This is a genomic window from Halopiger djelfimassiliensis (assembly GCF_000455365.1).
Lineage (GTDB): Archaea > Halobacteriota > Halobacteria > Halobacteriales > Natrialbaceae > Halopiger_B > Halopiger_B djelfimassiliensis.
In genome coordinates this window covers 1089725-1146040 of sequence record NZ_HG315684.1, presented here as the reverse complement: position 1 = coordinate 1146040, position 56316 = coordinate 1089725, and the positions used below count along the sequence as shown (strand labels likewise).

The 56316-nt window shown below is 66.0% G+C and carries 56 protein-coding genes and 1 pseudogene (1 of these 57 running past the window's edge); 20 read left to right on the top strand and 37 right to left on the bottom strand.

All coding sequences use genetic code 11. From position 1 onward, the window contains the following. The 10 genes from TX80_RS05715 to TX80_RS05670 form a co-directional block, all read right to left on the bottom strand. Positions 1 to 1024, bottom strand: partial view of a hypothetical protein gene (locus TX80_RS05715; protein WP_049922054.1) — the 5' portion only. 443 nt of this gene lie to the left of the window's left edge; the window shows 1024 of its 1467 coding nt (coding positions 1–1024); its start codon is at positions 1022 to 1024; its stop codon lies off the left edge, out of view. Next, the gene (locus tag TX80_RS05710) at positions 1025 to 2509 is read right to left on the bottom strand and encodes a DUF58 domain-containing protein (RefSeq protein WP_154658574.1); all 1485 of its coding nucleotides are present in this window, start codon (positions 2507 to 2509) and stop codon (positions 1025 to 1027) included. Next, positions 2509 to 3345, bottom strand: a complete 837-nt coding sequence (locus TX80_RS05705) for a DUF7269 family protein (protein WP_049922052.1) — start codon at positions 3343 to 3345, stop codon at positions 2509 to 2511. Before TX80_RS05705 ends, TX80_RS05710 begins: the two co-directional genes overlap by 1 nt. After that, positions 3342 to 5657, bottom strand: coding sequence for a DUF4129 domain-containing protein (locus TX80_RS05700; protein ID WP_049922051.1), 2316 nt, complete (start codon positions 5655 to 5657; stop codon positions 3342 to 3344). Before TX80_RS05700 ends, TX80_RS05705 begins: the two co-directional genes overlap by 4 nt. A gap of 119 nt (positions 5658 to 5776) precedes the next feature. Continuing rightward, the gene (locus tag TX80_RS05695; protein WP_049922049.1) at positions 5777 to 7207 is read right to left on the bottom strand and encodes a hypothetical protein; all 1431 of its coding nucleotides are present in this window, start codon (positions 7205 to 7207) and stop codon (positions 5777 to 5779) included. A gap of 111 nt (positions 7208 to 7318) precedes the next feature. Continuing rightward, positions 7319 to 7603, bottom strand: coding sequence for a phosphoribosyl-ATP diphosphatase (hisE, locus tag TX80_RS05690; RefSeq protein ID WP_049922048.1), 285 nt, complete (start codon positions 7601 to 7603; stop codon positions 7319 to 7321). Then, positions 7604 to 8071 (bottom strand): bifunctional nuclease family protein, encoded by a 468-nt coding sequence (locus TX80_RS05685; protein WP_049922047.1) that lies wholly within the window; start codon positions 8069 to 8071, stop codon positions 7604 to 7606. It lies immediately after the preceding gene. Between the two features lie 90 nt (positions 8072 to 8161). Further along, the gene (pdxT, locus tag TX80_RS05680) at positions 8162 to 8785 is read right to left on the bottom strand and encodes a pyridoxal 5'-phosphate synthase glutaminase subunit PdxT (RefSeq protein ID WP_049922045.1); all 624 of its coding nucleotides are present in this window, start codon (positions 8783 to 8785) and stop codon (positions 8162 to 8164) included. Between the two features lie 68 nt (positions 8786 to 8853). Next, positions 8854 to 9735 carry a VOC family protein gene (locus TX80_RS05675; protein WP_049922043.1) on the bottom strand — a complete coding sequence of 294 codons (882 nt, stop codon included), beginning with the start codon at positions 9733 to 9735 and terminating at the stop codon, positions 8854 to 8856. Positions 9736 to 9852: 117 nt separating this feature from the next. Next, the gene (locus TX80_RS05670; protein WP_049922042.1) at positions 9853 to 10014 is read right to left on the bottom strand and encodes a preprotein translocase subunit Sec61beta; all 162 of its coding nucleotides are present in this window, start codon (positions 10012 to 10014) and stop codon (positions 9853 to 9855) included. Between the two features lie 98 nt (positions 10015 to 10112). Between TX80_RS05670 and TX80_RS05665 the strand changes: the two genes are divergently transcribed. Together TX80_RS05665 and TX80_RS05660 are read left to right on the top strand one after the other, a co-directional pair. Next, entirely contained in the window at positions 10113 to 11630 is a 1518-nt protein-coding gene (locus TX80_RS05665) for a hypothetical protein (protein ID WP_049922041.1), read from the top strand. Positions 11631 to 11713: 83 nt separating this feature from the next. Beyond that, positions 11714 to 11983 (top strand): thioredoxin family protein, encoded by a 270-nt coding sequence (locus TX80_RS05660; RefSeq protein ID WP_049922224.1) that lies wholly within the window; start codon positions 11714 to 11716, stop codon positions 11981 to 11983. Between the two features lie 63 nt (positions 11984 to 12046). Here the strand turns inward: TX80_RS05660 and npdG are convergent, their stop codons facing one another. From npdG to TX80_RS05640, 4 genes are all read right to left on the bottom strand, one after another. After that, a complete protein-coding gene (gene npdG / locus TX80_RS05655) occupies positions 12047 to 12715 on the bottom strand; it encodes an NADPH-dependent F420 reductase (protein ID WP_049922223.1) in 669 nt (222 codons plus the stop codon). Positions 12716 to 12808: 93 nt separating this feature from the next. Beyond that, positions 12809 to 14161, bottom strand: coding sequence for a hypothetical protein (locus tag TX80_RS05650; protein ID WP_049922040.1), 1353 nt, complete (start codon positions 14159 to 14161; stop codon positions 12809 to 12811). A gap of 186 nt (positions 14162 to 14347) precedes the next feature. Continuing rightward, positions 14348 to 14605 (bottom strand): hypothetical protein, encoded by a 258-nt coding sequence (locus TX80_RS05645; RefSeq protein ID WP_049922038.1) that lies wholly within the window; start codon positions 14603 to 14605, stop codon positions 14348 to 14350. 96 nt (positions 14606 to 14701) lie between these two features. Further along, positions 14702 to 14935, bottom strand: a complete 234-nt coding sequence (locus TX80_RS05640) for an Lrp/AsnC family transcriptional regulator (protein WP_049922037.1) — start codon at positions 14933 to 14935, stop codon at positions 14702 to 14704. A gap of 108 nt (positions 14936 to 15043) precedes the next feature. Between TX80_RS05640 and TX80_RS05635 the strand changes: the two genes are divergently transcribed. Continuing rightward, a complete protein-coding gene (locus TX80_RS05635) occupies positions 15044 to 15895 on the top strand; it encodes a glycerophosphodiester phosphodiesterase (protein ID WP_049922036.1) in 852 nt (283 codons plus the stop codon). A gap of 23 nt (positions 15896 to 15918) precedes the next feature. Here the strand turns inward: TX80_RS05635 and TX80_RS05630 are convergent, their stop codons facing one another. The 3 genes from TX80_RS05630 to TX80_RS05620 all read right to left on the bottom strand — a co-directional run bounded on the left by TX80_RS05630 (position 15919) and on the right by TX80_RS05620 (position 18023). Further along, entirely contained in the window at positions 15919 to 16551 is a 633-nt protein-coding gene (locus TX80_RS05630) for a hypothetical protein (RefSeq protein WP_049922034.1), read from the bottom strand. Between the two features lie 119 nt (positions 16552 to 16670). Further along, positions 16671 to 17561: a TIGR01548 family HAD-type hydrolase gene (locus TX80_RS05625; protein ID WP_049922032.1), complete on the bottom strand. Its 891-nt coding sequence runs from the start codon at positions 17559 to 17561 to the stop codon at positions 16671 to 16673. Between the two features lie 72 nt (positions 17562 to 17633). Beyond that, positions 17634 to 18023, bottom strand: a complete 390-nt coding sequence (locus TX80_RS05620; RefSeq protein WP_049922031.1) for a UPF0146 family protein — start codon at positions 18021 to 18023, stop codon at positions 17634 to 17636. 69 nt (positions 18024 to 18092) lie between these two features. Here TX80_RS05620 and TX80_RS05615 point away from each other — a divergent pair, with 69 nt between their 5' ends. After that, a complete protein-coding gene (locus TX80_RS05615) occupies positions 18093 to 18614 on the top strand; it encodes an archaemetzincin family Zn-dependent metalloprotease (RefSeq protein WP_049922030.1) in 522 nt (173 codons plus the stop codon). Positions 18615 to 18841: 227 nt separating this feature from the next. On the opposite strand, the gene TX80_RS05610 is transcribed toward TX80_RS05615, so the two are convergent. The 6 genes from TX80_RS05610 to TX80_RS05585 all read right to left on the bottom strand — a co-directional run bounded on the left by TX80_RS05610 (position 18842) and on the right by TX80_RS05585 (position 26492). After that, positions 18842 to 20656, bottom strand: coding sequence for a ribosome biogenesis/translation initiation ATPase RLI (locus TX80_RS05610; RefSeq protein ID WP_049922028.1), 1815 nt, complete (start codon positions 20654 to 20656; stop codon positions 18842 to 18844). A gap of 2 nt (positions 20657 to 20658) precedes the next feature. Further along, positions 20659 to 20982 (bottom strand): EMC6-like membrane protein, encoded by a 324-nt coding sequence (locus TX80_RS05605; RefSeq protein ID WP_049922026.1) that lies wholly within the window; start codon positions 20980 to 20982, stop codon positions 20659 to 20661. A 59-nt stretch (positions 20983 to 21041) separates the two neighbouring features. Further along, positions 21042 to 22283, bottom strand: coding sequence for a hypothetical protein (locus tag TX80_RS05600; RefSeq protein ID WP_049922024.1), 1242 nt, complete (start codon positions 22281 to 22283; stop codon positions 21042 to 21044). 6 nt (positions 22284 to 22289) lie between these two features. Further along, entirely contained in the window at positions 22290 to 22814 is a 525-nt protein-coding gene (locus TX80_RS05595; RefSeq protein WP_049922023.1) for a DUF7344 domain-containing protein, read from the bottom strand. Positions 22815 to 23077: 263 nt separating this feature from the next. Beyond that, positions 23078 to 23623, bottom strand: coding sequence for a hypothetical protein (locus tag TX80_RS05590; RefSeq protein WP_049922021.1), 546 nt, complete (start codon positions 23621 to 23623; stop codon positions 23078 to 23080). A 100-nt stretch (positions 23624 to 23723) separates the two neighbouring features. Continuing rightward, entirely contained in the window at positions 23724 to 26492 is a 2769-nt protein-coding gene (locus tag TX80_RS05585) for a DUF7289 family protein (RefSeq protein WP_154658573.1), read from the bottom strand. A 451-nt stretch (positions 26493 to 26943) separates the two neighbouring features. Here TX80_RS05585 and TX80_RS05580 point away from each other — a divergent pair, with 451 nt between their 5' ends. The 6 genes from TX80_RS05580 to TX80_RS05555 all read left to right on the top strand — a co-directional run bounded on the left by TX80_RS05580 (position 26944) and on the right by TX80_RS05555 (position 32379). Beyond that, the gene (locus TX80_RS05580; protein WP_230198671.1) at positions 26944 to 27513 is read left to right on the top strand and encodes a hypothetical protein; all 570 of its coding nucleotides are present in this window, start codon (positions 26944 to 26946) and stop codon (positions 27511 to 27513) included. A 65-nt stretch (positions 27514 to 27578) separates the two neighbouring features. After that, positions 27579 to 28745, top strand: coding sequence for a CARDB domain-containing protein (locus TX80_RS05575; RefSeq protein ID WP_049922019.1), 1167 nt, complete (start codon positions 27579 to 27581; stop codon positions 28743 to 28745). Positions 28746 to 28841: 96 nt separating this feature from the next. Continuing rightward, entirely contained in the window at positions 28842 to 30008 is a 1167-nt protein-coding gene (locus TX80_RS05570) for a signal peptidase I (protein WP_049922018.1), read from the top strand. 126 nt (positions 30009 to 30134) lie between these two features. Further along, positions 30135 to 31352: a DUF5305 domain-containing protein gene (locus TX80_RS05565; RefSeq protein ID WP_049922016.1), complete on the top strand. Its 1218-nt coding sequence runs from the start codon at positions 30135 to 30137 to the stop codon at positions 31350 to 31352. A 265-nt stretch (positions 31353 to 31617) separates the two neighbouring features. Beyond that, complete coding sequence (locus TX80_RS05560; RefSeq protein WP_006180348.1) at positions 31618 to 31911, top strand: MarR family transcriptional regulator; 294 nt, start codon at positions 31618 to 31620, stop codon at positions 31909 to 31911. Positions 31912 to 31965: 54 nt separating this feature from the next. Then, a complete protein-coding gene (locus TX80_RS05555; protein ID WP_049922014.1) occupies positions 31966 to 32379 on the top strand; it encodes a hypothetical protein in 414 nt (137 codons plus the stop codon). A 347-nt stretch (positions 32380 to 32726) separates the two neighbouring features. Here the strand turns inward: TX80_RS05555 and TX80_RS05550 are convergent, their stop codons facing one another. Beyond that, a complete protein-coding gene (locus TX80_RS05550; protein ID WP_049922013.1) occupies positions 32727 to 34598 on the bottom strand; it encodes a PINc/VapC family ATPase in 1872 nt (623 codons plus the stop codon). A gap of 154 nt (positions 34599 to 34752) precedes the next feature. Here TX80_RS05550 and TX80_RS05545 point away from each other — a divergent pair, with 154 nt between their 5' ends. Further along, a complete protein-coding gene (locus TX80_RS05545) occupies positions 34753 to 36396 on the top strand; it encodes a globin-coupled sensor protein (RefSeq protein WP_049922011.1) in 1644 nt (547 codons plus the stop codon). A gap of 52 nt (positions 36397 to 36448) precedes the next feature. Next, the gene (locus tag TX80_RS05540) at positions 36449 to 37528 is read left to right on the top strand and encodes a M20 family metallopeptidase (RefSeq protein WP_049922009.1); all 1080 of its coding nucleotides are present in this window, start codon (positions 36449 to 36451) and stop codon (positions 37526 to 37528) included. A 13-nt stretch (positions 37529 to 37541) separates the two neighbouring features. Here TX80_RS05540 and TX80_RS05535 read toward each other — a convergent pair whose 3' ends face one another. Further along, positions 37542 to 37898 carry a hypothetical protein gene (locus TX80_RS05535; protein ID WP_049922007.1) on the bottom strand — a complete coding sequence of 119 codons (357 nt, stop codon included), beginning with the start codon at positions 37896 to 37898 and terminating at the stop codon, positions 37542 to 37544. Positions 37899 to 38011: 113 nt separating this feature from the next. Here TX80_RS05535 and TX80_RS05530 point away from each other — a divergent pair, with 113 nt between their 5' ends. The 4 genes from TX80_RS05530 to TX80_RS05515 all read left to right on the top strand — a co-directional run bounded on the left by TX80_RS05530 (position 38012) and on the right by TX80_RS05515 (position 41720). Next, complete coding sequence (locus TX80_RS05530) at positions 38012 to 39541, top strand: carboxypeptidase M32 (RefSeq protein WP_049922006.1); 1530 nt, start codon at positions 38012 to 38014, stop codon at positions 39539 to 39541. 156 nt (positions 39542 to 39697) lie between these two features. Then, positions 39698 to 40195 carry a hypothetical protein gene (locus tag TX80_RS05525; RefSeq protein WP_049922005.1) on the top strand — a complete coding sequence of 166 codons (498 nt, stop codon included), beginning with the start codon at positions 39698 to 39700 and terminating at the stop codon, positions 40193 to 40195. Between the two features lie 44 nt (positions 40196 to 40239). Beyond that, positions 40240 to 41238, top strand: a complete 999-nt coding sequence (locus tag TX80_RS05520) for an ABC transporter substrate-binding protein (protein WP_049922003.1) — start codon at positions 40240 to 40242, stop codon at positions 41236 to 41238. Then, positions 41235 to 41720, top strand: coding sequence for a desampylase (locus TX80_RS05515; RefSeq protein ID WP_049922002.1), 486 nt, complete (start codon positions 41235 to 41237; stop codon positions 41718 to 41720). Before TX80_RS05520 ends, TX80_RS05515 begins: the two co-directional genes overlap by 4 nt. An 11-nt stretch (positions 41721 to 41731) precedes the next feature. Here TX80_RS05515 and TX80_RS05510 read toward each other — a convergent pair whose 3' ends face one another. The 6 genes from TX80_RS05510 to TX80_RS05485 all read right to left on the bottom strand — a co-directional run bounded on the left by TX80_RS05510 (position 41732) and on the right by TX80_RS05485 (position 46848). Then, positions 41732 to 42175 (bottom strand): hypothetical protein, encoded by a 444-nt coding sequence (locus tag TX80_RS05510; protein ID WP_049922001.1) that lies wholly within the window; start codon positions 42173 to 42175, stop codon positions 41732 to 41734. A 98-nt stretch (positions 42176 to 42273) separates the two neighbouring features. Next, positions 42274 to 43755 carry a sulfatase-like hydrolase/transferase gene (locus tag TX80_RS05505; RefSeq protein ID WP_049921999.1) on the bottom strand — a complete coding sequence of 494 codons (1482 nt, stop codon included), beginning with the start codon at positions 43753 to 43755 and terminating at the stop codon, positions 42274 to 42276. Positions 43756 to 43981: 226 nt separating this feature from the next. Then, positions 43982 to 45280, bottom strand: a complete 1299-nt coding sequence (gene hisS, locus TX80_RS05500) for a histidine--tRNA ligase (RefSeq protein WP_049921998.1) — start codon at positions 45278 to 45280, stop codon at positions 43982 to 43984. 27 nt (positions 45281 to 45307) lie between these two features. After that, positions 45308 to 45925, bottom strand: coding sequence for a DUF7411 family protein (locus tag TX80_RS05495; protein WP_049921996.1), 618 nt, complete (start codon positions 45923 to 45925; stop codon positions 45308 to 45310). A 6-nt stretch (positions 45926 to 45931) separates the two neighbouring features. Next, positions 45932 to 46279: a DNA-binding protein gene (locus tag TX80_RS05490; RefSeq protein WP_049921995.1), complete on the bottom strand. Its 348-nt coding sequence runs from the start codon at positions 46277 to 46279 to the stop codon at positions 45932 to 45934. Between the two features lie 113 nt (positions 46280 to 46392). Next, positions 46393 to 46848, bottom strand: coding sequence for a 30S ribosomal protein S19e (locus tag TX80_RS05485; protein ID WP_049921994.1), 456 nt, complete (start codon positions 46846 to 46848; stop codon positions 46393 to 46395). 96 nt (positions 46849 to 46944) lie between these two features. Here TX80_RS05485 and thiL point away from each other — a divergent pair, with 96 nt between their 5' ends. Continuing rightward, on the top strand, positions 46945 to 47823 hold the full coding sequence (thiL, locus tag TX80_RS05480) for a thiamine-phosphate kinase (protein WP_049921992.1): 879 nt from the start codon (positions 46945 to 46947) through the stop codon (positions 47821 to 47823). Between the two features lie 62 nt (positions 47824 to 47885). Here thiL and TX80_RS05475 read toward each other — a convergent pair whose 3' ends face one another. The 3 genes from TX80_RS05475 to TX80_RS05465 form a co-directional block, all read right to left on the bottom strand. Then, positions 47886 to 49046, bottom strand: coding sequence for a site-2 protease family protein (locus TX80_RS05475; protein ID WP_049921990.1), 1161 nt, complete (start codon positions 49044 to 49046; stop codon positions 47886 to 47888). 237 nt (positions 49047 to 49283) lie between these two features. Then, on the bottom strand, positions 49284 to 49529 hold the full coding sequence (locus TX80_RS05470) for a DUF7123 family protein (RefSeq protein ID WP_049921989.1): 246 nt from the start codon (positions 49527 to 49529) through the stop codon (positions 49284 to 49286). A gap of 286 nt (positions 49530 to 49815) precedes the next feature. Then, positions 49816 to 50646, bottom strand: a complete 831-nt coding sequence (locus TX80_RS05465; RefSeq protein WP_049921987.1) for a molybdopterin synthase — start codon at positions 50644 to 50646, stop codon at positions 49816 to 49818. A 129-nt stretch (positions 50647 to 50775) separates the two neighbouring features. Here TX80_RS05465 and TX80_RS05460 point away from each other — a divergent pair, with 129 nt between their 5' ends. The 3 genes from TX80_RS05460 (at position 50776) to lysS (ending at position 54244) form a co-directional block, all read left to right on the top strand. Continuing rightward, positions 50776 to 51771, top strand: coding sequence for a CapA family protein (locus tag TX80_RS05460; RefSeq protein WP_049922221.1), 996 nt, complete (start codon positions 50776 to 50778; stop codon positions 51769 to 51771). A 95-nt stretch (positions 51772 to 51866) separates the two neighbouring features. Then, entirely contained in the window at positions 51867 to 52592 is a 726-nt protein-coding gene (gene pyrH, locus TX80_RS05455) for a UMP kinase (protein WP_049921986.1), read from the top strand. Next, positions 52589 to 54244 (top strand): lysine--tRNA ligase, encoded by a 1656-nt coding sequence (gene lysS, locus TX80_RS05450; protein WP_049921985.1) that lies wholly within the window; start codon positions 52589 to 52591, stop codon positions 54242 to 54244. The genes pyrH and lysS overlap by 4 nt, the downstream gene beginning before the upstream one ends. An 85-nt stretch (positions 54245 to 54329) precedes the next feature. Here the strand turns inward: lysS and TX80_RS19680 are convergent. The 3 genes and pseudogenes from TX80_RS19680 to TX80_RS18910 form a co-directional block, all read right to left on the bottom strand. After that, positions 54330 to 54413, bottom strand: a pseudogene (locus TX80_RS19680) (eCIS core domain-containing protein); the annotation flags it as partial. Positions 54414 to 54463: 50 nt separating this feature from the next. Further along, positions 54464 to 55207: a hypothetical protein gene (locus TX80_RS05445; protein ID WP_230198670.1), complete on the bottom strand. Its 744-nt coding sequence runs from the start codon at positions 55205 to 55207 to the stop codon at positions 54464 to 54466. Positions 55208 to 55454: 247 nt separating this feature from the next. Beyond that, positions 55455 to 56316, bottom strand: an 862-nt coding sequence (locus TX80_RS18910; protein ID WP_154658591.1) for an eCIS core domain-containing protein, incomplete at its 5' end; no start/stop codon positions are given.

Here is a 56316-nt window from a genome sequence, read left to right as displayed (position 1 = left end):
GAGCGGTGGTTCCGACCATGTAGACCGGGACGAGATTTCCGACGATGATCCCGCTTACCACGAGCACGAGCGCGACCGCGGCTGCCAGAGCGAAACCGGTGCCGACGACGACCGCAGCGGTTTGTCGCCTCGCGGCGGTCCCGAACCGGCGGGTACACCATCGCAGTCCAACCGCGATGAGTCCGCCACCGAGTGCCGCGGTTCCGATGCCGGCGAGCGTCCAGACGACGACGGGCGAGGACAGCCCTTGCAGTGCCGTCGCGAGACCCGGCGTCCGGGCCAGCGCCGTTCCGTGCCAGCCGCCGATCCAGAGGCCGGCGGTCCCGGCGAGCAACGCGACCGCTCCCAGTACCGTCCGCACGAGCCAGCGGCGAACCACGGCCAGCCGCTGTTCGACGCGCTCGCGGCGATCTCGCGGGGTTAGCTGTCGGATCGGGAGCCACCGCAGGGACACCAGCAGGATACAGCCGGTCGCACCGAGGACGGTCAGGAAGCCGACGACGGAGGCGACCGGCGTCGACGCGTCGGCGACAAGACGCAGGAACCCCCACGCGAGGATCGCGAACCCGACGAGGACCGCGCCGATCACCGCCGAGAAAAGCAACGAGAGGTAGGTGAGGCCGCTGCCCACGACCGCGCGTTTTACCCCCTCGCGGCCGATGTCGGCCCAGGCCAGCGCGATCCCGAACAGCGCGAGCGTGAAGCCGCTGATCGCAACCCCGATACGGCCGTAAAACGGGGGCACCAGAACGATCAGCGCGAGTGCCGATCCGAACGTCACCAGGAACGCGTGTCCGACACACAGTTCGACGAACCGGGGTCGATCGAGCAACGCCGCGCCCGCGACGGCGAGGCCGACGACCGCCCCTAGCCCGGTCAGCAGCGAGGGTTCGCCGATCGTGATGCCGGCGACGCCGACGAGAGCGACGACCGCGAGCGTGGCGATCCAGAGGCTCGTCGCCCGCGGGCGGCCGTCGTCGCCGATGGCCGACGGCCGATCGAGGCGCGGCCCGCCGATCGACATCTAGCCGTCACCTCCCGGACCGGAGTCCGACCCCGATCTGTGTCCCGTCGGAGTTAGTGTTTCGCCCGTCCCGGCCGTCAGCCGCGCGCTCGAGAGCCGCGCGTCGGCGCTGAACGCCTGCTCGATGAGCAACGGCAGCGGCGTCCCGCGTCGCCAGTCGAAGGTCCGTGCGCCGGTCGCCTGACAGCGAGCCAGCCGGGTCCGCCGCTGGATCTGTGCGTACTGCCCGCTGACGGTGTTTTCCGGAACGACGTCCGGAGAGAGGACGACGACCGGCAGGGACGCGCCGCGCCACGTCTCGACCGCCTCGAGCGGGACGTCGTCGAGCAGCGGCGAAAACAGCGCGAGCTGTGTCCCCGACGGCGAGAGATCGACGAGTCGCCTGATCTGTGCCTGAACCTGCTTTCGATTGCGCTTTCCGTCCCGTTCCGCGGGCTCTTCGGACTCTTGTAGCCACGATTCTACCGTGTCGTCGTCCGTCCCGGACCCGGCGTTTCGATTCGCGTCCGCCGTCTCGTCGGCGCTCCCGTCAGGTGGAGCCGCGTCCGTCGCCGTCCGGAACGCATCGAGCGCCCGGGAGCGCTGTTCGCGTCCGCCCGCCGGCTCGAGCCACTCGAGGCCGGTGGGGCCGTCGCCGTCGACGCCGATGACGGCGACGCCGACGTCGTGGCCGTGACCGAGCAGGTCCGTCAGCGCCCGCGTGGCCGCGTACGCACCGCGTTCGACGGCCGTCGGCCGCCCACGGCCGGCGACGACCCGGTTCGGCGCTCGCGCGTCGACGACCAGCACGACCGTCGCCGATACCTGACGTTCGTAGTCAACGGTCGCGAGCGATCCGCGTTTGGCGTAGTGTCGCCAGTCGATTCGGTCGGCAGGGTCGTCCGGTCGGTACTCGCGCGTCGAGTGAAACGCGATCCCCTCGCCGGGACGATCGGTCGTCAACTGCCCGACGCGGTCGGTGCCAACCGTCTCGAGCGGCGGCGCATCGGCGTCGAGCCGGCAGACGAGCCGCCGATCACCCGACGGCGTCGGGGTCGCCGTTGCGACCGCGCTCGCCCCGAACCCGCGGATCCGAAGCTGTGGCGGGTCGAACGCGAACGTACCCCGCCGGGCGACGACGAGATACTCGACCGTCACCGTCTCTCCCGGCTCGAGCGTCGTTCCCGTCCGCGGCGACCCCTCGAGAACGGCCAGCTTCTCGGGGACGCCGTCGGCGAGGCGGACGTCGGGGAGGGTTCGGTCCGACTCGTTGGTCACCTCGAGCGTGACGGTCACGGGCCGGCCCGGTGGGGCGGGCGTCGGCGAAACCTGCCTGCGGGCGACGATTCCGTCGGGGGCCGTCACCGTGGTGAGCGTGCCGACGGCCACGTACCAGAGCGGGACGATCGCCCCGAGTAGCAAGACGCCGTTTCCGTCGGCTAGCCCGGCGACGACGAGGACGATCGTCGCCGCGACGGCGCCGCGCCAGCGCCGCTGTCTGGCCATCACGCGTCGGTCACCTCCGTCGACGTCGCGTTCCGGTCGTCGGTCGCGGTTTCACAGTCGTCTGCCTCGAGTCCGGCCCGCGGCGGTCTGGGGCCGCGAGCGATCGCCCCCGGATCGACGGCCCGCTGGAGTCGGCCGTCCGCACCCCGCCGGAGGTCCTCGAGTCGCGGCTGCAAGACCGGGACGGTCCGGGGCGCGGTCTGACCCGGAACCGCCGGGAGCGCGTCGTCGGCGGCCTCGGCGACGGCCGCCATCGCTCGCCCGGCCCGCCGACGGACGACCCGTTCCGGGAACAGCCACGCCCGGAGCCGTTCGCGTCGCGAGCGGACCGGCGCGCGTACGCGTTCGTCGAGGACGCTCGCGGCGATCCGATCGTCGGTCCACGTGCCGTCCGCGAGCATCGCCTCGGCCTCCGATCGGGAGTGGCCGCCGTGCTCGAGCGCGTCGAGCAGCGTCTCGCGAAGCGGTGGCCGAACGACCGCGAGCCCGTCCGCGACGGTCCCCCCGTCGCGTGCGGCCGCGCCGGCGGTTTCGATCACCGCCGTGAACTCGTCGCTCGAGAGCGGCGGATTCCGGTCGGTCCGCTCGGGTGCCGGCGTCGCGAAGGGCTCGTCGGGTGCCCACGGCGTCGCCGGCGCGTCCGCGCTCGTATCGAGCGACCCCCAGACCTTTCGCAGCGCGAGGACGACCGCGACGAGCGCGAGCAGAACGACGCCGACCGTCGTCCCGTCCGATGACGGTTCCGCCGGCCGTCCGCCGAGGCCGAGTGTCACCCCGAGCGCGACGAACGCGAGCGCGACCAGCACGAGCAGTCCCTGCCGAACCGCCCGCGTCACGTATCCATCCCCCCGGACCGCTGCTCGGTGTCCGATCGTGAGGCCGTCTCGCGGTTCGATTCCGGTTTTCGAGCCGGTTCGTGTCCGTTCGCGGTCGCCGCGGGGCCGCAAGCGTCCGGCGTGTCGTCGCCGGAACTCGGATCCGACCCCTCGCCTCGCGCGGCCGTGAGTTCGGCGTAGATGTCGGCGGCCCGGTCCCGGACCGTCGGCGACCGCGCCCGACCGCCGTACTCGATATCGCGAAACAGCGTCGTCAGTTCGGTCACCGGTGCCCGCGGATAGCCGTCCTGCAGGGCCTGTCGTTCGATCTCGCCCGGTGTTCGCGTTCGCCATCGGTTCGGATCGACCTCCCGTGCGAACGACCGCCACACCTCTCGAAACGACGGGTGCTCGTCCGTCGCGCGTGGGGTCGCGTCGTCGAGTTCCGGATCGGCTCGGTCGCCGTCGTCCGACGTCTCCTGTGGGTCCCGGGTACGCCGTCGGGAACGTAGGACGACGATTCCAGCGCCGGCGAGGACGGCCGCAGTGGCCGCTGCACCCCGCGGGCCGTCGACTGCGTAGCCACCGGCGACCGGGAGTCCGGCTCCGGCGAGGGCGGCTCCGGTTCGCAGCGGGAGCCGCCGAAGGGTCGTGACGCCGCAGCGCAGTCCGGCGATCGTTCGACCCGGAACCGACCCGAGCCACCCCGCGAGCCGTGCGCTCAGCCCCGTTACCGATCGCGGCAACGATCCGAGCCACGCCCGAACGGCCCCGAAAAGCGACCACAGACGGTCGAGCACCCGCTCGAGGACGTCGACCACCCCGAACGCCCGCGCGACGAGCCACTCGATGAGGCGGTCGAACGCGGACTGGACCGATGACCGACCGTCGGTCACGGACCGATCGGAGCGGCGCTGGCCGACGGCGAGGCCGACGGCGAGTCCGATCCCGAGCGCCGCGAGCCCGCCTTTCGGGCCGTAGAACGCCTCCGTGACCAGTACGAGGACCGCTCCGACCACGATGCCGACGACGACGGCCGGACCGCGCCGACCGTGGGTTCTGTAGGCGACGGCGGCCAGCCCGGCGACGACGAGCGATGCGAGGGCGACGGCACGGCCGTAGGCATCGACGAGCGTGACGGTCGCGGTCTGGTCGTCCGTGCTGACCGTGACCGTCGTCGTCGGGTCCCGCGGCAACGTGATCCCGAGACGACCGTCGGCTCCGGTCGTTCCGAGCCGATCCCCGCCGACGGTGACGGTCGCCTCGTCGACCGGCTCGCCGGCGATTTCGGCCACGACGTGGCCGTCGCTTCCGGGAACCGGTGCGAGCCCGCCGGGCGAGAGGTCCGCCCGGAGAAGCAGCACGTCGACGGTCGCCGTCCCCGCGAAGTCCCCGCGAGCGACCCCGATATCGATCCGTTCGGTCCCGTCGTCGGGGACTGCAAGCGTGGCGGTCCCGTTGTCGTCGGTCTCGCCGACCGATTCGCCGTCGACCGTGACGTCGGCCGAGCGCATCGGCACCCCGTCGATCGCCGCCTCGAGCGTGACCCGATCGCCGGGATAGGGATCGCCGTGGAGCAGGATCTCGACGTCGCCCTCGACGTCGTACTCGACGCTGGTGTTTTCCGACTGGGGTCGCTGTGTCGTCCCGGCGTTCGTCGGGACCCTCGCGGTCGCGCTGGCTCCGGACGCTGCGGTGGAGCCGGAACTCGTGGAGGTTCCTGCGATCGCGGCGGTCCCGGCGGTCGCGGTAGTCGCGGCAGTGACCGCCCCCCTCGAGTCGCGTTCGGAATCGGCGTCGAACTCGCTCGTCGTCGTTCCGGCGGCTCGACACGCGGCCTCATCGTCCGCGCCGACCCGAATCACGAGCGTTTCGTCGTAGGGGACTTCGCCGGCGACCTGTCCCCGTTCGTTTGTCTCCCCGACGGCGCGATCGTTGAACCACACCGGCGCGTCGGCGAGCGGTTCCCCGCGGTAGACGACCGTCACCACGATCTCGCTGCCGGGGACCGGATCGCGGCTCAGTCCGATCGTACATTCGGGGTCCGCCGGCTCGACCGTCCCGGTCGGCGATTCCCCGCCCCTGCCCAGATCCAGCCACTCGAGGAGCTCCGTCCAGTCGAAGGTCGGCTCCGGCCCGTCGGCGTCCGGCGCGGAATCGGGCTGGACGCCGGTCCCCGGACCGTCGCCGTCGGCGCTCGAGCCGGACTGGCCGGCCATCCCCGGTGCGAAAAAGGCCGCGAGAACGACCGCCAGTGCCGCGAGCGCGATAATCGAGACCTGCCGGTAGTCGGGCGTCGCCGTCGTTTCGTCCGCCGGATCGTCCGTCGTCACTCGCGATCACCCCCCGGATGCGGTCGCATCGTGTCGGTTCGTCGCCGTGTCAATGGATGGGTATGGAACTCACCGGACCAAGAAGGTATTCACTCGCGGGCCGCGATTCCGCCGGGCGTTCACGACTCCGGCTCGGACTCGAGGTCGGGTACCGACAGCGTGATAACGAACGGATACGCCGCGGACCGTTCGTTTTCGGTCCCCCAGCGAACCGACAGCGTCGACTCGAGCCGGTAGGTGCCGGCCTCGAACCCCCACTCCGGGCGCACCGCGTACGTTTCCGCCAGTGGCTCGTCGGGCTCGAGGGTTGTCGTCAGACCGATCGAGTTGATCTCGAGCATCCGGTCGCCGTCCCGCTCGGTAACGTGTACGTGGCCGCTCTCGTCGTAGGCGTCACTCCAGAGGGTCGCTCCGCCCCTCCCGGAGCCGGACCGGTCGATAGCGAGCGCGCTGAGGACCCCAAACGGCGCTGGCGCACCGCTTGACAGCTGGACGCCATCGGCGCGGTCGGTCGTCACCTCGAGCGTGAACGACCGCTCGGCGTCGTCGACCGTCGCGAGGGAAAGCGACACCGGAACGTCGTCGTGGTCGACCGTCCGAAGCTGTGGCTCGTACACGTCGCCGTCGACCCGAACGTACGACTCGTCGTCGAGGACCGCGTCGAACCCATCGGGCAGTTCGTCGTAGTGGGTTTTTCCTTGCCGGACGACCGCTCGGAGCGTCTCCGCGACCGGATCGGGGTAGCTCGTCACGTCGGACACGGGTCGGCCGTACCGGTCCTCGTCGTCCAGTTCCTCGACGGTCACCGTGTACGGCGGGCCGGGATCTTCGTGGTCGCGTTCCAGCTCGACGTAGCCGTTCGGCTCCGGCTCCCCGTCGCCGTCGCCCGGATAGACGACGTACGAGTACGTCTCGAGGAACTCCGCGAGGTTCTCCTCGAGGATCGTCGCGCGGTACTCGGTGTCGGTTGCACCGCCCTCGCCGTCGCGGCCCGGATCGAGCACCGCGTGGACGGCCCCGATGATTTCCCCGTTGTCGACGCCGAGCGCCCGGAGCCGCTCGTTCCGCCACGAAATCGTCGCCGCGGAGTCGGCCTCGGACGCCGGAACGTCGCGGGCGGAGACGACGTACTCCGGCATCTCGTACTCGACGGCGTAGACCGTCCCCTCGTACTCGACGTATGACAGGCGAAACAGCCCCTCGAGCAGGGCATCCGCGGGTTCGTCAGTTTCGTAGCGTCCGTCGTCAATCGCCGTCTCGATCGCCGCGAGCGTCGTCTCGTTCAACTCGGCGGCGTCGGTGAGTCGGTTCGGCCGCGCCTCGTCCGGCAACTGGCGTTGCATCGAGACGACGTTGGAGGGAAACGCGAGTTCGGCCGCGAACCCGTCCGGCGGATGCTCGGATTCCGTCTCGTTACTCGCCGACTGTTCGTTGTCGGTTTCGTTTCCCGGGTCGGCCTCGCCGTTCCCCGAATCGCCGGTTTCGGAGAGACAGCCCGCGAGGCCGGCCGTCGCTACGCCGGCCGCCGCGAGAAATCGTCGCCGTTCCATTACTGAAACGACAGGACATTCGGCTGCAAATATTTTGTGTGTGACTGATAATCCGTTCGTACATAGCGCCGACCGGCGGAGCCGCCCGTCGGCGTCGGTGAGTCGGTCGTCTCAGCGTCGCGCCTCGAGTTCCGTTTCCAGGTCCTCGAGACTCATGTCCTTCATCGAAAGCAGGACGAGCAAGTGATAGACGATGTCGGCGGCTTCGTAGGCGATCTCGTCGCCGTCGTCGTCTTTCGCCGCGAGCACGAGCTCCGTCGTTTCCTCGCCGAGCTTCTCGAGCACCGCGTTTTCGCCTTTCTCGTGGGTGAACAGCGAGGCGGTATAGGAGTCTTCGGGGAGCGTTTCCTTGCGGTCCTCGATGACGGCAAACAGTTCTTCGAGTGTCTCGTCCATCTACAGGTCACCGGAGACGTTGCGGATGTCTTCTAGCTGCTCGAACTTCTCGCTGTCGTCTCGGCTGTCCTCGAAGACCTCCTCGGTCACTTCGATCGAGGCGTTAGTCCGGGCCGCGAGGGCAAGCGAGTCGCTCGGCCGGGCGTCGATGACCGTCTCGCCCCGGGGCGTCTCGACGTGCAGATCGGCGATGTAGGTTCCGCCCTGCCCGTCCTCGCGCGTTTCGATTTCGCTGACGACGACCCGATCGATCCGGCTGCCCAGTTCCTCCATGACGTCGAGCAGAAGGTCGTGTGTCAGCGGGCGACCGATGTCCTCGGCCTCGAGTCCGCGGGCGATGCTCGTCGCCTCGTTGAACCCGATGAAGATGGGGACGACGTCGTCCTCGCCCTCGACGGCGAGGACGACCACCGGCACCGGTCCCTGTGGGGTCCCCGCGACGCGAACCGCGTCGATGGATGCGTGCATATCCCTACCGTTGGGAAGCAGGGAGAAAACACGTCCGGTCGCGAATGCATGCACTGCCCGGGTCCCCGGAATCCGGGGCGACCGACGCCGCTACTGCGTGTTCTCGAGCGCCCGCACCGTTGCCGCGTCGTTTTCGAAGAACGCCAGCCCGTGGATCCGGCTGTCGGCGGTCAGTTCGGGGTGGAACGAGGTCCCGATCACCGGCCCCTCCGTGACCGCAACCGGGCGTTCGTTCCACGACGCGAGCACCGTCGCGTCGCCGTCGCCCACGTCGTCGATCGCCGGGGCGCGGATGAACACCGCCGGATACGGCTCGTCGAGTCCGTCGACGTCGAGCGGGGCCTCGAAGCTGTCCTTCTGGCGGCCGAAGGCGTTTCGCTCGACGGCGACGTCGAGCAACCCGAGTTCGTCGACCCGATCGTCGCCCGCGTCGCTCGAGGCGACGATCAGCCCGGCACAGGTCGCGAGAAGCGGTTTGCCCGCGGCGACGTGGTCCCGGATCTCGGGGGCGATCCCCTCGCTGTGGACCAGCCGCGAGATCGTCGTCGACTCGCCCCCCGGCATCGCCAGCAGGTCACAGTCGGGGACGATTCCGGATTCCCGAATCTCCCGGACCTCGACCGCACGGCCGTGGTCTTCGGCGGCTCGCTCGATGGCGTCTGCGTGCTCCGCGACGTCGCCCTGGACGGCCACGACGCCTGCAACCAGTGTCATGCGGAGCGGTAGGGACGGCCCCGTCAAAAATGGCGCGCCACGGGAAGCGGTAGCGTCTCAGGGGTCGTTCACGCCGCGGTGCGGATGCGAATCCGGATTCCGTCCGGATCGGTCACCTCGAGCGGGTCGTCGCCGCTCCCGTCGGGGGCCTCGACGCGCCGCGTCGAGACCTCGCTCGCCGCGAGTCGATCGGAGACCGCGTCGAACGCCCCGTCGTCCGGAACGACGAGTTCGAACCACGCTAGTCCGCGCTGGTCTTCGGTCGCCGGCTTCGATCGGTCCTGCCAGACGTTCGCTCCGACGTGGTGGTGATAGTCCCCCGCCGCGACAAACAATGCCGACGACCATCCCTCGATCGTCTCGTCGAACCCGAGCGTCTCGACGTAGAACCGCCGCGTGGCGTCGATCGAGGACACCTCGAGGTGGACGTGACCGACCGTCGTCCCCGCCGGGACCGTCGACGCCGGGCCTCCGGTCGCGTCGGCCGCCAGCGACTCGAGGGCGAGGGGGGTCGACAGCGCCCGGACGGTTCCGTCGTCGGTCCGCGGCCACTCCGATCGGGGTTTGTCGCAGTAGATTTCGACGCCGTTACCCTCCGGATCGGAGAGATAGAGCGCCTCGCTGATGCCGTGGTCGGACGCCCCCTCGAGCTGCCACCGATCGCGAATCCGAGCCAGCGCGGCCCCGAGCGCACCGCGGTCGGGGACGCGAAACGCGTTGTGGAACAGTCCGGTTCGGTCCCGATCCCGCGGTCGAGCGGTTTTGGTGGTCTGTAACACGAGCAGCGGCGTTCCGTCGATCCCGAGCGTCGTCGTCGACTGGTCGCGGTGCTGGACGGCGAGTCCGACGACATCGCGGTAGAACTCCGTCATCGCCGCTCGGTCGGCGACCACCAGCGCGGTTCGTCCGAGACGCGTCGCCTCCGGAAGCGACGCGGAAGCAGCCGTCATAGGCCCACTAGGTCCGTTCCGCGTATAGTGGCCACGGCCGACCCGGTTTCCGGCGTCGCCACTCGTCTCTTGTTTCGAAACCGGATGGTCGTCCGAGTCGGTGCGTCGGTGACGTCCTTACGAAACGAACGTCAGAAGCTGTACGAGGATGCCAAACAGGACGCCAGTCGCGATGATCGTCTTGGGGTCGATACGAATGGCGTTCGAGTCCTCGGAGTCGAAGTACCGGATGAGCCCGGCACTGGACATCAGTCCGCCGGTGTTCTGTCCGCTGTCCATACCCGTCCATACGGGCGGGCCGAACTAAAGCTTTCGACGTGTCGCCGCTCGGTCCGGATACGTTCATTAGTCCGTCTCCCGAACGGTTACACGGAGCTATGATCGACTCGGCTCTCGTCGAGGACATCACGGAGACGATCGCAACGGATCCGGCGAGGTTCGGCGAGCGCGTCGAGACGGAGGCACAGCGGCTCAAAGCCGACCTCCGTGCGGGGGTGTTCGACAACCCGCAGGCGATCGTCGGCCTCGAGTACGAGTTCTACGGCGTCGACCGGGACATGGCGACGTTGCGCCGGGTTCCGCGCTGGCTGCTCCGGTTTATCGGGTTCGGGACGGAGATGGGACTGCACAACGCCGAGATGAACACGAGCCCGCAACCGCTGAACGCGTACGGGCTGGTCGCCCAACAGCGGGAAGTACAGGCCCGGCTCGCGGCCGCACGCGAGCGCACCCGCTCCGAGGGGATCGACCTCGTCAGCGACGGCATCTGGACCGTTCCGCCGACCGGTGAATCCGCGCAGCAGTATCTCACAGACACCATCGAGCGCGACGGGGTCACGATCTCGACGAACGTCAGCGACGACGTTCGCTATCAGGCGATGTCGAACGCGGCCTACCCCGCGCGGATGCGGCTCGAGGCCCCCCACGTCGACGTGTCGGCCGATACCATCGGACTCGAGTCGCTGATTACTTCGATCCAGCCCCATTATCAGGTACCCCACGCGTCGGCTCTCCCGGAGTACTTTCGGTACGCGATCCGGATCGCGGGGCCGTTGCTCGCACTCGGGGTCAACGCGCCGTTTTTCCCGCCGGAGTGCTACGACGACGGCGCGGACCCGCGGGCGGTACTCGAGGACGGCCACATGGAACACCGGATCGGCGTCTTCGAGAGCGTCATGCGGCCGAGCGACGACACGCCCGCGAAGGTCCGCTTTCCCCGTGATCTCGAGACGGTCGAGGAAGCCGTCGATCGCATCGCCGAGGACGTCCCGATCGTCCCGGCCGAACTCGAGGCCTGCGGCCGGTTCGACGACCGATACCGCCACCTCTCGTACAAACACGGGAGTTACTGGCGGTGGATCCGTCCGGTATTCGATGCGCCGTCGAAAGCGAACGCGAACGCCCGGATCGAGTTCCGACCGCTTCCCGCCCAGCCGACGGTTCGTGACAGCGTCGCCTTCCTCGCTGCCTTCGCCGGCCTGATGGAGAGTCTTCCTCGCCGCGAGCATCCCATCGGGACCCTCGAGTGGGATCGGGCACGCGATAACTTCTTCGCGGCCGTCCGCGACGGTCTCGAGGCGGACCTGACGTGGATCGACGCCGACGGCCAGCCCACCACCGACCGAACGCAGCGCTACGACGAACTGTTCTCGGCGGCGCGTGACGGCCTCGAGACGCGCGGCCTGTCGGAGGCGGCGATCGACCGCTACCTCGAGCCGTTGTGGGCCCGCTTCGAGCGAGGGATCACCCCGGCCGCGTGGAAACGACGCCGCGTCGAAGCGCGACTCGAGGCGGGTGCGCCCCTCGACGAGGCGCTTCCGGCCATGCAGCGGTCCTACGTCGAACGTCAGCGGGAAACGTTGCTCGAGGGAACCTTCGCCGACTGGCTCGCGTAACGGCGGGCCGTACGCGGGTTCCACCGTTCGAACGCAAGTGGGAAACCCTTATGCGCGGCGCGTTGAAACTAGCCATGAACCGTATGACTGTCACACTTAAGGACTTCTACGCTGACTGGTGTGGCCCCTGCAAGACCCAGGACCCGATTCTCGAGGAACTCGAGGAGGACTGGGAGGGCCGATTCGAGGTCGAGAAGATCAACGTCGACGAACAACAGGACGTCGCCAACGAATATCAGGTGCGCTCGCTGCCGACGCTCATCATCGAAAACGACGACGGCATCGTCGAGCGGTTCGTCGGCGTAACCCAGCGCGAGGACCTCGAGGACGCCCTCGAGTCCGCCGGCGCGTAATCCGTTCCGCCCGCGTCCCGACGACGCCGAACTACTATCACTGATTCCGCCGTTTTCGGACCCCTAGATCCACTTTACGCCGACGTCGTGCAACTCCTCGTTGTACTTGGCGATGTTGATGACAAGCGGCGTGACGCTTTCGACTTCCGCGGCGTTTCCGAGCGGTCCCGCGTCGAGCGCGCGCAGGCCCTCGATTTCGCCCGCGAGGTCACGGACGGTCTTTTTCGCGCCGTCGTCGTCGGCGACGACGAGCGTATCGAGATCGAACTCGGCGTCGAGGTCGGCGAGTTTGCCCGCCGCGAGGTTGTGAAACGCGCCGACGACCGGTACCGCGTCGGGGGCTCGCTGGGCGACCAGTTCGGTGACACTGCCGGCCCCCGGCGGATGATAGTGCATCCCGTCTTCGTCGCCCTGCATCCCGACCGCGGGGGTGACGAGGATCGTCTCCTCGTCGAGCGTGTCCGCGACCGCGTCGACGGTGTCGCCGGCGTAGTACGGCGGCACGCTGAGGACGACGACGTCGGCCCGATCGGCCGCCATCTCATTCGCAAAGCCCTTGACGGTCGCGTCGGCTCCGTGGTCCTCGAGTATCGACTCGTAGTCCGCGACCGCGTCCCGCGCTTTCTCGGGGTCACGCGATCCGATGAGGACCTCGTGGTCGGTATCGCGTGCAAACCGGAGCGCGAGTCCTTCGCCGATATCGCCAGTGCCGCCGAGTAGTGCGATTCGCATACACGGCTGTGCGGACGGCATGCGAATAAAAGGGTGGGAGGTCGGCCGATCTCGCCGGGTTTTCGGCTGCCGTGGCGCTCCCCGATCGGACCGTCACCGGGCAACGACCAGAACGGTCACTTCGTCGTCGTCGCCACCCCCGATCACACGGACGGGGAACCGCTCGTCCTGACTGGTCGGATACGTCTCGTACCCGAGCGTGACCGTCCGGGTCTCGCCGGGGTCGAGCGTCACCGTCTGTGTGTCCACGACCGTCGGATCGTGACCGACGACGAGTTCGAGTTCCGCCGTTCTGCCCGCTCCGCTCGCGTTCTCGACGACGGCGCTCACTTCGAGGAATTCACCGGCGTCGACGGGTGCGTTCGTGCTGCCGATCCGTACGTCGACGGCGTCGGGGGACGGCTCCCGCTCTCGCCGCCGGAACTGCCAGGCGTCCTCGAGCGCGGTTGCGGTCCCGTCGGTTGCGATCACCCACGGCAGGACGCGACAGGTGTGACAGCCGGCGTCCGTCGACAGCCGCGCCGTGTCGGTCGCCCCCTCGAGATCACTCGTGCCGAGGATCACGTCGGACTGGGTCAGCCACCAGACGACCCGATCGAGGCTTCCGTCGGGGTCGGTCGCCTCGAGTTCGAACGTGACCGTCTCGCCTCGAGAGACGGAGACGACGCTGCTTCGCGGTCGAACGGCCTCGACTGACGGCGAGGCGTGGCCGCCGCCTGTGACTTCGACCCGCCAGCGCGCCGCGTACGTTCGCGTCCCCTCCTGCGGGACGACGGCCGCGGCGACCTCGTGCGTTCCGAGCGTCTCGAACGACTGCCACCGGTAGTCGGCGTCGAACGCGGCGTAGTACGTCGACTGCCACGGCCCGATGGAGGTACCGACCCGTTCCCCATCGACCCACCAGACGGTCCGCTGTGACTCGCCCGGTTCGACGGCTCCGGCCTCGAACAGCACCCGAGTTTCGGGCTGGACGGCGAGTTCGCCGTCGGGGCTGGCGACGGGCAGCGTCGACGCGCCACGAACCGAGACCGTGCGTTCGGCCGAGACGCCGTCGGCGACCACTCGAACCGGAAACGTCGACTCCCGCGGGACCGGATAGGTGAAAAACCCCTGTCGGACCGTCCGGGTCTCGCCGGCTTCGATCGTCAGTCGGCGGCGGCCGACCCGTTCGGGATCGTGTCCGACGACGAGCGCGACCTCGGCCCGGACGGCCGTCGTTCCCGTGTTCTCGATTGCTGCCGTCACCCTGAGAAACTCGCCCGCGCCGACCGGCGCGTCCGTGTCGACGATCGAGACCTCGAGCGCGTCGACCGCGTCGACCGGGTCCTCGAGCGCGTCCGCCGTGGAGCGGTCGTCCTGCCCCGTGGTGACCCACTGTCCTGCTGTGAGAGCGACACCGCCGGTCGCGACGCGTTTCAGCACCCGTCGTCGTATCTGTCCCCTCATTGTACGTCGCTACGCCGTGATGCCGGCAAAAAGACGGCCGACCGTTGCGTTCCCAACCCAACGTTGGGAGGCGACGAGCGTCGCGGCGCTTTCCCGTCGGCGTTTCCGAGGCGATGTAGGTCGCCCATTACGCCCCGCCGGCTGCCGACCGCGGCTGTAGCCGCGGGCTACCCCCGCCGAGCGGGCCTACGGCGCGTCGTCGTCGTCCGGATTCATCGCCGCACCGAGCCCGCTGTCGTACGCGTCGCGTTCGTCGACCTCGCGGATACGTTGTTCGACCCGTTCCGCGAGCGCCTGTCGGCGTTGCTCGTCGACGTCTGGATCGTTCCCGAGCGCCCGAACGTCCTGCCGTGCCGTCCGTAAGACGGCGATCGCCTCCTCGGTCTCGAGGTCGGTCGCGCGCTCGAGGCTCCGTTCGACGTCCGCAATCGTCGTGTCGGTCATGGGCGTCGCTTCGGCGGCGAGGGTGTTCAAGCATCGGCCGGGAGTCGCCACGCCCGCCGATACCGGCCGAACTGCGGTACCGTTTTTCCCGTGCGTTTACGGCTCGAATGCGACGTTCGTTACCGTGTCGACGACACCCGAGACGGTATGAATTTCGTCGGCGACGACTGCGGGGAGGTCGTCGGGGTCGTCGAGTTCGAGCTGTGCGATGACGTCGTACTCGCCGGTGACGACGTGGACCGTACTGACCGCGTCGATGCCGCCGATTTCGTCCGCCACGGCGCTGACGGCACCGGCGTCGGCCAGGATGTTGACGTACGCGTCGGTCATGCGTCTCACCCCCACTGTGGGGTGGTGGACCCTCCCACTCGAGCCACGATCAATGTTGGCCCCGCCGTCGAACACAGGCTCCATTACCGCCCCGGTCGTTGCTCCGGTATGCCACCCGCCCTCATCGCCCACCGTGGCTACGCCGGCGTCGCGCCCGAAAACACCGTTGGCGCGGCCGTCCGGGCGGCCGAACGCGACGACACCGACATGATCGAGATCGACGTCCAGCCGGCCGCCTGCGGCACGCCGGTCGTCATCCACGACGACCGACTCGAGGGGACCGACGCCCGCGAGGGACGCCCGCTTACCGACGCCGCCGGACTCGTCCGCGAGACGCCGCTCGCGGATATCCGATCGGCGCGGGTCCTCGGAACCGGTGAGACGGTGCCGACGCTCGCTGCGTTGCTCGAAGCGCTTCCGGCGACCGTCGGCGTCAACGTCGAACTGAAGAATCCGGGGACGGCCGACCTGCGGTTCGCCGAGCCGCTCGAGTCGGACGAGCGGGCCGAGCGACGGGCGCTCTGGACGCCGTTCGTCGAGCGCGTCGTCGATGTCTGCGACGACTTCGGCGGCGAGGTGCTCGCATCCTCGTTCTGTGCCGGCGCGCTCGCGGCCGTCCGCGACGTCGCCCCGGAGTACCCCGCCGCGGCGCTCGTGTGGGATGACCTCGAGTCCGGCCTCGAGATCGCGCGCCGCTACGACTGCGAGGCCGTCCATCCGCCGCGAAACGCGATCGCCGGGACGTCGATGGCGACGACCGATTACGCCGGGTTCCCGGCCGCCGCCCCATCGATCGACCTCCTCGAGAGCGCCCACGCCGAGGGGCGGACGGTCAACGTCTGGACGATCGACTCCTGGATCCAGTACGACCAGCTTGCGGCGGCGGGCGTCGACGGGATCATCGCGGACGTCCCTGACGTGGCCCGGTTCACGTCGTCGACAGCCGATTCGAGCGCGTAGGCGTTGTCGGTGTCGGCTGCCGTCTACACCTTATAGCCGAGCAGTAGCGTGATCCCCTGTCCCGCAAGTGCAAGCGTCGCCCGCGTCGCGCGTTCGGTGATCCACGTTCGGTCGACGACCGTTTCGATGAGTGTCGACACGAACAGCGCGTCGACGACGACAGCGGCCACCATCAGTCCGAGCACCGTTACGAACGCGCGTCCGAAATGCGTCACCTCGAGTCCGAGCCGGTCGAGACCGCCGTAAAACGCGAGCCAACCGGCCACCAGAACGCAGCCGAGCAGATACATGTTCACGAACGCGGGCGGCCAGCCGACGCTTACGGCCAGTGCATACCCCGCCGGAAGGAAGGCAAACGGGAGGTAAAACACGGACAACAACCCGAACGCGCCACCACCCGTCGTGTCCGCACGGATCCGTTCGTAGCCGCGTTGTTCGAGCCAGATGGTCGCCCCGGCGGCGACGGCGAAAACGAACAGCCACGCGCTTTCCTCCGGGAGTCCCGCGTCGGTCGGTTCGACGCCACTGAGCCGGGTCCCGGCCATCAACGCGTTTACCGAAAACCACGTCGTCCCTGCCAGCGTCCCAAGCGCACGGCCGATTTCGACACAGATCGATCGGGCCGTCGTCTGGAGTGTTCGAATCGTACGCGTCACCGGCTGGGACACCTCGCTGTTAATTCCCAAGGTGTACTAGGATAAATTACTATTGATGGTTTCCACCTCCAACCTTCGCCGTCTGCTCGACGGCGATTCGGGTCCGGCGTCGGGTTCGACTAGGCGTCCGATGTCGCGAGCAGATCGGGAACCTCGTTGACCGACTCCAGAACGGCCACCGCACCTTCGCGGTCGTACTTTCGGCGGCCCTCCTCGCCGGTCAGTCCACCGGTCAGGACGCCGACGCCGGCGTACTCCCGCTCCGGATCGGATTCGGTTGCGTTCACGGCCGTCCGCACGTCGTCGAGCGTATCCCCGACGAAGACGACGCGGTCGGCGTCGAACCGTGCGGCGAGCGTCGTCAACGCCTTCGGATGTGGCTTTCCCTCCTCCCAGTCGTCCATCGTAAAGCGGTGTTCGAGGGGCACCTCGTCCTCGAGTCCGACGCGTTCGAGTGCGATCTCGGCCTCGGCTTCCGGCCGTCCGGTCAGAACGCCGACGTCGTAGTCCTCGAGCAGGCGACTGCGGGCGTCGCCCTCGAGCAACACCGGCTCGTCGTGAATGAATCCACGCGTTTCGAGGTCGGCGTCCGGCTCGCCGCCCTCGAGCCCCCGGTAGCGGTCGGCCCCGAGGTACAGTTGCTGGAAGACATCACGGAGGCGCTCGCGGTCCCAGCGGTCCGTGACCCGCTGGGTTGCTCGCGCGCCGATCCCCTCGCGGACGACGGTTTCGGCCGCCTCGAGTCCGCCGCCCGCGGCGGCGATCCGGTCGGTAAACTCGTCGATCGATTCGTCGTATCCCTCTTCGGCGGCGAGGACGTACAGCGCGGCCGCGTGGGTGAGTTCCCAGTCGTTGTTGAACCCGCCCGCGTCCTTGAACTGCTGGATGTCGGCCTTGCGGATCGTTCGCCCGTAGACGTACTCGATCGACTCGACGATCGCCCGCCGATAGGAGTCGGCGACGTCGACGAGTACCCCGTCGATGTCGAGGACGACGGCGTCTGCGTTCATACCCGTCCGGACGGTCCGACGGGGATAAAGGTGGTTGGATTCGCCTCGGTAGCTCCGCGACCCGGTCGTCGTTCACTCGAGGGCGTCGCCGGGTGCGTCCGTCCGAGCGACGTACAGCGTTCCCTCCGCGATCGTGTGTCGCTCGACCGGCACCGCGGGCTGGTCGCCGCCGAGCGTCGTGAAGAGAAATGCGGCATTGGCGTCGCGGGCGACCTCGAGTGCCGGCCGGTGGAGTTCCGGCGGCAGGTTCCGGGCGTACACGACGTCGGCGGCCGCGTAGATCGACGGGTCGGGATCGGTGACGTCGTCACGGACGAACCGAACCCCGTCGGGAACGGCTCGCTCGTAGACATCCGTTGCCGTCACCGAAACGCCCTTTTTCGTCAGCGCACGCGCAAGATCGGTCCGGCGACCGATCCCGACTTCGACGACGTGGTCGGCCGTCAGGAGGTAATCGAGCATTGTTTCACGCGGGGAACGGACGTGGTTCACGGCGGGACGTTTATGACACCCGCGCCCATAGCGTTTGCCATGCTCGTCGATATCGTGCCGGTCGGCAACGTGTCCGCGACGGTCAAGCGGGCGGCCTCCACCGCGTTGCGATCGGTCTACGACTGCGACGTGTCGGTCAGCGACTCGCAGTCGGTTCCAAACGGCGCGTACGACTCCAGCCGGAACCAGTATTCGGCCGAATCGTTCATCCAGCTCGCCGAACGCGTCGGCCGCGGGGAGAAAAACATCGCGATCACGCCTCACGACCTCTTCTATCGGCGACGGAACTACGTCTTCGGCCTCGCCTATCTCGACGGCAGCGGCAGCGTCGTTTCGACGTATCGGCTCCAGACCTCGAGCGACGGCGGCTTCTCGAACAAGAGCGCGAACGAAATCTTCGAAAACCGCGTCCGCAAGGAGATCGTCCACGAGATCGGCCACACCTACGGCCTCGAGCACTGCGACAACAACCGCTGTGTCATGAACTTCTCGCCGACCGTCCGCGAAGTCGACATCAAGGAGGAAAACCTCTGTGGGAGCTGTCAACGACTGATTAGCTAAGGGGCGTATCAGACCGTCGGACCCGTGTCTATGTGAGATGACCCCACCTCCGGTTGCTGACTGTCTCAGACGGGTACTCGGTCCGCCAGTTCCGAGCTCCTACGCATCCCGCAGTCGGGAGGTGTTCCAGAGGTATGGAAGCGGATCTTCGGGGCACCACCGAGACGCGAGTCCGCAATCGAAACGCCCCTCGTCTGAACGTCTCGATGGCGAGTGTCCGTTCCGGCTTACGGCGCGTAGTAGTACTCGCCGTCCTGTTTCTGCTGTTTGTCGAGCTGGGAGTCCGGCTTGTTGATCCGCGGCCGGGAGGTGCGCTCGTCGCGGCGGAACGTGACCTCGAGGTTCGCGAGGAACTCGTTCATGCCCTCGCGCATCGACTGTGGCTGGCCGGCATATCCCTCGACGGCCGGTTCGCCGTCGAAGACCATCAGCCGGTCCGCAAGCAGGTCGATCATGTAGATGTCGTGGTCGATGACCATCACGGTCGCGTCCTGCTGTTCGGCGTACCGCCGAATGGCGCTTGTCGCCTGCACGCGCTGTTCGACGTCGAGGTGGGCTGATGGTTCGTCGAGCAGGTAGAGGTCGGCCGAATCCGACAGACAGGCCGCGATCGCGACCCGCTGGCGCTCGCCGCCGGAGAGGTCCGAGAGGTTCTGCTCCATGATCCGCTCTAACTGGAGCGGCTGGGCGATTTCGGTGTTCCAGTACGAGGAACCGAACTGGTCGGTAATCGAGGAGAGGAACGCGTCGACCCGCATGTGCTGGTCGATGGTGACGTACTGGGGCTTGTACGAGATCTCCAGATCCAGATCGGCGTCCCCTTCGTCGGGTGCGATGTTCCCCGTCAGCAGCTTCGCAAACGTCGATTTCCCGATCCCGTTGGGACCGACGACTCCCAGCACTTCGTTCTCGCGGATCTCGCCGCCCTCGACCTCGAGCGTGAACTCGCCGTCGCCGTAGCTTTTGGTGAGGTCGGGGTAGTCGACGAGTACGTCGCCGTGGGTCGCGGTTCGGGGTGCGTGTTCCTCGAACTCGATGGGATCCGGCCGGATCCGCATGTTCTCGTTGTCGAGATATCCGGAGAGGTACTCGTTGATCCCGTTGCGGACGGACTTGGGCGGCGTAATGACGCCGTACGCGCCGGGTTCACCGTAGGCGACGTGCAGCGTGTCCGCCAGCAGATCCAGAATTGCGAGGTCGTGCTCGACGACCAGCATCGACTTGTCCTCCTCCTCGGCGAGTTCGCGGATCAACCGTGCCGCGGTCACGCGCTGACCGATGTCGAGGTACGGGGTGATCTCGTCGAGGAAGTAAAAGTCCGTGTCCCGGGCCAGCGTCGCGGCGAGTGCCACCCGCTGGAGTTCCCCGCCGGAGAGATCGTCGATCGACTGCTCCATGACCGGTTCGATCGAGAGGCGCTCGACGAGGTTGTCGAGGGCGTCGCGTTCGTTCGTCCGCTCGAGCAGTTCGCGGGTGTTGCCGTCGAACTGATTTGGAATCTGGTCGACGTACTGGGGCTTGCGGGCGACGGTGATCTCGCCGTCGCGAACGTCAGCGATGTAGTCCTGCAGTTCGGTTCCGCGGTAAGCCTCGAGTACGTCGTCCCACCCCGGCGACTCGTCGTGGCGGCCGAGGTTCGGCTCGAGTTCGCCAGCGAGGATGCGAACGGCGGTCGTCTTCCCGATCCCGTTCGGTCCGAGAATGCCGGTAACCTGTCCCTCCTGTGGCGCTGGCAGGCCGTACAGCGAGAAGGCGTTTTCCCCGTACCGGTGAACGGGGTCGTCCTGGAGTTCCTGTGGCAGGTTGATGATCTCGATGGCGTCGAACGGACACTTCTCGACGCAGATCCCACAGCTTTCCCCGAGACAGATCTCCTCGGAGATCCGGACCTGTTCGGGCTGGCCTTCCGGGGTTTCCTCGCCGCGGAGGGTAATGCACTCTTTCCCCGTGCGGTTGGGTGGACAGTAGTTTTTACACTCGTAACTACAGCGGTCCGGCTGACAGCGATCGAGGTCGACGACTGCGATACTATCGTCCGCCATCGTTATGCCGGGTGTTGTGCGGTAAGCAGGATCCCCCACGTCACGAACCACAACGCGAAGGTCATGAACGCGACGAACAGGTAGTGTTTCGTCCCGAACTCGTCGTCGTCGTAGATCCCCGAGGCGGTGTAGAGAACGAACTGGACGAGGATCGCGCCGAGGACGAACCCCAGCGCTCGCCTGTCAGCGGCCGCCTCGTTGACGGCGAGACCGCCGGTGATGGCTGCGGAGGCGAGTGCCGCGCCGACGCCGAGCAACGCGGCGACTGCCGTGACGCCGATCGAGCGAATGTGCTCGCGTCGGTCGCTGATCGATTCGGTCGACATAGGACGAACTCTGTCGTCGGTGGTGAAAAGGGGTTCGCATTGTGGAGACGGACGTTTCGTCACCCGCCAGCGATCTCGAACGCGTCCGTCTCGCGGTCCCCGGTGTCGGTCCGGGTAAACGTCACGTCGTACGGTCCGCCGCCCTCCGTGACCTCGATCCCGATCGAGACACGGATGTCGTCTCCCGCGTCGTTCTCCGCGTTCGACTGATAGACGATTTCGTCGCCCTCGCGCCAGACGTTATCGTCGCTGCCCGGGCCTCCCTCGAGTCGAACGTCCCAGTCGTAGTCGACGGCGCTTCCTTCCGGGTCACTGACGTCGATTCGAACGTACTCCCAGGAATCGACACCCTGACCGGGCGTGAAACCGAACGTCTGGCGCTCGTCGTCGGGGTGGATGTCTGTCGCCGTGACGTCCATGAACGGTTCGTCTCCGCCCTCGACGCCGTCGATCTCGAACTGGGTCGTCCCTGCTTCGTTCGTGTCGCGCCGAGTAAACACTACGTCGTAGGGGCCGCCGTCACCGTCGGTCGCATAGCTGCCGGCGGAGAGGACGATCTCGTCGGCGTGTTTGTCCTTCGACGATACCTGATAGACGAGACTGTCCCCGCTCGTCCAGACGGTTCCATGGCCGCGCTCGACGCGGACATCGCCGTCGTAGAACGTCCCGTCGTAATCGACGCCGTCGTCCCGCGGGTCGCGCAGATCGATCTCGATTTGTTCGTTCGGCTGTCGGCTTCCGGCGAGCGTGAACCGGAACTCCTGGCGCTCCTCGCCCGCGTCGACGAAGCCGGAGACGTCGCTCGCGTCGATCGAATCGAAGCCGGATGCCTGTCCGGGCGGGGAACGTCCCGGACAGTCCCGCTGGACCGTGATCGTCTCCGTAACGCCGTCGACGGCCGTTCGCTTACCCGAGGCCGATCGAACGGTCACCTCGAGTCGCGTCGTTCCGGACCCCGACCCCGGCTTGCAGGTTACCGCATATGTCGTTCCTTCGCCGGCCGGGAGTTCCCCGTCGAACGACGAGGCTTCCTCGAGTCCGTCGTCGCGGATCCGCACGTCGGTCTCCAGCGCGAGCGTCTCGTCGAAGTTGTTCGTTATCCGGATGACCTCCTCGGGATCGTTCTGATCCGTGACGACGGTATCGATCGGTTCAACGGTGAGATACGCGTTTTCGTTGTCCGTGACGGCGATCCCGATGCCGCGGTCCGCGGCCAGCGATCCGAACCCGAACGCCGGTCCCGAAGTCAGCACTGCCCCCGCGACGATACACAACACGGCGAACTTGTGAATCGCGTTCATGGTCGATTACGGTGGCCGCTCCAGTTCGCCGAGGCGCAGTCGTCTGTTCTGTAGCACGTGGACGACGGCCGAGCCGGCAAACAGCGCGACAACGAGCGTCGCCCAGCCCAGTTCGGGGACGGTCTCGGTCGGGACGATCTCGAGCCACAGCCCCGTCATCACGACGCTGCCGACGCCGGCGAGGCCGAGATAGTAGACCCCCCACGGGATCGAATCCCCGGGGACGACGTCCAGATAGACCGCGAGTTCGGTCGCATCCTCGGTGAGTTCGATCGTTCGATCGTCGAACTCGACCATGCCTGCCTCCTCGAGCGTCGGAAGATGGGTCTGCTGTAACGAGGTATACACCCGTTTCCGCTCGGCGGACGTCAACTCCGCGACGTCCTTGTCGAGCTCCCAGGCGGCGACGTGTTCGGCGAGATCGCCGAGTTCGACGGGACCATCCTCGCGCTTGCAGTAGTGGATCGCGTACCGGCGGCGGTGATTACTCAGGAGATCGAAAACCTCCCCCCGGTTCGAGTTACCCCCCATCTGTGTTTCTCTCGAGCGTTCGTTCGTAGGGGATACTCGAGTACTCTGATATATATTCTTGGCGCTATTCTAGCAACCCAGTAGAAATGGGTTTCGAGCGCCATACGAATTACTTTTCCTGCAATAATGTGTATATAAAATCATATCAAAATGGTTTGTTGTGTGGCGTCCATCGCTCGCCGAACCGGCTCCGATCGCCCCATTGTCGGCCGGTTCGACTGCCGGCTGGGTCCTACATTGTGCTCGTCCAGATCACGCCCCGATCAGTCCGGAACGCATTCGACGTCGATCGATCGCTCGAGTTCGGTCGCGAACGTCTCGTCGGCCGCCTCGAGTTCGACCGTCAGCGTCGTTTCGGACGCGGTTTGCCGGGACTGGAACCAGACGAACTCGGCGTCGCACTCGACGGTAGCGGTGATATCGTACCGGTCCTCGAGCGATTCCTCGTCGACGGTCACCGCGGGGTCGGTCCCGGTCTGTCGAACCGTGGCGTCGAACGTCAACTCACCGGTCAGTCCCTGATCGCGTGCCGTGACGACCTCGATGTCGCTGTACTCGTACGAGCACCCCGAAAAGAAGCCACAGGAAAGCGCTCCGTCGTCGCTCTCGAGGCTGATCACCGGCCGTTCGGAGGTGGATGCGGTATCGGCGTCCGGATACTCGAGGCCCACGAACGCGTTCCCGTCGTCGGCGACGTCGATACCGGCTCCCCGGTCGGCCGTTATCGAATCGATCGCCCCGGGTGCGGCGACGAACAGGAGCGTTCCGACGGCGAGGAAGCCGACGCCGAGTATCGTAATCGTACGCATACGTATTCACATTCGATGAATCAGTGGTACAAGTCGAAGTCCGTTGCCGTCGCCATCGACTCACACCGCTGCCGGTCGACAGAGTCGATGAGCAGGGGCTTCAGCCGATGACGATGTGGTCGGTATCGACATCGACGCCGGTATCGGGGTTGGCCCCCGAGGTCTCGTCGGGATCGCTGTCCGAGTCACCGGCACCGACGTCGACCGGGGTTCCGTCCCCGTCGACCGGGACCGGCCCTTCGATGTCCGCCGGGATGCTGTCGACCTCGACGAGGACGATCACGTCGTTGAAGTTCGGGTCCCCGGGCGAGTCGGTCTCTTTGGCCTGTTCCCAGAACTCGTCGGGGTCCGTTCCTCGCGCTGCTTCTTCGGTCAACTCCATCATGAAGACGAACTCCTGACCCTCCTTGAGGTCCAGATACCCAGTTCCGTCCTCGAGTTCGCCGCCGAACAGGTCGCGATCGGCCCGCTCGAGGACTTCGTCGGCGCTGTGCTGGCGCTGGTGGCCGGCACGGAGTTCCGGCACGAGGTTGTTCTCGCTATCCCTGACACGGACGTTCGCGCCGTTCGAGTCGGTCGTCGCGTCGACCGAGAGCGATTCGCGGCCGGTGTTCAGACAGTCATTGTGTTCCCAGTACCCGTTTCCGTTGTACTCCGACCACGTATCGTGGTAATCGTAATATTCACCGTCGGTATACGTATCTACGTTTTGTGTCTCGTAATTCCTTCCGCAACCGTATAGCGTCGAACTCAGCGTGAGGCTCACCCGCTCGTCGGTCGTGAAGCTGTAATCCCAGATCTGCTCTCTCGTATCGTGGGTGTTGAGGTTCCGACGAGTGGACGAGCCCTCGGAGCCGTATTCGCCGTTTGTCCAGTCGTCGGGTTTGATGACGTTTCTGTCGCCGGTCGGCTCCCCATCCTCGTCGACGGGACGAGTGACGATGTCGACCGTCACTGGTGCCCAGTTCTTCTCGTAGACCTGATACTCTCCCCAGTCACCCGGGCCATCCCAGGCCCAGTCGCCGTTTCTACTTTCGGTCCATTGGAGATCCCAGCCGCCGTCGGAATCCCACCAGATCTTCTCCGCATCGACGAACTCGTACTCCGTACAGCTGTACATCCAATTGGTCGCAGCACATTTCATCTCACCGTCGCTTTGCCACCCGCCAGCGTCGTTCCACCTCGCTTCGCCTCTGTACCCCGTTTTGACGTTGTAGTCCCAGCCATTGCCGGCATCCCTCCGCCATTCGCCGTCTTCGATGTCGTCGCGGAGATGCCCGTTTCGTGTTCTTCTTGTCGGGGTTTCGGCCGAAATCTCGGTTCCGAGAACCGATACGTTGACCGTGTTTCCGGGCTCGAGGTAGACCTCGGAGTCGTCCGAATCGACGCCGGTATTGACCGTGAACGTCCCCGTTACGTTCTCGTCACCGGTATCGATCGTGTACTTGTGCCGGCCGTTGAACATCTTGCTCGCGTTCATCCGCCACTCGACAGGGGTCGTCACGCCGTACGTCCCGTCGGCGGATACCGGTGCCACGCTTTTGTACGCACTGGGCGTCTCCCCGTCGAGGTACTCGAGTTCGAGGTCGACGGCCCGGTCGGTGGTGTTTTTCGTACCGATCTGCTGGACGTCTCCGGAGATCGTCACGTTGCCGTCGCCCGACTGAGACGCGTTGACCGCCGATACCTTGCTGAGTTCGAAGTAGGGTTTCTTTTTCCCGTAGTAGAACGTCCCCGGGGTATTGAGGTCGTCCTTGTCGGTCTCGATCTTGTATTTGTACGTTTCCCCGGGCGTCAGCTTGTGCTTGAAGGCCCCGGGCTGGAACTGTGCGGCCGTCCCGCTTTTCTTCTTTTGCCCGAGGTTCTCCGTTTCACCCGGATCGAGGCCGACGTCTACGTCCTTCGAGAGGATTTCGGTGCTGAGCGACGAGTCCCAGATCGAGACGGAAACTGTCTGTTTGTCGTAGCGGTCGCCGGTGTTTTTGATAATCCCGCCGACACGGAACAGGGAACTCTTGTCGACCCGCTGGTCCAACGATTTGCCGTTAGGCCCGAACAGTCCTCGGTCCTCGACGACGATGAACGTCGCCGGATCGAACGGATCCCGGACGTCTTTGATAGTGACGGTCACCGTTTCGGCGTTCGGATCCGTCGTGACGTCCGCGTACTCCCCGAGTTCCCCCTCGAGGAACTGTTCCCATCCCTCGTAGTAGGGGCTCTCGATCCGGAACGCCACGTCGGTCCCTTCCGGACTCCGTGCGGCGGCCGTCGCGATTTCCTCGGTCAGGTTCGTCGCCTTGCTGTAGTCGGCTCTCGCGATCGGGTCCGATCCCTGGAGGGCCTCCTCCTCGAGTTGCATGATGTTGAGCCGCAGGGATTGGCTCTCGTTGTCGTAGCTGATCTGGGGCTCCGAGACGACGGTCGTTTCACTGCCCGTAAATTCCCAGATACCGCCGCCCTGATGTGCGATCGTTCGGTCGTCGAGGTCGAACTCGAGCGCCCCGAGTTCGCCGGAGACGGTGCGGGTATCGTTGGTCCACGGCGGCGATTCGGTCGAACTGTTGAACCAGACGAGTTCGATGCTGCCCTCTTCGGCGACGTCCGGCTGACAGTCCGGGTCGTCGAACTCGAGCGGTTGGTCCTTCCCTGTCGATGCCACCGTTCCGATCCGGTGATCGGTTTCGTCGGCACAAAGCCGAACCTGCTCGCGATCGGCTTGCGACTCGAGCGAGTCCATCATCGTGGAGCCGGCTGCAAACACGAGCGCGGATCCGATAAGTACCATAACGAAAAGGAGTGCGATCCCGACGATCGGACTCACACCCCGATTCGCGTTGCCCGGCGAACGGGCCCTGTCTCTTCCCACCATTGGATATTATATGCTGACACGTAGTATAAAAATATGCATGTATATCGATCTCGTTGTAATCTCGAACCGGCTTTCAAGTTGGTCTTGAGCACCGTCCGAACGGTGAACAGCGGAATACTCGCAGTGCTCGGCACTGAGGCACTGTGGCTGCTCGCGATCGAACGCACGTCCCGTCGATCCGGGACAACAAGTAAGATGTTTTACAATACGTGTGGCATACCAACCGAGGTCCTCGTTCACTCGCGTCACAGGGGCGTCGGACCGCCGTCCGTCGGTGTCGCGCGTTTCAGGACGCGCTTGAAGCGGTTCTGGCGGACCGTTCGGGAGTTCTCACCCACCGATCGGACGTTCTGGCTACTCAATACAAAGGGGGAGGAGTCACAGGAATGCGGTAACGGTCGTCCGGTAATCGTCGCTTACGATCGCCGGCACCGAAGGCAAGACCATGAGAATGAATCGACGCAACGTGTTAGTTGGATTGGGTACGATCGTCGCAGGCGGTGGCGCAGCGCTCGGGACGGGCGCGTTCAGTAGCGTAGAAGCGAGCCGAACGGCCAACATCGACGTGGCCGACGACGCAGCCGCGTTCCTCGCACTCGAGGTCCACTCGAGTCGAGCGGCCGACAGCGGCTTCGTTCAGGCAAGCGGTGGAACCGACGGGAACGGCAATCAACAGGGGCAGATCGAGTTCCACTTCGACGCAACGGCCGCCGATGGCGACGGACTCAACGACGATGCGGTAACGTCTTTCGACGATCTCCTCACGATCACGAACAACGGGACGAACGACGTGACGCTCTCGATCGGGCCCGACGATAGCAGCTACGACGCCGTTCTCACGCCCTACGTCGGGAGTGACCGAAACACCGTGATCGACGGGACACAGATCCTCACCGCTGATGGGACCGACGCCGGCGACAACGAGTACGGCTCGAGTATCGACGTCGGGTTCGAGTTCGATACGACCGCCGGTGACGCGAGCCAGATCGAGACGATCGTAATCACCGCGGACGAAGCCTGAGGCCGATCTCGGAGTTTCGATTCGGTGGTCCGCCTCGAACGTCCAGCCGCGGCTACCGGACAGCAATGCCATCGCTACGGATACGACTCCTCACAATCGCCGTCTGTCTGTTTGCCCTTGCGGTTCCGACAGCAGCGGTTACCATCGGTGAAGAGGCCGAACGCGACGACGTCGTCATCGAACCGACGAGTGAGCGATACGCGTCGGTCGACGCCGACGGCCAACTCAGGCTCGACCTCGACGCGCTCAACGACCGTGCGGTGACTGCTGCGGACGACGTGTTCACCATAACCGTCACCGACGACGCCGTCGCCGCAGTGTGGATCGACCACGGCGACGACGGCGTGACCTTCTACGAGCGTGGCGCTCCCGACGACGAAATCACCGATACAACGCCGCTCGAGCCGGATGCTGGCGAAACGATTCCCGTTGGAGTCGCGGTCGATACGCACGCCGTCGCCGATACCGCGGAGACGTTCACGGTACACGTGGAGTACGGAACCGGAGACGGTGACCCCGAACGGCCGTCCGAACCCGGCCAGAGAACGGGCGGGGCTGGCCCCGGGGTCAGTATCACGCAGACGGGGATCGACGTATCCCGGCAGCCGATCGACGCGGGCGAGAACGTGACGGTGAACGCGACCTACGAGAACGCCGGTACCGCGACGGGGCGGACGACCGCCGTGCTGACCGTCGACGGCGTCGTCGTCGACCAGCGGACGATCACGCTCGAACCCGGCGAGACGCGGACGGTCTCGTTCGAACGGCCCATGCAGTGGCCGGGAACGTACGCGGTCGGTGTCGGGGAGTTCAGCGAGTCCGTCGTCGTCGACGGGCCACCGGTCGAACTCGTCGAAGCGACCGTCGCGGACGCCGAACTCGTCGTCGGCGAGTCCACGACCGTAACCGCGACCGTCGCCAATCCCACTGATGAATCGGTCGAGCGAACGCTCGAACTCGTGCTCGACGGCATCGTCGTCGACGAAATGACCGTCGTCGTCCCGCCGAACGAGGAGGCGACGGTCTCGTTTCCCTGGACCGCCGACGGACCGGGGACGTACGACGTCGCGGTCGGCGGCGTGTCGGCTGGATCGATCACCGTCACGGAGTCGAGTCCGTTCCCGATCCGGAACCGCGAACTGGCGGCGTCGACGACCGCGGCGCTCGCCCCGCCGACGGCACTGGGACTGTTGGTTCTGCTCGGTGCTGCCAACCGACGGTGGACGCGATGATCGGAGCGACGACCACCGGGAAGTTATGGTCGTGCAGGCCTGACAGAGTGCACGAACGAACCGTTCACGGACAATGAAATACTCGCAACCCGTTCGATGACGTCCACTACCGCCAAGCGCGTCCTCGGGTTCGCCGGCGCGCTCGTGGTCGTCTTGCTTCTGGTCGGTCACCTCCTCGGACAGCCGATCCTGTTGGGGTACGTTGCGACCGGGAGCATGGAGCCGACGATGACGGCCGGCGACGGGTTCGTCGCGATTCCGAGCCTCGTCGCCGGCGACGTCGAGGAGGGCGACGTCGTCGTCTACGACGCCAGGGAACTCCACGGCGGCGGGTTGACGACCCACCGCGTCGTCGACGAAACCGACGAGGGGTACGTTACGGCCGGCGATGCGAACCCGTTTACCGATCAGGACGGGCCGGAACCGCCGGTCTCGGACGAACAGATCGTCGCCGAAGTCTGGCAGGTAAACGGCGAGGTCGTCACGATCCCCTCCCTCGGGACCGCCGTCATGGGCGTCCACGGGGCCGTGGAGTCGACGCATGCGGCGATTGCCCCGGTGCTCGGCCTGACGACGACCGCCGACGCGGACGGCCTTGGCGCGTTGCTGGTCGCGATCGGCGTCGCCATGCTCGGGTTCGGCACTTTGCTCGAGCGACTCGGCCCGGGCCGGCGGGAGACGACGCGCTCGCGCCGTCGGGAGAACGTGATCGGGTTCTGGACGGCGCTTGGACTCGTGTTGCTCGTGCTCGTGACGTTCGCGACTGCGGCGATGGTCGTCCCGTCGGGGACCTACGAGTACGGCCTCGTGAGTACCGAATCGCCCGGCGACGACCCACAGATCGTCGCCCCCGGTGAGACGACGACGCTCACTCGAACCGTCGACAACGCCGGGTACGTGCCGATCGTCGTGGTTCACGAGGCAACCCATCGGGGAGTCGATACCGAGCCGGACTGGCAGACCGTCGGTATCAGAAACCGCGCCGAGACGACGGTATCGCTCACCGCACCCGACTCGACCGGCGAGTACACGCGCCACGTCGGCGAATATCGGTATCTCGCGGTGTTGCCGCCGTCGGTTCTCGTCCGGCTTCACAGCCTCCATCCGCTTGCCGGGATTGCAGCCGTCAACGGCGTCATCGTTGCCGGGGCCGTCGCCCTCGTTCTCCTCCTTTTCGGGTACGGTGACTTCCGCGTTCGCAACGCCGGGGATCACGTCCCGCTATCGACCCGGCTCGAACGGACGATCCGGAAGTGGCGCTGAGTCGATAGTTGTCCCGAACCACTACCGTTATATTGGTGGTCTCCCTTGCTTTCAGGTAGGATTGTCTTGCTGTCCGACTAGTCATACTATAGACTGGTTTGGCAGGAGACCACACGGATGGGGCACATGGAGGGGCTACTTGACAACGCACGGCTCGATCTATTGCTCGCCGAACACGGGCGCGCGGTCGTCGTCGTGCTCGTCGCCGTCGGCGTGCTCACACTTGTTGCAACCGGCTGGGCGGTCGCCACCCCGGAGACGGAGACGACGCCGCGGATGGCGGAGGAATCGGTCACGACCGAGGTCCAGACGAGCGTGACGGTCGTCGACGGCGGGACGCTGTGGGAACCGGACGAACGACTGGAGGATAGTTCGGTCTACATGCTGAACGCGTCGCCGGAACTCGTCGTCGAACCGGAGACGCGGCTGGTCAACGAAACCGCCGGAACACCGGTCACAGACGGCAACGTAACGCACGAACTCACGCTTCGTTTCGAAGCCGCCCGCGACGGGGAGCCGTTCTGGAACGAAACCACCGAAGAACTCAACGCGACGCCGACGGTCGAAGACGGCGTCGCGACGTCACGGACGACCGTCGACGTCGAGTCCTATCTCGAGCGCCAGCGGCAACTCGAGTCCGAACTCGGGCGCGTCGGATCGGTTTCGCTCGAACTGCAACTTCGCGTCGCGTACGACACCGCCCGTCACGACGGCACACAGCGGGCGACGACGACGGTCCAGCTAACCGACGACGCCTACTGGCTCGAGGAGTCGCTGTCGGCGTCCGAAACCAACCCCCATCGGATCGGTACCGAACGGACGACTCAGTCACGAAACCCGCTGTTTATCGCCGCCCTCTCGCTGCTGGGGACGCTGTCGCTTGCCGGCGCTGGGGCCGTCGTTCGCCGTTCCCCTGACGACGTCGAAGCCGCCCGCCGGGCGGTTCACGAACAGCGGTATGCCGAGTGGATCTCGACGGGATCGATTCCGATGTGGATCGGCGACCACCACGTCTCGCTGGATTCCCTCGAAGACGTCGTCGACGTCGCGATCGACGCGAACGAGCGCGTCGTTCACGACCGCCAGCGAGGCCTGTTCGCGGTCGTCAGCGGGAGCGTCGTCTACTACTACAGCCACCGCGGTCGCTGGGAGGAAACCGCCTGGCCGGAACTGGACCTCGAGGAGCGATCGGCCGTGGTAGACGCCGATCCGGGGCCGACTTCCGACGCCGATGACGAGTCCCCGCCCGACGACCTGCCGGAACTGGACGGCAGCGAGGAGTTTACGTCCGTCGACGAACCCGACGCGTTCGACGACGACGAGGACGTGTGGAATCAGCTGTAGCCGGGGTCCGTCCTTCGTCCGTCCCGTCGACGTCTGTCATTGCGTCAGTTGCGTCAGTCCGACCGATCAGCGATGTGGATCGAATCGTCCAGCCCGTGTGACTACCGGAATACGTGCTCCGTCACTGACCACCCAGTCAGGTTCGGATATCCGCACTATCGGGCCACCAATACCGAATTTTACTGGTTCATCACTTCGTAATATTTCCCACAACCCACGCCGTAAGGCTCAACTTTTATACTGCTGGGGGTTTTCGATTCGTAATATGGCAGAGACCGACGGGGAGGAAATCGAAGACTTGCCACCGAGCGCGAAACTCGTCTTCAAGGTCCTCGAGTACGACGGGCCACTGACCCAAAAGCAGATCGTCGAGGAGTCGATGCTATCGGCACGGACGGTGCGCTATGCCCTCGAGCGTCTCGAGGAGATCGGCATCGTCGACGAGGACATCTACTTTGCCGACGCCAGACAGAGTCTCTACCGGCTCGAGGAACCCGTTGCCGCCGACGGGAACGGCGTCGAGGAGTCCCCGAAAAAGGACGCCTGCTGCGCGGAGTAACGCCCCGATCGGAAGAACGGCAGCATTATTTTCCCGGCCGAACCGGACTCAGACATGGACAAGGAGACGGTACCCCGATGGGCGTGGCTGCTGGTGGGGCTCTTTGGGATGGCGATCGTCGCCAATCTGCTCAACGTCGCCGTCCTCGAACCGGCCGGCCTTCCGGCGGAGTACCAGGTGGTGACGGTCATCACCGCGATGTCGCCCGTGTTGATCTACGTCGGCGTCTGGTACGACGAGGACCGCCAACACTACTGGGACCGCTCCCGGGCACACATCGCCGGTGATCTGCTGTTCGTGATCGTGGGCGCAGCGCTTGGCTCGTCGATCGCGCTCGTCGCGATCGTCGATCTCGGCCTCTGGCGGTTCGTGCAGGACCTCGCGGCGATGGCCGCCGGGTTCATGCTGTCGTGGGGCCTGTTCTGGTGGCGCAATCCGGACCTGTACCGGGACATATCGGGGCGGTGACGCCGACCGTCAACGATCCGCGAGTATCGCCGCGCGAGACTCGGCTCTCGCGAGCGCCTCGTTTTCGGCTCGGGTTGCCCGGATCGCTCGCCTCCGCTCGCGCAAAAAATCTCCACCAAAAAAGCCGCTCGCTCACCCCGTTCGCTCGCGGGACGGTTACGACGGGACGACGGTGATCGGTGCTTTCCGGTCGATCGCCCGCTCGAGTTCTTCGGCGATCGCACTGCCGCGTGACACCTGGATTTCACACACGGACCTTTTTCCGCTCGGGTCGCCGCCGGCGACCGCTCGCGGAAAAAATCTCCACCAAAAAAGCCGCTCGCTCACCCCGTTCGCTCGCGGGACGGTTACGACGGGACGACGGTGATCGGTGCTTTCCGGTCGATCGCCCGCTCGAGTTCTTCGGCGATCGCACTGCCGCGTGACACCTGGATCTCGCCGCCACGGCTCACCGTCGCAGTAAAGAGGTAGTCGCTGTCGGCCTGCACCTCCACGGTCTCGCCGTGGTTGCCGTCGACGGGAATGACGATGTGCCGTGAGGTGATTTCGGGCTGGACCATCTGGCCGGCCGTACTGCCACCGCCGCCGTCAGCGCCGGTTTCGCCGCCGGCTCCGCCCGTCCCGTAGTGGGGGTTCTCGTCGTGGGTTCTGACGTCGATGTCGATTCCCAGCCGGTTCTCGATGTCGGTGATGCGACCGCCGCCCTTGCCGATCACGCTCGAGATATCGTCCTCCTCGACGTAGACGACCGCCCGATCCTGACCCTTGAGCTGGACGTCGACGTACCCCCGCGCGACCGAACGGATCTCTCGTTCGATCTCCTGTTTGGCGATGCGGTCGACGCCGGACTCGCTTCCGGGACCGCCCTCCTCGTCTTTGAGCGGGACGGTGACGACCTGGCGGTTGAAGGTGTAGATCTCGTACTCGGGTTCGCCCGTCTCGAAGTTCGTGACCTGGATGACGGGGCGAGCGAGGTCCTCCTCGGTGAGTCCGGCGGGGACTTTGACCTCGGTCCGTACGTCGTACACCGTCTCGACTTCGCCGGCCTCGATGTAGACGACGGTGTCGACGACCTGCGGGATCATCCCGAGTTCGACCCGGCCGACGAGGCGCTGTAAGGCGTCGATCGGTCGGGTCGCGTGGACGACGCCGATCATCCCGACGCCGGCCAGCCGCATGTCCGCGAACACCTCGAAGTCGTCGGTCTTGCGGACCTCGTCGTAGATGGTGTAGTCGGGCCGGACCATCAACAGGGCGTCCGCGGTTTTGGCCATCTCGCCGCCCAGTTCGGTGTACTGGGTGATCTCCGGGCCGACCTGCAGGTCGCGGGGTTTCTCCATCGTCTTGACCGCGTAATCGTGCTCGGAGATGAACCGCGCGACCGCCTGTGCGAACGTCGATTTCCCCGCCCCCGGCGCACCGGAGATCAGAACGCCACGCTGGCGCTCGAGCAGTCGATCCTTCAACTCCGCGGCGTTCTCGTAGTCCTCGATATTCGTCTGTGCGATCGGCCGGACGGCCGTTATTTCGATGCCGTCCGAGAACGGCGGCCGGCCGATCGCGATCCGGTAGTCCCGGAACTGAACGATCTTCATCCCGGGTTCCGAGAGTTCGATGAAGCCCCCGGGAGCCTCCTTGGCCCCGTCGACGATCTCGCGGGCGTACTCGTCCATCGTCTCCTCGTCTAACGGCTCGTCGGCGATCTTCTCGTAGCGCATCTCGCCGAGTTCGCCCCGCTTTGCCATCGGCACCGTATCCGTCTTGAGGTGGACGCTCATCGTCGCCTCGTCGAAGTAGTTCTCGACGGTCAGCGTCCCGACCTCGCGGACTTCGGGCGAGACGTGCTCGACGTCCAGCCCCTTTGCTTTCGCCACCTCGGCCTGAACGATATCGCTCGTGAGGAAGGTCGCGTCGAGTTCCTCCGCGAGATCGCGGATCAGCGCGTCGATCTCGCCCTCGGAGGCGTGGCCCCGCTCGATCGCGCTCGGGCGTTCGCCGACGTACTCGAGGTCGATGACTCCCTCGTCGGCGAGGTCGGCCAGCCGCTGGAGTTCTTCGAGACCGTCCCAGCCGGTCTCGATCCCGTCGTTTGCCTGCGCCTCGAGTTCCGCGACGACGGCTTCCGGCACCGAGATCGTCGCTCCCTCGAACTGCCCGTCCTCGATCGTCGCCGAAACGCGGCCGTCGATGACCACGCTCGTATCCGGCACGACGTGCATAGTTGCACTGGTTCACGTACGCCTATAAGGGTGTTCACCGCTGCCTGTGCCCGCGGTTATCGCCGTCGATCCGCCTCTCGGTGGGATTGCTCTCCGATCTTATTCGAGGAGAAAACCCTCGTAACTTAACAGCACTGCCGAACACGTTTCGTGCATGCAACCGGAGCAGACGTTCGGTCGCGGACAGCTCAACGAGTTTCTCGACGTCGACGATCTCGTCGACCGCATCGGTCTCGACGAGAGCGAGATCGCCTGGCGAAAGGAGTTCGTCGGCTTCGACGAGGCCGACGAACGGCGGTTGGCCGACCTCGAGCCGATGTTGCGGGACAACCGAACCGAGATCGCCGACGACTTCTACGAGAACGTGTTGCAGTACGATCGCACCGCGACGATCGTCAACCGATCGCCGAAAGGAATCGACGCGCTCAAGCGCACCCAGCAGGCGTATCTCGTCTCGCTTGCGACCGGCACCTACGATCGGTCTTACTTCGAGAACCGGGCGCGGATCGGGAAGCTCCACGAACTGCTCGATATGCCGCTGAAACAGTACGTCGGCCAGTACGGCGTCTACTACGATCTCATCCTCTCGCGGTTGAGCGAGCGCGTCCAGCAACAGGTCGTCGACGCCATCGCGGAGTGGATCGAGGACCGCGAGGCAGATCGCGACGACGGGTTCGATCGGGTCGTCTCGGCGCTTGGACTCGGCGGCTCACAGGAGGCGGACGGGCTCGAAGAGTCGCTCGAGGAAACGGTCCGGGAAGCCATCGACGACGGGATGATGGACGTCCTCTCGCTGTTGCGGATCATCAACCTCGACATGCAGGTCGCGGTCGATACCTACGTCGACTCCTACGCACAGCGACTCGAGGACGCGATCGATCGCCGCGATCGCCTCGCCGCACAGGTGGAACGCGACCTCAAGGGACCGATCAGGGAACTCCACGAGGCGAGCAACGATATCGCAACGCGAGCACAGGCGATCAGCGAGCACACGGCCGCGCAGGCGTCGTCGATCGACCGTGTCGCGTCCGACGTCGCGGACGTCAGCGCCACCACCGAGGAGGTCGCCAGCGTCGCCGACGAGGTCCGCGAGGAGAGCGAACGAACCGAACGACTCGCCGCCGAAGGGGTCACGACCGCCGACGAGGCGCTCGACGAACTCGAGGCGATCGAGACGGCCGTCGACGACACGGCAACGGCCGTCTCGTCGCTTGCGGACCGTACCGACGAGATCGACGGCGTGCTCGAGCGACTCGACGACCTCGCCACGCGAACGACGATTCTCGCCAAAAACGCGGAGATAGAGGCCTCGCGCTCCTCGAATCGCAGCGACAGCGATGACGCGCTCGCGGTGCTTGCCGACGAGGTCGGTTCCTTCGCCGAGCAGACGCGGACGGACCTCCAGGCGATCAGGGAAGCCGTCGAAGCGATCGACGAGGAGGCCGCCGCGACGGTCGAGACGACCGACGAGACGGTCGAGCGGATCGATACCGGGGCCGACAGGGTCCGTGACACGGTCGCTTCGCTCGAGGCGATCCACGAGGCCGCCCAGTCGACCGCGACCGGGATGGACGACGTTGCGACGGCGACCGACCAGCAGGCCCACAGCATCGAGTCGATCGCGGACGGGGTCGAGGATCTCTCGGCGACGGCCGATCGCGTCGCCGACGCCGCGGAGTCCGTCGCCGCGGCCAGTCAGGAACAGACCGCGAGTCTGCGGTCGGTCGGCGAGACCGTCGGCCAGTTGACGGCCACACCCGAACCCGAGACACAGCCCGTGTACGAACGGATACGGTGACGGAACGGCCGGCGTCGGTGCACTCAACTCGCTTGCCGTCCAAGCCGCTTGCATGACGCTCGTCGAGCTGACGCGCGATCTCGTCGCGATCCCGAGCCACGAGGACGAGACGGCGGCCGGCGATCGGATCGAATCGTGGCTGCGCAGCGAAACCGACGCCGACGTCCGGCGGGACGACGCCGGAAACGTGATCGCACGGAAGGGAAGCGGCGACGAGACGCTCGCGCTGGTCGGCCACCACGACGTCGTCGCGCCCGCGGACTCCCAGATCACCGCCGACGGCGACGAGTTCGTCGTCGAGAAACGGGGCGACCGCCTCTACGGCCGCGGCGCGGCGGACATGAAAGGGGCGGTCGCGGCCGCCATGCTCGCGTTTCGCGATGCGGACCCGGCGGGCGAACTCGCCTTCGCGAGTTTCGCCGGCGAGGAAGTCGGCGGCGTCGGGGCCCGCCACGCCATCGAAAACGGGTGCGATCCCGACTACGCGATCGTCGGCGAGGGGTCGACGGGCTACTCCGGGCCGGGCGTTACCGACGTCGCCGTCGCCCACAAAGGCCGTCGCGGGAGTACGATCACCGCCGTCGGCGAGTCCGCCCACGCGAGCGAACACGAGGCCGGCGAGAACGCCATCTATCGCGCGACCGACGCCGTCGATCGGCTCCGGGCTCTCGAGCCGCCATCGGTCGAGATCGCCGGCGAGACGGTTACCGGCAGCGTCGTCGTCACCGAGATCGACGGCGGCACCGGCTGGAACGTCGTCCCCGACCGCTGTGACCTCACCGTCGACGAACGGACCGTCCCCGGCGACCGAGCCGCGCTCGAGGCCGTCGCGGAACTCGAGGGTCTCGAGTGGACCGTCGATCAGGACCTGCCGCCGATGCGCTGTGGCGATGACGCGTTCGCCACGGCGGTCCTCGAGTCGGCCACGGCAGCCCAGTCGGCCGATCCGGAACGCGTAACGAAACCCCACGCGACCGACGCCGGCTGGCTCGCCGCGGCGGGCACGGCGTGTGTCGTCTGTGGCCCGGCCGAACCCGGCGAGGCCCACACCGACGACGAGAGCGTCTCGATCACCGTACTCGAGCGGTGTCGCGAGACCTACCGCCGGGTCGCCGAGTCGTGGCCGCAGTGAGTCCCGCCGCCGATCAGGTCCCGGGGACACCGACCGCTTCGAAGCCCGTGAGTCCGAGCGCGGCGAGGGCATAGAGCACGATCAGCACGGTCACCCACGCGGTGAGGCCGATCATCGCGGCCGCGGTCCAGTCGCCGGGATACCGGAGGTTGATCACCGCGACGTACGCGAGCAGGGCAAGCACCGGTCCCAAAAGCGGAACCCAGCCGACGAAAAAGCCGACGGCCGCCCAGACGATCGCCCCGATCAACGCGGTGACGATTGCGTGATCGTAATCGCCCGCGCCGACGATCACCCGCGCGCCGACGTAGATCCCGAGTGCGCCGATGAGCAGGCTCACCACGAACACGACGGCCGAAGCGAGGACCATACGACGACACTCGCCAGCCCGGCGCAATAAGCCGCTGCTTGCACGTTCGGTACCGAGCGACGATCCTTCCGGAACCCCGATGTTGATACGCCAACCACTGGTACTGTCGATCCATGGCGACCGATCAGGCTCAGAACACGGGCGAGACGGACACCTACGAGCAGCTAGAAACCCGAATCGAGCGCATTTCGAACGTTTCGAACGCCGCCGGCATCCTTCGCTGGGATCAGGAGGTCGTGATGCCCGACGAGGGGACGCCCGCCCGGGCACAACAGCTTTCGACGCTGTCCTCGATCGGCCACGAACTCCTGACCGCCGACGAAACCGGCGAGTTGCTCGAGCAACTCGAGTCGGCCGATCTCGACGACGAACGGGCCGCGGTCGTCCGGGAAGTGCGACGCCGGTACGATCGCGAGACGAGCGTTCCGCAGGAACTGGTCGAGGAGATCTCAGAGACGACCGCGAACGCCCACCCGACGTGGAAACGGGCCAAGGAAAACGACGATTTCGAGGCGTTCGCCCCGACCCTCGAGAAACTGGTCGACCTCAAACGCGAGTACGCCGCCCACATCGACCCCGACGCCGATCCCTACGCCGTGCTCTTTGCCGAGTACGAACCGTACCTCGATCTCGAGACCGCGGAACGGGTGCTCGAGCGATTGCGCGACGAACTCGTGTCGCTGATCGACGCGATCGAGGACAGCGAGGCGGATCTCGCGACCGACGCCTTCGCGGGCGAGTTCGAGGACGACGATCAGGAGGCGCTGGCCCGCGACGTCCTCGATTCGCTCGGTTACGACTGGGACCGCGGCCGACTCGACACCGCACCCCACCCGTTCTCCTCGGGGACGCAGTTCGACGCCCGCGTGACGACCCGGTTCGAGGAGGACGACCTGCTCGGATCGATCACGTCGACGATCCACGAGTTCGGCCACGCTAACTACACGCTCGGCCTGCCCGACGAGGGCTACGGCACGCCGCTCGGCGAGGCCCGGGACCTCTCGGTCCACGAGTCCCAGTCCCGCCTCTGGGAGAACCACGTCGGCCGCTCGCGCCCGTTCTGGGAGCACTTCCTCCCGATCGCCCGCGAACGGTTCCCCGAACTCGACGACGTCTCGCCCGCGGAGGCCTACGAGGCCGCCAATCAGGTCTACGACGACAACCTCATCCGCGTCGAGGCGGACGAACTCACCTACCACCTCCACATCGTGATCCGCTTCGAGATCGAACGCGATCTCATCTCGGGCGACCTCGAGGTCTCGGAGGTCCCTCAGGTCTGGAACGACAAGTACGAGGAGTACCTCGGCGTCCGGCCCGAAACCGACGCTGAAGGGTGCCTGCAGGACATTCACTGGTCGCACGGCTCGTTCGGCTACTTCCCGACCTACTCGCTCGGGTCGGTGCTTGCCGCACAACTGTACGCGGCCGCCGAAGACGAGTTAGGCGATCTCGACGACGACATCCGTGAAGGCGAGTTCGACGACCTCAACGGCTGGCTCCGCGAGAACGTCCACCGACACGGGAAGCGGTTCACGACCCCGGAGCTGATCGAGCGCGCGACCGGCGAGTCCCTGACCGCCGACCACTTCCTCGAGTACGTCGAGTCGAAGTACGGCGACCTGTACGATCTCGACGACTACTGACGGTCGATCGCTCGACGTCTCGGGTGCTCCGTTCCGGGCAGCACTATCATCGACCCCCGGAGCGACGAGCACGACGCTGATCGGAACGCGAGGGGACAAAACGGGGCTGGAACTGCCGGGGCTAGACTCACCCGTAGTGGTTGCCTCGAGTGGAGTATGCGCGTCTCAATTCCCGGGGTTCCGGGCGTCTACTACGATACTGACGCGGGGACGACGGCGATCGCGACCGTCTTCTCCGCGGCGGGCCGCAAAGCACCGAAACCGAAGGGCTACGCGCTCCAGGCCCTGCCCTACCTCTGGTCGTTCGACGTCGACCTCAGGGAGGTCCCGACCGATCATCCGATCCAGTACCTCCACCCGGAAGGGGCACGAAGTCTCGGGTCGGTCTCGCCCGAGCGGGGCGTCCGGGATGCCGGCACCGAACTCGAGGCCGTCCTCCGGTTCGCCTGGGAAGTAAACCGGGAGGTCGAGTCGGCGACCAGCCGGATGCTTGGCCGATCGCCCGAAGACGAGGGAATCGTCATCGAGATTCAGGACGGCAGCGTCAGCGTCGGCGGGGACGAACTCGAGACCGACGAGTTCGACATCGACGACGCCGATCCCGAGGTCGACGATGCCAACCCCGACGGGTTCGACACCGGCGGCGAGTACTGAGCCGACGAGCGACCGTTTTTGTCCGCCCGACGCCTAGGCCGGGTATGCGTATCGTCACGACGCTCCCCTCGGCGACCGAAATCGTCGCCGCGCTCGGCCGCGAACCGGTCGGTGTCTCCCACGAGTGTGACTACCCGCCGACCGTCGAGTCGCTGCCCTCGATCACGCGCTCGCGGATCGATGCCGATGCCTCGAGCGGAGCGATCGACGAGCAGGTGCTCGAGGCCGCCGGGGACGGCGACGAGGGCGTCTACGACGTCGCCGTCGAGACCCTCGACGCCCTCGACCCGGACCTGATCGTCACCCAGGGAATGTGTGACGTCTGTGCGGTCGACGAGGTGATCGTGGCGGACGCCGTCGACGCGATCGACGCCGATCCCGACGTGCTGACGACCGATCCACACAGCGTTGCGGACGTGCTCGAGGACGTCGAACGGATCGGCCGAGCGATCGGCCGCGAGGAGCGTGCCCGCGACCTGCGGGCCGTGCTCGAGGCGCGGATCGACCGCGTTCGGGATCGAACAGCCGATCTCGACGACGAGCGGCCGCGGGTCGCGATCTTCGACTGGACCGACCCGGTCATGATCGCGGGCCACTGGACGGCAGAACTCGTCGCGTGGGCCGGCGGCGAGTACGGGCTTGCGGACGTCGGGGAGCGTTCGCGACCGCGGGAATGGAACGAGATCCGCGCCTACGACCCCGAAGTCGTAATCGTCGCCCCCTGTGGGTTCGGCCTCGAGCAGACCGCCGCCAACCGGGACGATCTCACGGAACGGGAGGGCTGGGCGGACCTGACGGCCGTCCGAGAGGGACGGGTCTGGGCGATGGACGGCCATCACTACCTCAACCGGCCCGGCCCGCGACTCGTCGAGACGCTCGAGACGCTCGCGCCGGTCGTTCGACCCGAGGCGTTCGATCGCTCGTTCGCACCGACGCCGCTGCCGGCAGGCGATGGCGGAGCCGAACGCCGCGGCGATCCGATGGCCGTTCCGTTCGACGCCCTCGTCGATCGGTTCGGGACCGACGCTCGGTCGAAACAGTGACGCCGGACGCCGACGACCCCGGAGCGTGCCACGGGGACCGGCCCGAACTCGTGGTCCCCACTGGAATTCGGACGGCCATCCTCGAGCGCGCTCGGGACGGCCGTCCCGCCGAAATCTGCGGGGTTCTGGGCGGCACCTTCGGTTTCCATCGAAGCCGCGTTCGGTCACAGTATCCCGCGGAAAACGCCGCCGAGACCCCGCGAACGCGCTACCGGATCGATCCCGAGGTGCAACTCGAACGCTTCGAGCGACTCGAGGATCGCGGCGAGGAGATCGTCGGTTTCTACCACTCCCACCCTCGCGGCCCGCCGCGGCCGAGCGAGACGGACATCGCGCAGGCGACCTGGCCCGATCGGTCGTTCCTGATCGTCTCGCTCGAGCCGTTCGCTGTGCGGTCGTGGCGCTGGCGGATCGCGGACGAGCGCGGGGGACGAGAGCGCGAGCACGGACGATTCGAACGCGAACGGATCGTCCTCGAGTGACCGGGCCGCCGTCAGCCGTCGCTCGCCTCCAGCTCGTCGGCCCGCTGGCGCGCCGTCGCCGCCCGCTCGCGGAACGCCTCGAGTTCCTCCTGAAGCTTCTTCCCGACGAGGTACTTGAAATCGTCCGGCATCAGCCCGCGCTGGACGTCGATCGTCACCATCGCGTCACAGCCCTCGACGATTTCGGGGGCCCACTTTCCCTGGGCCAGTTTCGACTCGTCCGTGACGATCGCCTCGCCGTCCTCGACGTCGATAAAGGCCGTCACGATGTTCCAGATGCGCGGATCGCTCGTAGTCGCCTCGTCGAACAACCCCTCGAGCCGGGACTCCTTGACCGGTTCGTCGCGCAGCTCGGTCACCAGATCCTCGAGCGCGTCGGCGATCTCCTCGTACTCGGCCGCCTCCTCGCGGAGTTCGGCCGGGTCGGGGTCCTCGTCCGGTTGCGTCCCGGTCATCGGCGTTCCCCCCGTTCGATCGCGTCGACGGTTGCGGTCTCGGTCATGTGCGCGACGGTACCCGCTTTGGAACCGTAAACGTACGCTTCTGGCGTGGCTTACTCGGTCGCCGACGCCTCGATCAGCAGTTTCGGAACCCAGCCGCGGTTCGGATCGCCCGTTTCGTCCATCCACTCGATCAGTCGATCCCGCATGTCCCGCCGGACGTCCGCGTAACCGGGATGGTCGATTAGGTTCTGCAACTCGGCAGGATCGGCCTCGAGATCGTACAGTTCGTCGACGTCCGGGCCGTTGTAGACGTACTTGTACCGCGTCGTCCGGACCATCCGCTGGCTGTAGAGCCCGAACTCGTCGCCGTGATACTGGGCGAACACGGAGTCGGGCCAGTCGACTCCGTCGGCGTCCCCGTCGCCGGCCTCGAGCAACGGCAGGAAGCTTCGGGCGTCGAACGACGCCGGCACGTCGACGTCGCCCATCTCGAGGACGGTCGCGGCGAGATCGTGGAGATGGACGGGTTCGTCGCGGGCCGAGCCGGGTTCGACGACGCCGGGCCAGCGTACCTGCAGCGGGATCCGATAGGTGTCGTCGTACATCAGCGGTCCCTTGTTGAACTGGCGGTGGTTCCCGACGAAATCGCCGTGATCCGAGGCGTGGACGACGGCGGTCGTTTCGGTCAGGCCGTGGGTATCGAGCGCGTCGAGGATCCGCTCGAGTTGGTCGTCGATCAGCGTCAGAAAGCCCCAGTACTTCGCGGTCGCCGCCGCCCAGCGGTCCCAGTCGAAGCTCGCGACGCCACGATAGGCGAGGTAGTTCTCGTGAACCTGCGGTTTCCCCGCGAATGTCTCGGCGTAGCTCTCGGGCGGGTCGATCGCCGCCGGGTCGTACATCGAGGCGTACGGTTCCGGAACGACGTAGGGGTGATGCGGACCGTAAAAATCCGCCCGGTGGAAGAACGGTTCGGTTCCGTCGTCGGCGTGTCGCTCGATCGCCTCGATGGTCCGTTCGGCGAGGAAGTACGCCCGCGTCTCCTCGACGTCGACCGGCGTTTTCGCGGCGACGAGCGTCCCCTCGTCGCTCTCGGGGTCGTCGCCGGTGGAGATCGTCTCCTCGAGTTCGACCCCATCGAGCGGTCGCCCCCGGTTTTCGCGATAGTCGCGGAACGCGTCGTCGATGTCGTCGTGGTGGGTGTCGCTGCCGCCGAGATACGAGAAGCCGAAGTCCTCGGGGGTCTGGTCGCGGCCGACGTGCCACTTGCCGGTGTAGCTCAGCGCGTATCCCGACTCGGCAAGCGCCTCCGAAAACGTCGGCAGCTCGGCCGGCAGGTTCGGCCGGATCGCGTCGGCCTCGTGGCTGTTGTTGAGCATGCCGTGTCCGTGGGGGAACCGGCCGGTCAACAGCGACGCGCGGGCGCTCGTACAGATACTGATCGGCGTGAACGCCTGCCTGAAGCGGGCTCCCTCGCTCGAGAGCCGGTCCATCGCCGCCGTCTCGACCGGCGGCCCGTCGGGCGCGCTGCAGTCGTAGCGCTCCTGGTCGGTCAACACTATCAGGACGTTCGGACGGGGATCGGCGTCGGCCATCGGGCGTCGTACACCGCCGCCGTAGTTAATAATAATAACCCGATCGGTAAACCCTGGGGTTCAATGGGGACCGGTTCGAGGGCTCGTGCATGCCGATGGCGTCCTGCGACGAGTGTGACTGGCAGTGTCGAGCGGACGGGGAATCGACGGTCGAACTCGGTCGAGCGATGATCGATCACTACGTCGAAACGGGTCACTCACCGATCGAGCGCCGCGAGCCCGCTAGTCAGGCGAAATCCTCGTAGGTGGGCCGCTCGCGGTCGCCCGGGAACTCGTCGATCGGGGCCTGCGTCTGGTCGCCCGACTCCATATCCTTGATCGTCACCTCGTCGTTCTCGAGGTCCTGTTCGCCGACGATGACGACGGTTTCGGCGTTGATCGAGTCGGCGTAGTTGAGTTGGGACCCGAACGAGCGGCCGGCGACGTCGGTCTCGACGACGTGTCCGCGCCCGCGGAGATCGCGGGCGACGCGAGCGGCCTCCGTGCGGGTGTCGCCGATCTGCAGGACGTAGTAGTCGGTCCGGATCTCTTCGTCGGGCCAGACGCCGGCCCGCTGACACAGCAGCGCAAGCGTCGCGTGGCCGGGCGCGACGCCGACCGCGGGCGTCGGCTGACCGCCGAAGCTCTCGATCAGGTCGTCGTAGCGGCCGCCGCCGAAGATCGACCGGGAAACCTCGCCGGCGGAGTCGAAACACTCGAAGACGACGCCCGTGTAGTAATCGAGCCCGCGGGCCGTCTCGAGCGAGATCGTACAGTACTCGCGTGCGCCGAAGTCGGCGGCGGCATCGAGCACGTGCTGGAGGTTGTCGACGGCGTCGGTCACGCGCTCGGTGTCGGCGAAGGCCTTGACCGCCTCGAGGTCGCCGTCGGCGATGAGATCGTCGAACGCGGCGGCCTGATCGTAGTCGAGGCCGGCCTCGACGAGCAGGTCGTGATACTCGGCCGTCGAGAGTTTGTCGGACTTGTCGACCGCGCGGATCGCGTCGTCGATATCGATCTCGGCGTCGTAGGTCTCGAGGACGCCGCCGAGGATGTCTCGGTGGGAGATCCGGAACTCGAAGTGGTCGCCGGTGAGTCCGAGGTTCGTCAGGGCGTCGGCGGCCCACGCGAGGATCTCGGCGTCGGCTTCGGGTTCCGACGAGCCGAAGATGTCGACGTTGGTCTGGTAGAACTCCCGCTGGCGGCCCTGCTGGACCTGTTCGTAGCGCCAGAACGGTCGCGTCGAGAACCACTTGATCGGTTTGGATAGCTCCTGTTGTTTGGCGACGACCATCCGGGCGACCGTCGGCGTCAGCTCCGGCGTCAGCGTCACGTGACGGCCACCCTGATCTTCGAACGCGTACAGTTCCTCGACGATGTCGTCGCCGCTTTTGTCCGTCCACATCTCTGCGCGCTCGAGGGCGGGCGTTCCGATTTCGCGGAACCCGTACCGGCGAGCGGTCTCCTCTACGGTGTCGATGGTCGCCCGTCTGGCGGCCATCTCGCCGGGATAGAAGTCACGAAAGCCCTTGATCCGGTCGTACATGACCGTCCCTTCGGGAACGGCGAACTTCTAACCTTTCGTTTGGGGATCGGCGCGCTCCCGAACGCCGGTCACGTAGGTCTGTTCGTGATCCGGGAAGAGTTCCGCGACCGCGCCGGCACCGTCCTCCGATTCGATGAGCGCCCGCAGTTCCGCCTCGTAATCGGCCCGCCTGATCTCCTCGCTCGGTCCCACGGTCACGTCGAGGGTCGTCTCGACGAGCCGATCGACCGCTCCCCGACCGAACCCGGAAAGGGGCGCGATGTAATCGACGCCGTGGCGATCCTCGAGACTCTGGGCCTGCGCCCGCGACACCGTCGGCACCCGGTCGTCCCGTCTGGTGCCGTCGGCGATCGCGTCGAACTCCTCGGCCGCGAGTCGCTCGAGCGCGTGCTCGTGGACGTGCTGAATCCCGTTTCGCGGGAACCCGTCCTCGCGGATCAACGCCACGGCCTCGCGGGCGACGTCCGGGTCGAGTTCGAGCCGCCGGAAGTCGAACCCGATGGCGTCGGCGGTCTCGCGGGCGTGTCGCCAGTCGTCGCTGATCCCGAAGTGGGCCGTCATCAGCGTGACGTCGTAGAAGTCATCGAGGAGAAGCGCGGCCAGCGTCGAGTCTTTGCCGCCACTGTAGAGCAGTCCTAACTCCATTCGCTCTCAGCGACGCTTGATGTCGAAGCTCTTGGAGTCGGGCTTGAGCTCCTTGAGGAGCTGTTTCATCTTCTGGTCGTCGATCTTCCCCTGAATTCGCCCGCTGCGGGCGAGTGAGATCACCTGTCGTTCGACCTGTTCGCCGAACTGGGGCTTGCTCATCTTGACGGTGTTGAGCCGCTTGCGGGCGTCGTCGGTCAGGTGCTGGCGCAGGAGTGCGTTCTTCTGGGCTTCGGCCTGTTGCTGGGCCGCCTCCTGTGCACCCTCGTCCTGGGACTCTGCCCGATCCTGTAGCTGTTCCATTTTCTTCTGTCGCAACTCCTCGAGTTTCTCCTCGTCGGGGGAACCACTCATAGCTATGGGGAAGTGTTGTTCCGCACGGCGGAAAATGATTTCGGACGAGACCGACGCTACTGACGGCTCTGGCGGGGCTTGGATAGCGGAAAACCGCTCCCGTGACCGGCCGTCTACGCGTAGCGCTCGAGTTCCGGACGGTCGAGGTCCGCGAGGACGTCACCGGCGGTGTCGTCGAGCAGGCTCTGTCCGTCGGCGGTGACGCGACGGCCCTCGCCTTCGGCGGTCTCGACGAGCCCTTCCGCTTCGAGTTGCTGGAGGATCGTTCGGATCAGGTTGCGCGAGCCGTCGGCGCGGCGGTCGGGCGCGACGCGGTAGCGGGTCGAGCCGCTCTTTGCGCCGCCGTACTCGGTCGCGAGCCGTTCGACGCCGACCGGGCCGCGGTCGGCGACCTTGCGCAGGAGACTGGCGGCACGAACCGCCCAGAAGTCCTCCTGTTCGGGCGGCAGTTCGCGATCGACGCCAGTCTTTACGAACTGACTCCAGTCGGGTTCGTCGAGCCGTTCCTCGAGATCGTCGGCGAGCGCCTCGATGAGGTCGTCCGCCGGGACGTCGTACATCGTAGCCATTGGCGTCTGGTTCCGCTCCGCGGCATTTAAACTACTCGATAGCAGAATCGTCCCGCGGTCCGGATCGTTTTTCCTGTTCGATTCGAAACGGGGCGTATGGACGAACGCGCCGCGCTGGCGCTGCTGGAAAGCGAACTCGAGGCGGTCGGCGACGACGCGGCAGTCGTCGACGGACTCGTGGTGACGACCGACATGCTCCACGAGCGGACGGACTTTCCCGACGGGACGAGCCGTTACACGGCCGGTTGGCGGGCCGTCGGGGCGTCGCTGTCGGACGTCGCGGCGATGGGTGCCGAGCCGACGGCCGCGGTCGCCGCCTACGCCGCCCCCGAGTTCGACCGCGAGGCGTTGCTCGAATTCGTTCGCGGCGCGGGCGACGTCTGCGAGCGCGTCGGGACACGGTACGTCGGCGGGGATCTCGACGGCCACGACGAGTTCACCGTGGCGACGACCGCGATCGGCCGGACGGACGCTCCCGTCCGCCGCAGCGGTGCCCGGCCGGATGATCTCGTCTGCGTAACCGGCACCCTCGGACGCAGTGCCGCCGCGCTCGAGTACTTCGACCGCGGCGAAACCGAACGCGGGAACGACCTGTTTCGGTTCGAGCCGCGGATCGAGGCCGGACTGGCGCTTGCACCCCACGCGACGGCCATGATGGACTCGAGCGACGGCCTCGCGCGGTCGCTCCACCAGCTCGGGGAGGCGAGCGACTGTGGGTTTGCCGTCGAGTCCGATCGGCTCCCGATCGACGACGCGGTGTACGACGTCACCGCCGACGCCGACGCGGCCCTCGAGCGGGCGACGACGTTCGGCGAGGACTTCGAACTCGTCGCGGCGGTTCCCGAGGACGCCCTCGCTGCGGTCCGATCGGCGACTCCCGTTCCGATTTCGGTCATCGGTACGGTGTGCGATCGGGAGGCCGGCATCACGATGGACGACGAGCCGCTCGCGGATCGCGGGTATACCCACTGTTGACCCGGACGCGAGACCGGAGGAGAACGTCCGATCGGCGATCGAAAACTCGAGGTGGCCGCCGGTTACTCGATGATCTCGATCGGCACGGTCATGAAACAGAGCAGTCCGAGCGCGAACGTGAGGACACCGAGGGCGATTCGACCCGGCCCCAGCGATTCGTCACGGATCGGCTGTGCCGGTCCGACCGACGCGAGCACCACGGTGAATATCCCCCAGAACGCCCAGATCGCGACCGAATTGCCGCTGTAATCGCGGACGTAGTAGAGGTAGCCGGCGAGCGTAAAGAGAACGCCCGGCACGAGCGCCGCGATCGTCTCCTGATACTCGCCCGCGATCGCTCTGAGGACGTGGCCGCCGTCGAGTTGGCCGACCGGAATCAGGTTGAGGAACGTGACGAACATGCCGACCCAGCCGCCGATGACGACGGGGTGGACCGAAGTCGCCGGATCACCCTTGTACAGCGGCTGATCGACGGCCGCCGCGAGCCACTCGAGCAACAGGGGATAGCCGAGTTCGATCCGGATCGCGTTGGGGTCCTGAACGACCTCGGGTGACGCGGTTACGGGCGGGAGATGCAGCCCGATGACGGTGACGACGATCGTCGCGACGAGGCCGGCCAGTGGCCCGGCAATTCCGATATCGAACAGCGCCTTGCGATCGGGCATTCGACCCTTCATTTTGATGACGGCTCCCATCGTCCCGATGAGCGTCGGGACCGGAATGAAGTACGGCAGCGAGGCATCGACGTTGTGATACCGGCTCATCACGTAGTGTCCCATCTCGTGAACGCCGAGGACACCGAGGATCGCGACCGTAAACGGCCAGGCGCGCCACATCGCCGCCGGGTTTGCGATCGGATCGATGTGGTACCACATCGACCCGGCAAACAGCGTCGAGACGACCGTCAATCCCAGAAGGACGAGGTTCAGCCACGGAATCCCGTCGACGCCGACGCTTGCCGGTTCGGCGACCAGCACGTACTCGCCGTGCTGGGTGGTAAACTGGACCTCGTATCCGGCATTCCGGAACGCGGGCCACAGTTCGCGTAGCAGTTGTTCCGGCGGGACCTTCGGGTCGCCGTAGTAAAGCAGCCGATCCCCGTCGGTCTGGGTTTCGTAGACCGAAAACACCGATTCGATCCGTTCGAGCGGCGGACCGTCCTCGAGCGTCCCCGCGGCGGTCCGACGGGGACCACTTACCCGGGACGAATCGACGTCGTCCATCACCCGTGGTTCGTCGTCGTCTCGTATAAATCGACTGCACTCGGCAGGGTCGACCGTCTTCGACCCGTTGCCGGCGGTCAGCGGGTCGTCGGCAGGGCGGTCGTGCCGGATGGCGTCGGGGACGCGCCGGCACGTGCGTGAGGAGGATAATACGGATCGGAGCTGACCGCGCTCAGGGGACAGGTGGGATCTGTGGGGTCAGGGCAGGGGGCGGTCTATGGGTCGATGTCCGGACAGTCACGCGGGTTCGACGCGCCAGGTCGTCGCACTCGTGTACGACCATTTTTCGATCTCGAGGTCGCTCGCGGAGTCCGAGAGTTTGACCATCAGCGCGCCGATCTCTTTCGGGGACATTCCAACGTCGTCGGCGATGAACTTCCCTTTGAAGTACAGCTCTCCGTCTTCTGCGCGTTCGCGCAGGTAGCGTTTCAGGCGGCGTTCTTTGCTTTCCGTGGAGGGTTGGGCTGTCGTGCTCATCGACATCTCCTCCTTGTGGGGGAGATATGTTATAAAGGAAGGATGGTTCGCGGCATTTCGATTGTGTTCAGCTATCTGGGGGGTAAGCGATGTTTTATTCCCATTTACGATACGTTTTACTGCACCCTTAGATACCTCGAGACGTTTTAAAACACCAGCTAATTCATTATCTCACGTATCGGTTCCTTGTTCGATAATCGATCTTGGATTACGGTAATTCGTTACTTCCACAGAGAGAATTAGATAATTCTCCGGGAGAACAATAGCATAAAAAACGCCGGAGGAAATCGATCTACTGGGATCGTTCGTGCACCCAGAACTCGTCTTCGACCGTCACCTCTTTTTTGAACAGCGGGACTTCGTCTTTCAACCGGTTGATCCCGTCCTCGACGGTGCGGAACGCTTCCGTTCGATGGCCTGCCAGTACGACGACGAAAACGATGTCCTCCCCGTCCTCGACGATCCCCGTCCGGTGGTGGAGTTCGACCGCGAACACCCCTTCGCGCTCCTCGAGCTCGGTTTCGATGGCGGCCATCCGCTCGTCGGCGACGCCCTCGTACTTCTCGAACTCGAGGTACTCCGTCCGCGCGTCGTCCGCGTCGTCTTTCGCTCTGACACGGCCGGTAAACGTCGCGATGGCACCGGCGCGATCGGCCATCGGCGAGCGTTTGATCCGGCTCACGAGAGATGCGAGCGTCTCGTAGGGCTCGCTCTTTTCGAGTTCGGCGACGAGCTCGTCCACGTCCAGTTCCGCGGGCGTTTCGACGGTCTCGAGGACGGCCTCTTCCGAGCCGTCTCCCGTCGACGTGCCGACGACGAGCGTCGGATAGCGCAGCGTCGAGACGCCGACGACCACTGCGTAGTCACAGTGGGTCGCCAGTTCGTCGAGCGCGTCCTGCACCGTCAGTCCGGTTCCCGTGGCGGTCCAGTCTCCGTCGGCCCCGAGATCGTAGGTGACGTCGCCACCCAGTGCGACCGGTTCGTGCATCCCGTCCGCGATCGTCGCGTCGTATCTGACGACGCCTACACGTCCCTCCCGGGAGAGTCGTTCGACGGACCGATCGACGACTCGCTCTACGGCCCCGTCGCCCGCCTCCCGCTCGAGAATGCCGAGTACGTGCATGGCTAGGACGTGGATGGGTTGGACTTTGTAGCTGTCGCTGCGTTGTGTCGTGACGCCGCGGGACGGCCCGGTGGGACGCTCCCGAAACGGTCCCGGATGGTTTTGCGTTCGGTCCGCGAACGGCCGACTATGACCCCTCGGATCGGCATTACGGGTGACGTCATGCTCGGGCGGCTCGTCGACGACCGCCAGCAACGCCGCTCGGTCGACGCCGTGTGGGGGACCGTCCGCGAACGGCTCCGGCAACTGGACGGACTCGCCATCAACCTCGAGTGTGTCCTCTCGACGCGGGGCCAGCAGTGGCAACGAACCCGCCGGCCGTTTCACTTCCGTGCGAACCCCGACTGGGCGGTGCCCGCACTCGAGGACGCCGGGGTCGATATCTGTGCGCTGGCGAACAACCACGTGCTGGACTTCGAGGAGGTCGCACTGCGGGATACGATCGAACACCTCGACGAAGCTGGTATCGCACACGCCGGAGCCGGCGAAACGCTCGACGACGCGCTCGAGCCTGCCGTCCGGTCGATCGAGGACCTCGAACTTGCGGTCGTCTCGTTTACGGACAATACCCCGGAGTACGCGGCCGACGAGACGTCCCCCGGGACCGCGTGGATCGACATCGACGTCGGTAACGCCGAAACGAAACGGCGGGTCCGCGACGCGCTCGAGCGCGCACGCGAAACGGATCCTGACCTGCTGGTCGCCTCGCTTCACTGGGGGCCGAACATGGTCGCGGAGCCGCCGGACACATTCCGTGAGTTCGCCCGCTGGCTGATCTCCGAGGGCGTCGACCTGCTCCACGGCCACAGCGCCCACGTCTTCCAGGGGATCGAGGTCCACGAGGGACGGCCGATCATCTACGACGCCGGCGATTTCGTCGACGACTACGCGGTCGACGCCGAGTTGCGCAACGATCGGAGTTTCCTGTTCGTCCTTTCGACGACGGCCGACGGGACGCTTCGGGAACTCCGGCTGTATCCCGTCGAGATCGACGGCTGTGCCGTCCACGAGGCGAGCCCCGACGCAGCCGCGTGGTCCCGCGAACGAATGCGGGAGCTGTCGGCCCCCCTCGGTACCGAATTCGACCACGCCGGCGACTCGCTCGTCCTCTCGCTCGAGGAGTAACGGCGTCCCCGGCTTGCTCTCTCGAGCGGGAAGCCGTCACAGCCGTCGCGTAGTTGGCAACCCTTAAGATAGCAACCCGGTTACACCGGGTTAGCATGAAGGTAGTCGTCTCTATCGGCGGGAGCGTGCTCGTGCCCGAACTCGGCTCGGATCGGGTGGCCGAACACGCTGCCGTCATCGAAGACCTCGTCGCGGACGGCTGTCGCGTCGGCACCGTCGTCGGGGGCGGCGGCGTCGCTCGCGAGTACATCAGTGCCGCTCGCGATCTGGGGGCAAACGAGATCGAACTCGACCAGCTGGGCATCGACGTCACCCGCCTCAACGCACGGCTGCTCATCGCCGCGCTGAGCGAGGATTCCGTCACTGCACCGGCCGAAGACTACGAGGGGGCCGGCGAGGCACTTCGCCGGGGCGGACTCTCGATCATGGGCGGTGTCGCGCCAGCCCAGACCACCGACGCCGTCGGGGCTGCCCTCGCGGAGTACGTCGACGCCGACCTGCTCGTCTACGCCACGAGCGTCCCCGGCGTCTACAGCGACGATCCGAACGAAGACGCCGACGCGACGAAATACGAGACGCTCAGCGCGACGGAACTGGTCGACGTCATCGCCGGCCTCGAGATGAACGCCGGCGCGTCCGCGCCCGTCGACCTGCTCGCGGCGAAGATCATCCAGCGCTCGGGAATGCGCACGATCGTGCTCGACGGCACCGATCCGGATCGAATCGCACGCGCGGTTCGCTTCGGCGACCACGACGGGACCGACGTCATCCCCGACGGCGTCGGCGAAGAACCGACGTACTGGGCCCGAAACGAGCAATGAGCGACGAGAGTCCGTACACCCTCCAGCAGACGGACGACGACGCCCGACACGCGTTCTGGGCCGACGCCGTCGCGGATCGCGTCGAGGCGCGAGACCCCGACGAGCCGATCGTCGTCAAAGGCGGCATCTCGCCGTCGGGAGTCCCCCACCTCGGGAACGTCAACGAGATCATGCGGGGCTACTACGTCGCCGAGGTCCTGCGCGAGCGCGGCTACGAGGTCCGGCAGGTGTTTACCGCCGACGATCGCGACCCGCTTCGCAAGCTGCCGCGCACGCTCTGTGATCTCGAGGGGACCCTCGTCGATCTCGGCGAGGTCGACGCCGGTGCGCTCGGACGCAACCTCGGGACGCCGTACACCGACGTTCCGGACCCGTTCGGCTGCTGTGACTCCTACGGCGATCACTTCGCGACGATCATTCAGGACAGCGCCGACGCCCTCGACGTGCCGATCGAACTGGTCTCGAACACCGACCTCTACGAGAACGGTGCTCTCGAGGACGTCACTCGGTTCGTCCTCGAACATCAGGACCGCGCACGCAAGGTACTCTCGCAGTATCAGGACAAGGTCGACGCGGAGTACGTCCCGTTCAACCCGATCTGTGAGGCGTGTGGGAAGATCACCGAAACCGTCACGAGCGTCGACCTGGACGGCGACACCCCGACGGTCGACTACGAGTGTACCGATATGGACGCCGGCGACCGCACCATCGAGGGCTGTGGCCACGAGGGCACCGCCACGCTGCGGGAGGGCAAGCTCCCGTGGCGCTTCGAGTGGCCCGCCCAGTGGCAGACCCTCGGCGTCGACTTCGAACCGTTCGGCAAGGACCACGCCGAAGGCTCCTGGCCCAGCGGGCAGGACGTCGCGCGAAACGTCCTCGAGATCGACCCGCCGGTGCCGATGGTCTACGAGTGGTTTACCCTCGACGGCGAACCCTTCTCCTCCTCGGAGGGCAACGTCATTCTGGTTTCGGACGTGCTCGAACTGCTCGAGCCAGCGGTCCTCCGGTACTTTTTCGCCAAGGACCCCTCGAAGGCCCGGGACTTCAGCATCGAACGCCTCGACCAGCTGGTCGACGAGTTCGACCGGCTCGAGGCGATCTACTTCGGCGAGATCGAAGGTGACGAGGACGAGCGGGCGTTCGCCGAGCGCGTCTACCCGCTGCTGGTCGATGAACCCCGCGAGGAACGGATTCGCCTGCCTTACACCTTCGCTGCGGTGCTCGGGATGTTCGACGATCCCGACCTGCGCGAGGACGTCGCTCGCAAGGAGGGCCACGTTCCCGACGACGCGCCCGACTGGGCCGTCGAAGGTGCCCTCGAGCGGGTCGAAAAGGCCCGCAACTGGGCTCGCCGGACCGGAAACGAGTTCGACTACGAACTCAAGCGCACGGAGATCCCCGACCACGAGTTCGACGAAGCAACCGAGGCGGCGCTCGAGGAACTCGCCGACTTCATCGAGGACGGGCATGGTCCGGAAGAGATTCAGGGCGAGATATACGAGGCCGCCAAACGCCATGATGTCGACGTCGGTGACTTCTTCGCCGCCGGCTATCGGCTCTTCTTCGACGAGGAGCAGGGGCCGAAGCTCGGGCCGTTCCTCGCGAAAGTCGATCGGGAGTTCGTCGTGGCCAGACTGCGCCGGGAACGCTGAGGGATCGGCGAACCGATAGCTTCGGATTCGATCGGTCCCGATCTGCTAGTTGGACGTGTGCGAGTTCGTAAGCCAGCAGATACTAGTCGTCGTCGCTCTCGGGATCGTACTCGCCGGCGTTGAAGAGGGTGTCGTTGCCGCAGGTGAACGCCTTCGCGTCGATGAATTTGGTAGCTGTTATACTCTTCTGCAAAGCGATAGTTACCGACCGTCGTCCGGTCAGAGATGCAGGTCAGTGGGTGTATGTTCTTCCTGCCAGTCAGTGATCGTCGCGTTCGGATCGTGATAATTCTGGTAGACATCGTGGTTGCTGTACCAGCCGATGGCATCGTAGAATCCCGGCCCCTGTACGCGGATGTCTTCGGGGGGTGCGATCCCCATCGTGATGTAACAATCCCGGACCTGACACAGCAGGTGGCGAATTAGCGACCGGCGGAACGCCTCGATGTCGTCGAACTCGTAGGCCCGACCGAGTAGCTGGGGCCGAACGTCAGGGTCCCGATCCGGAACCGTCGCGGCAGCATCGGCAAGGACCTCTCGCTCGGTACCGCCCGCAGTCCAGCGGACCGCGACCGGACCGACCGCTTCGAGTACGGCATCACCGAACACCGCTGCGGTTTCGCTGACGTCGATGTCCTCTCGAGCAAACGCGGTCTTGAGTCGGCCCATCAAGCCGCCGTCGCGTGCCGTCGTCCGCTCAGCGACGCGTTCGAGCGTCTCGAGAACGCCGTCGGTAGCCAACTGGTCGACCAGATCGACCGTCTCGGCGTCGCTCATGCCGAGGTAGATATCCATCTCGACGCGCGCGTTCGCCGGTGCGTCGGGGACCTCCACGACGGGAGAGACGTCACCGCTTATGCTCCGGAGTTGCCGATAGTAGTCGCCGAACAACGCCTCGAACCGGTCGCTCGAGAGGGTAGCGATCGCCGCCGCGGCCGTTGCGATCCGGTCGGGGTTTCGCATCGATTCGACCGTGTCGTAGCCTCGCTCCCTGTAGACATGAAACTGAGCAAACCGTCGAGCTTGATTCCCGAGTTCGTTCTCTAGAACAGTTCGATCACTCGGGTCATTAGGATAATCATCTGATTCACGATATTTGATCTCACCATCGAATTCCATTTCAATCCAATGTTCAGAGTCGGTATTATCATAGACGTACATTCCAACCCGTTCGTCATTTTCCCCTGTGACTTCTGCATGCATCATTTAATCACTCCAATTCATCACGTTGGGAGTTCCCTTCTCCGTACTCGTCTCCCGTAATCCGCTGCTCAACGGCATCGACGATTGCGGAGAATTCCTGCGGACTAAGACTGGTCTCTTCACCAACGACGGCGTCGGCAGTACCGCCGCGAAGCGCTGGTGCAGCGTATGCACCGGACGCTGCAACGAGGGCCGGTATTGCCGCCCCACCAGTTCCGATCGTCGTCAGGGCAGCGAGCGTAGCCGCGACGCCACCTTCGACGGCACGACGCTCGTCGAGGAGTCCTTCCTTGAAGCGGTCGCCCCACGACTGGTCTTCGCCGAGGTCCTCGAGTTCCAGCGATTCGACGAGGTCGTCGTCGACTGCAGCGTCCTCGAACAGGTCCTCGATCTCCTCGGCTCTCTCGTTGAGATGGTCGTCGACGACCTCCGGAACACGCTCCTCGAGTTCCTGGTCGATCAAAGATCGAAGCTGACTCGGACTGTAGATCCCGTCATCGGACGCCGACCGCTGAATATGCACCTCAGTCCCCATTCGGTTGCTCACCAGCGGCTCCTCCCCCGACAGTGCATCCTGGGCCGCCTCGTCGGCTTCCCGTTCTAACTGCGGATCGGGATCGATCTCGAGGTCGGCGTCCGATTTGGGCATCATGCTGATCGCCGCACCGGTCTGCTGGCGGACGTGAGCGAGTTCGTGCGCAAGCAGGAACTGTCCCTCCGCATTCTCGGGATCGTACTCGCCGGCGTTGAAGACGATGTCGTTGCCGCAGGTGAAGGCTTTCGCGTCGATCGATTCAGCCGCTTCGGCGGCTTTCGCGCCCGTGTGGATGCGGACGTTCGAGAAATCCGCGTCCATCCGTTCCTCGAGA

Coding starts and splice junctions, on each gene's coding strand:
- TX80_RS05710 (WP_154658574.1), bottom strand. CDS start 2,509: ATGGCCAGACAGCGGCGCTGGCGCGGCGCCGTCGCGGCGACGATCGTC.
- TX80_RS05695 (WP_049922049.1), bottom strand. CDS start 7,207: ATGGAACGGCGACGATTTCTCGCGGCGGCCGGCGTAGCGACGGCCGGC.
- hisE (WP_049922048.1), bottom strand. CDS start 7,603: ATGGACGAGACACTCGAAGAACTGTTTGCCGTCATCGAGGACCGCAAG.
- TX80_RS05685 (WP_049922047.1), bottom strand. CDS start 8,071: ATGCACGCATCCATCGACGCGGTTCGCGTCGCGGGGACCCCACAGGGA.
- pdxT (WP_049922045.1), bottom strand. CDS start 8,785: ATGACACTGGTTGCAGGCGTCGTGGCCGTCCAGGGCGACGTCGCGGAG.
- TX80_RS05675 (WP_049922043.1), bottom strand. CDS start 9,735: ATGACGGCTGCTTCCGCGTCGCTTCCGGAGGCGACGCGTCTCGGACGA.
- TX80_RS05670 (WP_049922042.1), bottom strand. CDS start 10,014: ATGGACAGCGGACAGAACACCGGCGGACTGATGTCCAGTGCCGGGCTC.
- TX80_RS05665 (WP_049922041.1), top strand. CDS start 10,113: ATGATCGACTCGGCTCTCGTCGAGGACATCACGGAGACGATCGCAACG.
- TX80_RS05660 (WP_049922224.1), top strand. CDS start 11,714: ATGACTGTCACACTTAAGGACTTCTACGCTGACTGGTGTGGCCCCTGC.
- npdG (WP_049922223.1), bottom strand. CDS start 12,715: ATGCGAATCGCACTACTCGGCGGCACTGGCGATATCGGCGAAGGACTC.
- TX80_RS05650 (WP_049922040.1), bottom strand. CDS start 14,161: ATGAGGGGACAGATACGACGACGGGTGCTGAAACGCGTCGCGACCGGC.
- TX80_RS05645 (WP_049922038.1), bottom strand. CDS start 14,605: ATGACCGACACGACGATTGCGGACGTCGAACGGAGCCTCGAGCGCGCG.
- TX80_RS05640 (WP_049922037.1), bottom strand. CDS start 14,935: ATGACCGACGCGTACGTCAACATCCTGGCCGACGCCGGTGCCGTCAGC.
- TX80_RS05635 (WP_049922036.1), top strand. CDS start 15,044: ATGCCACCCGCCCTCATCGCCCACCGTGGCTACGCCGGCGTCGCGCCC.
- TX80_RS05625 (WP_049922032.1), bottom strand. CDS start 17,561: ATGAACGCAGACGCCGTCGTCCTCGACATCGACGGGGTACTCGTCGAC.
- TX80_RS05620 (WP_049922031.1), bottom strand. CDS start 18,023: ATGCTCGATTACCTCCTGACGGCCGACCACGTCGTCGAAGTCGGGATC.
- TX80_RS05615 (WP_049922030.1), top strand. CDS start 18,093: ATGCTCGTCGATATCGTGCCGGTCGGCAACGTGTCCGCGACGGTCAAG.
- TX80_RS05610 (WP_049922028.1), bottom strand. CDS start 20,656: ATGGCGGACGATAGTATCGCAGTCGTCGACCTCGATCGCTGTCAGCCG.
- TX80_RS05605 (WP_049922026.1), bottom strand. CDS start 20,982: ATGTCGACCGAATCGATCAGCGACCGACGCGAGCACATTCGCTCGATC.
- TX80_RS05600 (WP_049922024.1), bottom strand. CDS start 22,283: ATGAACGCGATTCACAAGTTCGCCGTGTTGTGTATCGTCGCGGGGGCA.
- TX80_RS05595 (WP_049922023.1), bottom strand. CDS start 22,814: ATGGGGGGTAACTCGAACCGGGGGGAGGTTTTCGATCTCCTGAGTAAT.
- TX80_RS05590 (WP_049922021.1), bottom strand. CDS start 23,623: ATGCGTACGATTACGATACTCGGCGTCGGCTTCCTCGCCGTCGGAACG.
- TX80_RS05585 (WP_154658573.1), bottom strand. CDS start 26,492: ATGGTGGGAAGAGACAGGGCCCGTTCGCCGGGCAACGCGAATCGGGGT.
- TX80_RS05580 (WP_230198671.1), top strand. CDS start 26,944: ATGAATCGACGCAACGTGTTAGTTGGATTGGGTACGATCGTCGCAGGC.
- TX80_RS05575 (WP_049922019.1), top strand. CDS start 27,579: ATGCCATCGCTACGGATACGACTCCTCACAATCGCCGTCTGTCTGTTT.
- TX80_RS05570 (WP_049922018.1), top strand. CDS start 28,842: ATGACGTCCACTACCGCCAAGCGCGTCCTCGGGTTCGCCGGCGCGCTC.
- TX80_RS05565 (WP_049922016.1), top strand. CDS start 30,135: ATGGAGGGGCTACTTGACAACGCACGGCTCGATCTATTGCTCGCCGAA.
- TX80_RS05560 (WP_006180348.1), top strand. CDS start 31,618: ATGGCAGAGACCGACGGGGAGGAAATCGAAGACTTGCCACCGAGCGCG.
- TX80_RS05555 (WP_049922014.1), top strand. CDS start 31,966: ATGGACAAGGAGACGGTACCCCGATGGGCGTGGCTGCTGGTGGGGCTC.
- TX80_RS05550 (WP_049922013.1), bottom strand. CDS start 34,598: ATGCACGTCGTGCCGGATACGAGCGTGGTCATCGACGGCCGCGTTTCG.
- TX80_RS05545 (WP_049922011.1), top strand. CDS start 34,753: ATGCAACCGGAGCAGACGTTCGGTCGCGGACAGCTCAACGAGTTTCTC.
- TX80_RS05540 (WP_049922009.1), top strand. CDS start 36,449: ATGACGCTCGTCGAGCTGACGCGCGATCTCGTCGCGATCCCGAGCCAC.
- TX80_RS05535 (WP_049922007.1), bottom strand. CDS start 37,898: ATGGTCCTCGCTTCGGCCGTCGTGTTCGTGGTGAGCCTGCTCATCGGC.
- TX80_RS05530 (WP_049922006.1), top strand. CDS start 38,012: ATGGCGACCGATCAGGCTCAGAACACGGGCGAGACGGACACCTACGAG.
- TX80_RS05525 (WP_049922005.1), top strand. CDS start 39,698: ATGCGCGTCTCAATTCCCGGGGTTCCGGGCGTCTACTACGATACTGAC.
- TX80_RS05520 (WP_049922003.1), top strand. CDS start 40,240: ATGCGTATCGTCACGACGCTCCCCTCGGCGACCGAAATCGTCGCCGCG.
- TX80_RS05510 (WP_049922001.1), bottom strand. CDS start 42,175: ATGACCGGGACGCAACCGGACGAGGACCCCGACCCGGCCGAACTCCGC.
- TX80_RS05505 (WP_049921999.1), bottom strand. CDS start 43,755: ATGGCCGACGCCGATCCCCGTCCGAACGTCCTGATAGTGTTGACCGAC.
- hisS (WP_049921998.1), bottom strand. CDS start 45,280: ATGTACGACCGGATCAAGGGCTTTCGTGACTTCTATCCCGGCGAGATG.
- TX80_RS05495 (WP_049921996.1), bottom strand. CDS start 45,925: ATGGAGTTAGGACTGCTCTACAGTGGCGGCAAAGACTCGACGCTGGCC.
- TX80_RS05490 (WP_049921995.1), bottom strand. CDS start 46,279: ATGAGTGGTTCCCCCGACGAGGAGAAACTCGAGGAGTTGCGACAGAAG.
- TX80_RS05485 (WP_049921994.1), bottom strand. CDS start 46,848: ATGGCTACGATGTACGACGTCCCGGCGGACGACCTCATCGAGGCGCTC.
- thiL (WP_049921992.1), top strand. CDS start 46,945: ATGGACGAACGCGCCGCGCTGGCGCTGCTGGAAAGCGAACTCGAGGCG.
- TX80_RS05475 (WP_049921990.1), bottom strand. CDS start 49,046: ATGGACGACGTCGATTCGTCCCGGGTAAGTGGTCCCCGTCGGACCGCC.
- TX80_RS05470 (WP_049921989.1), bottom strand. CDS start 49,529: ATGTCGATGAGCACGACAGCCCAACCCTCCACGGAAAGCAAAGAACGC.
- TX80_RS05465 (WP_049921987.1), bottom strand. CDS start 50,646: ATGCACGTACTCGGCATTCTCGAGCGGGAGGCGGGCGACGGGGCCGTA.
- TX80_RS05460 (WP_049922221.1), top strand. CDS start 50,776: ATGACCCCTCGGATCGGCATTACGGGTGACGTCATGCTCGGGCGGCTC.
- pyrH (WP_049921986.1), top strand. CDS start 51,867: ATGAAGGTAGTCGTCTCTATCGGCGGGAGCGTGCTCGTGCCCGAACTC.
- lysS (WP_049921985.1), top strand. CDS start 52,589: ATGAGCGACGAGAGTCCGTACACCCTCCAGCAGACGGACGACGACGCC.
- TX80_RS05445 (WP_230198670.1), bottom strand. CDS start 55,207: ATGCGAAACCCCGACCGGATCGCAACGGCCGCGGCGGCGATCGCTACC.